This window comes from Halomarina salina, from assembly GCF_023074835.1.
GTDB classification, from domain to species: Archaea; Halobacteriota; Halobacteria; order Halobacteriales; family Haloarculaceae; genus Halomarina; species Halomarina salina.
The window spans coordinates 1,337,563-1,393,791 of the sequence record NZ_JALLGW010000001.1; the positions used below are offsets into that span (position 1 = coordinate 1,337,563).

Here is a 56,229-nt window from a genome sequence, read left to right on the forward strand (position 1 = left end):
CCCGCAGGACACCATCGAGCGACTCGAAGCCGAACGCGGCGAGTCGGTCGCCGTCGACCCCGAGGAGTCTCTCGACTGGTCGGCGGTCCGGGAACACGTCGCCGACCACGGGATGCGCAACTCGAACACGATGGCCGTCGCGCCGACCGCCACCATCTCGACCATCGCCGGGACGACACCCTCGGTCGAACCGCGCTACTCGAACCTCTACGTCAAGTCGAACATGTCCGGCGAGTTCACGATGCTCAACGAGCGGCTCGTCGCGGACCTGAAACGCGAGGGCCTGTGGGGCGACGGCATCGTCGACCGGCTGAAGTACCACGACGGGTCGATACAGGAGCTATCGGAGCTCCCCGCGTCGGTTCGGGAACTGCACCGGGGGGCGTTCGAGATAGACCCGCGCCACCAGATCCGCGTCGCCGCCCAGCGCGGCGTCTGGATCGACCAGAGCCAGTCGCTCAACGTCTTCTTCCCCGGAACAGATGGTTCGGTCCTCGACGACGTCTACCAGCGCGCCTGGGAGTCGGGGCTGAAGACGACATACTACCTGCGGACGCTCGGCGCGAGCCAGATAGAGAAGTCGACGCTCGACCTCTCGGAGTACGACGACACGCAGTTCCGGGGCACCGGGCCGGGGGCGGACGGGGACTCGTCTGCCGCCAGCGACGACGCCGACGCGAGCGACGAGTCGGGGAGCGACCTGCCGAGCGTCGAGGACCCGACCTGCGACGCCTGCCAGTAGCGACGCCCGACCAGCACAGCCACCGACCACCACGCAGCACCTCACACCACCGCACACATGCCGATTCTCGACACCGACGGAACCCACGACCCGAACAAGATACTGCCCATCGACTACGACTGGGCGCGCGAGTACTACCAGGCGGGCGTCGCCAACAACTGGACGCCCGAGGAGATTCCGATGGGCGACGACGTCGACCAGTGGACGGGCGACGCCCTCTCGGACGCGGAGCGCCGACTCGTCGAGTGGAACCTCGGCTTCTTCTCGACGGCCGAGTCGCTGACGGCGAACAACGTCGTCCTCGCCGTCTACGACCACGTCACCGCTCCGGAGTGTCGCCAGTACCTCCTCCGACAGGCCTACGAGGAGGCTATCCACACGGACACGTTCATCTACTGCTGCGACTCGCTCGGATTCGACCCCGACCACCTCTACGGGATGTACGACCGCATCCCCGCCATCGAGGCGAAGGACGACTTCGTCGTGGACCTGACCCGAGCGGTCGACGACCCGTCGTTCACCGTCGAGACGACCGCCGACGTGCGCGAACTGCTCCGTGACCTCGTCGGCTTCTACGTCGTGATGGAGGGCGTGTTCTTCTACGCCGGGTTCGCGATGATGCTCGCGCTGAAACGCCAGGGGAAGATGGTCGGCGTCGGCGAGCAGTTCGAGTACATCATGCGCGACGAGTCGCTGCACGTCAACTTCGGCGTCGACCTCGTCGGGCAGATTCGCGCCGAACACCCCGACGCCTGGACCCCCGAGTTCGGCGAGGAGGTCGTCGACCTCGTCACGGACGCCGTCGACCTCGAACGGGTCTACGCCCGCGAGGCGTGCCCGCCGGACGTGATGGGGATGCACCCCGAGAGCTTCGAGGAGTACGTCGAGTACGTCGCCGACCGCCGCCTCGGACAGCTCGACCTCCCCGAGCAGTACGGGACGGACAACCCGTTCCCGTGGCTCTCGGAGTCGGTCGACCTCAACAAGGAGAAGAACTTCTTCGAGACGAAGGTCACGGAGTACCAGAGCGGAGGGTCCCTGGAGTGGTGAGCGCCGACGGTCGAGGAGACGGCGGCCGGGGAGCGAACCTCGCGGCGGTACCCGAGACAGCGACGCTGCTCGACTCGTACACCGAGATGAGCGAGATACTGATGCCCAACCACACGAACAACCTCGGCCGGGCACTCGGCGGGTCGGTGCTCCACTGGATGGACATCTGCGGGGCCATCGCGGCACGGCGGTTCGCCCGCCGACAGGTCGTCACCGTGTCGATGGACCACGTCGACTTCCTCGCGCCCATCACGCTCGGCGACGTCGTCACCGTCGAGGGGTACGTCTTCGAGACGGGCAGAGCGAGCATGGACGTGCGCGTGACCGTCCGCGCCGAGCGCCCGGCAGCAGGAGAGCGCCGTGCCACCGCAACCTCGTTTTTCACGTTCGTGGCGCTCGACGCCGAGGAGTCACCCGTCGAGGTGCCGCGTCTCGACTGTCCGGACGAGCGCCAGCGAGCGCTCAGGGACCGGGCACTGGACCAGCGGACGGCGCGACGGCGGGACCTCGCCGTGGAGTAGCGTCGGGACCGCGACTCAGTTCGATTCGGTCTCGGTCGTCTTCTCGACTGCCTCGTCGACCTCCTCCTCTATCTCGATGGTCGTCATCTCGACGTCGGACTCGATGCCCGCGGCGATGTCCTCGACGTCGTTCAGGCCGAGCATCTCGGTCGTCTCGGCGTCGAACTCGTTCGAGTCGAGCGAAACGGGCATCCCGAGGTCGCTGCCCGAGAGGTGCTTGCCGTAGCGACCGAGCAGCGACGTGAGTTCCTGGGGCAGGACGTACGTCGTCGACGGCGACTTGCCGATGTCGGTCAGCGTGTCGAACCCCTTGTCGATGATGGCGCGTTCGCCCATCGACTCGGCGCTCTTCGCGCGGAGGACGGTGGAGATGGCGTCACCCTGCGCTTCGAGGACCTGCGCCTGCTTCTCACCCTGCGCGCGGATGATGTTCGAGGTCTTCTCCCCCTGTGCTCGCTCGACGGCGCTGACGCGTTCACCCTGAGCCTCCAGAATCATGGCGCGGCGGTGGCGCTCGGCGCTGGACTGCTGTTCCATCGCGTCCACGACGTCGCCGCTGGGCATCACCTCGCGGACCTCGACGGCCTCCACCTCGACGCCCCAGCGGTCGGTCGGCTCCTGCAACTCCTCGCGGATGAACCGGTTGATGTCCTCGCGGCGGGAGAGCGTCTCGTCGAGTTCCATGTCGCCGATGGCCGCCCGGAGCGTCGTCTGGGCGAGGTACGACGTCGCGCGGCGGTAGTGGTCGACGCCGAGGAACGCGCGTTCGGCGTCGACGACGCGGACGTAGACGACGGCGTCGGCGGTGACGGGCGAGTTGTCGCGCGTGATGGCCTCCTGCCGGGGCACGTCGAGCGTCTCCGTGCGCATGTCGAACTGGTAGGTCCTGGAGATGAGCGGGGGGACGAAGTGGAGGCCGGGGTCGAGGAGGCCCTGGTTCGCGCCGAACACCGTCAGCGCGCGCTTCTCGTACGCCTGCACGATCTCGATGGAGTCGATGAGGAGGGCGAGGGCGGCGAGGACGAGGGCGATGCCGAGCGCCGCGAGTCCCGAGACGGGGAGGACGTCTGCGAGACCGGCCGCGGCGACGACACCCGCCACCACGAGGAGGTAGCGACTCCAGCGCGGGACGGGGCGGTCGCCGCCGTCGCCGAACCCGGTGCCGAGGTCCGTCGACCCGGACGTCGACCCGTACGAACGCGAAGACGAGGACTGCGCGGAGGCGGACCTGGAGGAGGAGGACTGGCGTTCCTGCAGGCTCTCTCCCTCGGCCACCATCTGGCCGAGTTTGTAGAAGAGGCTGTCGCGGGACCCACTCATACCCTGACTTTCGTTGACGTACACCTAAGCGTTTCGCGCCGTCGAGTCGTCGCGTCGCCCGAGTCGTCGCCCCACCGTTACGTCTCGGGGCGTATCGAAGTCGTGGAACGGTGCGCGCTCGACCGTCGAGAGGACGTCGAGGGCGGCGGCGGCCCCGTCGCCCGCCGAGATGACCGCCTGCACCTTGTCCTTGCGCGTCAGCCACCCGACGGCGTAGACATCCTCGACGCTGGTCCGGCCGTTCCGGTCGACGAGGACCGTCCCGTCGTGGTCGAGTTCGCAGCGCAGTTGTGCGGCGAGTTCGCGGGCCTGACCCGTCGCGAGGACGAGGTAGTCGGCGGCGTAGGTGCCCGTCTCGGTGACGACCACGAACTCCTCGCCGTCGTCCTCTACCTCGACGACCCGTTCGTCGTGCCGGTGGACGCCGACCGCGTCGGCCTGCTCGCGGGCGGCGTGCAGAAACGCTTCGCCATCCACCGAGTCGATGCCGAGGTAGTTGAGCAGGTGCGCGAACCGGAGCGCCGTCTCGCCCTGGTCGAAGAGACTCGTTTCGAGGCCGTTCTTCGCGGTGAACAGCGCCGCCGACAGCCCGCCCGGTCCACCTCCCACGACGACCACGTGCGACATGCGTGAGGTTCGGTACCGTCGAGCATAAGCCCGCGCTCGACGTGTCTCGGTCATGGACGTCGTGTTCCACAGTTCGAGTGGCGACAGCGCCGACCACAGCCACGTCCTCGCCAACGTCCGGAACCTGCTCGACGACGACACCGTCGCTCTCGACGAACTCGCCGTGGTCCTCAACGGCGAGGCGGTCCGCGCGGTGGTCGCGGGGAGTTTCGTCGCGGACGACGTCGCGACACTCGCCGACGACGTGCGGTTTATCGCCTGCTCGAACTCGCTGGCGACGCGGGACATCGACCCAGGCACGCTGGTCGAGGGCGTCGAACGCGGGAGTTCGGGCGTCGGGACGGTGGCGAAACTGCAGGGCGCGGGCTACCACTACGTGAAGGTGCCGTAGGGAGACGAGAGAACTGCTACAGCCGCTTCTTGAGCGTCTCCGCCGTCTTCGCGCCGACGCCGGGGACGCTCGTCAGGTCGTCGTGACTCGCCGAGCGGACGTTCTCGACGCTCCCGAACCGTCGGAGGAGTCGCTGTCGCGTCTCCGGTCCGACGCCGGGGACGTCGTCGAGGACCGTCTTCACCTCGTCGCGGACCTGCTGGTGGTACTGGACGGCGAAGCGGTGGGCCTCGTCGCGAACCCGCTGGAGCAGGTGGAGGTGGCTGGCGTCGCTCGGCCAGTCGAACTCGCCGTCGGGCGTTATCACCAGCTCCTCGCGCTTGGCGAGGCCGACGGCAGGGACGTCCCACCCGGCGTCCGCGAGCGCCTCGCGCGCCGCGTCGAGTTGTCCCCGCCCGCCGTCGATGAGCAGGAGGTCGGGCGTCGGACGCTCGTCTCGGCCCTCCACGGCGCGGGTCGCCCGCCACGAGACGAGGTCGTACATGTTCGCGTAGTCGTCGTTGACCTGTTCGAGGCGCTTGCGGCGGTAGTCGGACTTCTCGGGTGACCCGCCGACGAAGGTGACGTCCGACCCGACGACGGCCTTCCCCTGGGCGTGGCTCACGTCGAACCCCTCGATGCGCTCGACGGGGCCGAGGGCCGGGAACGAGCCGCGAAGCGCGTCGCGCAGGTCGCGGGCCTCGTCGCGCATCCCGACCGCGGTCCGGGCGTTCTTCAGCGCGAGGTCGACGAGCGTCGCCTCGCGGCCCGTGCCGGGCACCCGGACGGCGACGCCCTCGCGTTCGAGCCAGTCGGTGACCTCCTCGCCGTCCGGCCGCTCCGGCAGGAGGAGCGCGTCGGGCAACTCCCGCTCGGCGTAGTACTGCGGGACGAACGCCGAGAGCACCGTCGCCACCGCCTCGTCGGCGTCCGGGGCGTCCATGACGTGGCGCTCCCGGTCGACCAGCTGGCCGCGCTCGCTGCGCAGGCGGGCGACGGTCGCCCGGTCACCCTCGACGGCCACCCCGAGCACGTCGACGGTCCGCTCGCCGCCGCCGGGACCGCTGACGGCCGCGCTCGCACCACCGTGGAACGCCTCGACGGCTTCGAGGCGGTCCCTGATGTTCGCCGCTCGCTCGAAGTTCTCCTCCTCGGCGGCCTCCTCCATCGCCCGCCGGAGCGGGTCGGCGAGCACGCCCGTCTCGCCCTCGAAGAAGCGGTTCACGGACTCCACGTCCGCGAGGTAGTCCGCCTCCCCGATTTCGCCCGTACACGGCGCGGTGCAGAGGCCGATGTCGTGGTCGAGACACGGCCGCTCGCGCCCGCTGAACTTGTGGTCCGAACAGCCCCGGACGCCGTACGTCTCCCGGAGCGCCTTCACGACCACGTCGACGCGGCCCTTGTCGGTGTAGGGGCCGTAGACGGTCGCCGAGTCGTTCGGGTCCCGGGTCACCTCGATGCGCGGGAACTCGTGGTCCGTGAGCTGAACGAGCGGGTAGGACTTGTCGTCCTTCAGGCGGACGTTGTAGCGGGGCTGGTGGCGCTTGATGAGGTTCGCTTCGAGGAGGAGCGCCTGCGTCTCCGTGTCCGTCATCGCGAAGTCGACGCTCGCCGCGCTCTCGACCATCCGGCGAATCCGCATCGAGCGCGGGTCGGCGTACGACCGGACGCGGTCGCGTAGCTCGACGGCCTTGCCGACGTAGAGTACGGTTCCGTCGTCCTGCAGAAACTGATAGACGCCCGGTTCCCGTGGGAGGTCACCGGCGCGCCGGCGCACCGCAGTCCCGTCCATCCGTCTCGACTCACGGGCCCGAGGGGTAAGAGGGTGACGAGTCGCTAGCAGGATTGGCGTGGGGTGAATCAGAAGGCTATGGATCCGAGGCATCTGGTGACGACACCTCGAAAGCCCCCGTGTTCTCGTCGCCTACGACTCGCTGCGCGCGCTCAGTCGCTGCGCTCCCTCGCGTGCTTACGTCGTCACCAGAAGCCGTCGGCTTCTGGCTGGCTCGGCCCCTTTCGAGGTAGTCGCAGCAGTGTCTCTCACAGGTACGAATCCCCAGACTGCCAGCGGCCCAATCGCTTTGTCGAATCCACCAGTCGAGCGACGCATGGACGACCCGACCGAGAATCACCGAACGAAGCCACCAGACTGGACGGTCCAGTGGTCGCGGTCGGTCGGCACCGACGCGACCACCGTCGGGTACGACCGCCTGACCAGACCGGACGGCGAGACGACGGGTCGCGGGTGGGTCGACCGTCGCCCCTCCGTCGCCGTCGTCGCGCGGTACGAGGGGCAGGTCGTGTTCGTCGAGGAGTACCGCCCGCGACTGCGCGAGACGGTGTTGACGTGTCCAATGGGCGGTGTCGAGGGCGATGAGTCGCTGGTCGAGGCGGGCCGCCGGGAACTCGGAGAGGAGACGGGGTTCACGGCCGGGAACGTCGAGCTGCTGTCCGAGCACTACCCCGTCGCGTGGCTCCGGTCGACGCGAGGTGTCGTCTTCGCCGACGACCTCGCGCCCGGCGAGCAGCGTACGGACGACGACGAGTTCGTGGACGTCCGCCTCGTCCCCGTAGAGGACGCACTCGACCGGGCACGCGAGGGGTCGCAGACGGCGTGGACGCTCCTCCCGCTGTTGCTCGCCCGCGAGAAGGGCTTGCTGTGAGGAATCGCGTGGTCCGACGGTGTTCGGTGGGTCGCCGTCGCCGGGAGCCCACAGCTACAAACGACCGCTGTGTGTAGCGCCGAGCATGAGCGAGGACGCGACGGGCGGGGGAGCGACCGACGGAGCGGACGACGAGACGGTCCAGCTGTGGCTCGCCGAACGCGACTACGACGACCGGAACCTCGTGACGCTCGTCTACGCGACGCCCGACGGCGAGCGCTACCAGCGCCACGAGCGCTCGGCACACCTCCTCTCCCGCCAGGGCGTCAGCGCCGCGACGGCGGCCGACCCGTCGGACCTCGAACCCGTGGACGATGAGGAGACGCGTGACCGGTACGCGGGAGAGGTCGACCGGATGCGCGAGCGCCACGACCCGGACGACGACGTCTGAGCGGCCCCATCTCAGTGGCCCGTCTGAGCGGCCGACCGCTGCGAAGTCCGGCGGGGACGACCCGTCGCGGTGAGCCGCCGGTCCTGTCGGAACCGTCACAGCTGTGCGCTCGAAGTAGGGATGTCAACAGTCCTCGGAGTAGCAACGGTTATGAAGAGAGACTCACAATCCTGCGCGTATGCCCGCTATAGATGTCAACGGCGTCACAAAGCGATTCGGTGGCGGCGTCACGGCCCTCCGAGATCTGGACCTGACGGTCCACGAAGGGGAGATATACGGCTTCCTCGGCCCGAACGGCGCCGGGAAGTCGACGACCATCAACATCCTGCTCGACTTCATCCGCCCCACCGAGGGGTCGGCGACGGTGCTCGGGATGGACGCGCAGGCCGACTCGAAGGCCGTCCGGCAGCGCGTCGGCGTCCTCCCCGACGCCTACCACGTCTACGACCGACTGACGGGTCGGCAGCACGTCCAGTTCGCCATCGACTCGAAGGAGACGGGCGAGACGCCCGACGAGATGCTCCAGCGCGTCGGTATCAGCGAGGCCGCCGATCGGAAGGCCGGTGGCTACTCGAAGGGGATGACCCAGCGGCTCGTGCTCGCGATGGCGCTGGTCGGCGACCCCGACCTGCTCGTCCTCGACGAACCGTCGACGGGGCTGGACCCGAACGGTGCCCGCGAGATGCGCCGCATCATCCAGCAGGAGAACGACCGCGGGACGACCGTGTTCTTCTCCAGCCACATCCTCGAACAGGTCGAGGCGGTCTGTGACCGCGTCGGCATCCTGCGCGACGGCGAACTCGTCGCCGAGGACACGATGGAGAACCTGCGTGCGAACGTCGGCTCCGGGTCGACGCTCACGGTCACCGTCGATCAGCCCAACGACCGCGCGGTCGAGGCCGCGAGCAACGTCGCGGGCGTCACCGACGTGACGGTGCAGGGCACCGCCATCGTCGTCTCCATCAACGACGCCTCGAAGACGGAGGTGCTCACGGCCATCGAGAACGCTGGCTGTGAGGTCGAGGACTTCACGACCGAGAAGGCGTCGCTCGAAGAGCTGTTCGCCGCGTACACCGAGGGTGGCCGCGACGGGCTCCGCAACGGGGTGGCGACGTCCGGCCAGACGAGCGAGACGGAGGCCCAGCGATGAGCTGGACCGCCGTCGCGCGCAAGGACTTCCAGGACTCCATCCGCGTCAAGTGGTTCTGGGCGCTCGCCGCGCTGTTCGTCGTCTTCGCCGGCGGGGCGGCGTACCTCTTCGCCGAGGTGATACAGACGGGTGGCGAGGCGACGGGTCTCGGGTTCATCGCCCTCCTCAGCAGCGCGACCGGACTCCTCGTCCCCATCATCGGGCTGATGCTCGGCTACAAGACCATCGCCGGCGAACGCGAGTCGGGCAGCCTGAAGCTCCTGTTGAGTCTCCCGCACACCCGCGCGGAGGTCGTCGCCGGGAAACTCGTCGGCCGAAGCATCGTCATCAGCATCGCCATCCTCATCGGCTACGCCGTCGCGGTCGCCATCGGCCTCGCGCTGTTCGCCGAGTTCGTGGTGACCGACTTCCTCATCTTCACCGGGCTGTCCATCCTGCTCGGGTTCGCGTGGATCGGCATCTCGCTGGGTCTGTCGACGGCGACCGCGAGTACGTCGCGCGCGGCAGCCCTCGCGTTCGGCTTCTGGATGGTGTTCGAGTTCCTCTGGGGGCTGCTCGTCTCCCTGCTCGTCTGGGCGTCCAACGGCTTCAGCGGTGGGCTGTTCATGACCTCGATGCCCGACTGGGCGCTGTTCCTCAACATCCTGCCCCCGACGGCCTCGTTCAGCAACGCCAACGGCGTCATCTCCGAGGTGCTGGGGACCAGCGGCCAGAACGCTCCCTGGTTCACCGAGCCGTGGTTCGGACTGGTCGTGCTGCTCGCCTGGATCGTCGTCCCGGTGGCGCTCGGCTTCCTCCGGTTCCGCAGCAGCGACCTCTGAGCGCGGCCAATTCCCACGCCCGCAGATACGTTTTTCACGCGACGGTCCCGACCGCCGATATGATTCGAGTAGCGAACTGTCTCTCGACGGGAGGCGGCGACGGATGAGCGGCTGGCAGTCCGTCGCCCGGAAGGACTTCAACGACGCGCTCCGGTCGCGGCGGCTGTTGACGCTGGTCGTCGCCTTCGTCCTGTTCGTCGTCGGCACCGAGTACCTGCTCGTGGAGGTGCTCGGGGGTGACGTCACGTCCGCCGACGCGCTGGTCGGGTCGCTCGTCGGCCCGACGGTGGTGCTCGTCCCGCTCATCGGCCTCGTGACGGGCTACCGGTCCATCGCTGGCGAGCGGGAGACGGGGAGCCACAAACTGCTGTTGAGCCTGCCGCACTCGCGGCGCGACGTGGTCCTCGGGAAACTGCTCGGTCGGAGTCTCGTCGTCGGCGTCGCTATCGTCGCCGGGTTCGTCGCCGGGGGCCTCCTGGCGTTCGGACTCATCGGCGGGTACGAGGTGACGCCGTTCGTCCTCTACTTCCTCGTCACCCTCCTGTACGCGACGGCGTTCGTCGCGCTCGGCGTCGGTATCTCGGCGGTTACCGGGTCGACGAGCGTCGCCGTCATGGCGAGTTTCGGCGCGTTCGTCCTGTTCCAGTTCCTCTGGCTGTTCGTCGTCGGCCTCGTCCGGACCGAACTGTTCCCGAACGCCTCGGCCGCCGTGTTCGAGGTGACGCTCCGCCTCAGCCCGCTCATCTCCTACGGCGTGAGCCTCGACGCTTTCGTCATGGGCGGCGCGGGCGGCCCCGAGTTCTACCAGGGGGGCTGGTTCGCGCTGTTCGTGCTCGTCTGCTGGGTCGTCGTGCCCCCCGCGCTCGGCTACCTCAGATTCCGCAGCGTCGACCTCTGAACAACTCCGACCACCTACACTTTTGCCAGGCCGGCCACCACGGTCGGGTATGGTCCCCACACGAAACCGCCCCGCCAGCGGAGGTGGACGGCCGTGAGTGGCTGGCAGTCGGTCGCGAAGAAGGACGTACAGGACGCCGTCCGGTCGAGACGGTTACTGGCACTCGTCGCCCTCTTCGTCCTGTTCATCGTCGTCGGTGAGTACCTCATCGCCGAGGTGTTCATCCCGTCCGGTCAGGAGGTGACCGCGGACAACGTCCTCGGAAGTCTCATCGGCGCGACGGTGCTGCTGGTTCCACTCATCGGCCTCGTCAGCGGGTACAAGGCCATCGCGGGCGAGCGCGAGAGTGGCAGTTACAAGCTGCTGCTGACGATGCCCCACTCGCGGCGCGACGTGGTCCTCGGCAAGTTCCTCGGCCGCGGCGCTATCGTCGCGACGGCCATCGTCGCTGGGTTCGTCGCCGGTGCCGTCGGCGTGTTCGTGCTCGCGGGGAGCTTCGACGTCGTTCAGTACGCGGTGTTCTTCGGCATCACCCTCCTGTACGCGCTGGCGTTCGTCGGTCTCGGCCTCGGCATCTCGGCTGCCACCGGGTCGACCAGTATCGCCGTCATGGCCGGGTTCGGCGCGTTCGCCTTCTTCCAGTTCCTCTGGGTGTTCCTCGTCGGGCTGGTGAACGACGAACTGTTCCCGAACTCGAACCCGGAGCTCCTCGAGGCGCTGTTCCGCGTGAGCCCGCTCATCTCGTACAACCGGGCGATTTCGTCGTACGTCTCGCGGGCAGGCGCGGGCGACGCGCCGTTCTACCAGCACGGCTGGTTCGCACTCCTCGTCCTCGCGCTGTGGGCCGTCGTCCCGCTCACGCTCGGCTACCTCCGATTCCGCAGCGTCGACATTTGAGCGGGTCTCACGGCTCCGAACCTTCTTCACCGAGAACGCGGCCAGCGGCACCGTGACCTGACCATCGACACCGGACGGTCAGCGGGTGCGGGGCACACCCCCCGGCGGCGGGAGCCGTGCGACGACCCGTCCGGTGAGCGCGTGCCGTCGCCTGTTCGCCCATCCGCACGTCACCAGCAGCCTCGGCTACGCCTCGCCGTCGACGTCGATACCGTACTCTTCGCGGAGCAGGTCCTCGAACTCCGCCTGGGAGAGCACGGGGACGTCGTTGGCGTCCGCGTCGTCGAGTTTCGACTGGCCCGCGCCCTCGGCGGCGACGAGGTAGTCGGTGTTCCCCGAGACGCTGGAGGTGGCGTTCGCGCCGTAGCGTTCCACGAGGTCCTGCGCCTCGCCGCGCGTCAGCCCGTCGAGCGACCCCGTGAACACGAACGTCAGCCCGTCGAGTGCCGCGCCCGTCTCCACGGCCACCTCCTGGGGAGAGACGCCGTGCTCTCGGAGTGCCGCGATGACCTCGCGGTTGCGCTCGCTCCCGAAGAACTCGCGTATCTCGTGGGCGACCGTCTCGCCGACGTCGTCCACCTCCCGGAGGGCTTCCTCGTCGGCCTCCATCACGGCGTCGAGCGTGCCGAAGGTCCGCGCCAGCGAGCGGGCCGTCGTCGGCCCGACCTCGGGGACGCCGAGCGCCGTCAGGAAGTCGTCGAGCGGTGGCGCTTTCGCGGCCTCCAGTTCGTCACGGAGGTTCCTGGCGCTCGTCTCGCCCCACCCCTCCAGCTCCGCCAGGTCCTCCTCGTCGAGGTCGTAGAGGTCCGGGATGGACTCGACCAGTCCCGTCTCCACGAGCTGGTCGAGTTTCTGCTCGCCCAGTCCCTCGATGTCGAGGCCGCCCCGCGAGACGTAGTGCTCGATGGCCCGCCGCAACTGGGCGGGACAGGCCAGTCCGCCGGTACAGAACGCCAGCGGCCCGTCGTGTTCGACCGCCGAGTCACAGACGGGACAGTGCTCGGGGAACTCGAAGTGCCCGTCGGCGTTGTTCTCGACCACCTCGGCCACGTAGGGGATGACGTCGCCCGCCCGCTCGATGCGGACCTTGTCGCCGACGGCGACGCCGAGGTCGCGTATCTGGTCGGGGTTGTGGAGGCTCGCCCGCGAGACGGTGACGCCCGCCACGTCGACCGGGTCGAGCAGCGCGACCGGCGTCAGCCGCCCCGTTCGCCCGACCTGTACGACGACGTCCCGCAGAATCGTCTCTTCCGTCCGTGCGGGGAGCTTGTACGCGTAGGCCCACCGCGGCGCACGCGAGGTGCTGCCGAGGCGGTCGCACTGCGCCAGGTCGTCCACCTTGATGACCGCACCGTCCACCTCGTAGTCCACGTCGTCGCGGTCCGCGACGAGATCGTCGCGGTAGTCGATGGCCCCCTCGATGTCGTCGACGAGCGCCGTCCGGTGGTTCGTCTTCAGCCCCCACTCGGGGAGCCGGTCCTGCCGCCCATGTTGGGTCTCGAAGTCGTACGTGGAGTCGAGCACGTCGAAGAAGAAGCAGTCGAGCGGCCGTTCGGCGGTCACGGAGGGGTCGAGCTGTCGGACCGTCCCCGCCGTCGCGTTCCGGGGGTTGGCGAACGGGTCGTCGCCGCGTTCGACGCGTTCCCGGTTGTACTGCTGGAACGCCTCGCGGGGCATGAATATCTCGCCCCGCACGGCGAGGAACCCCGGGTAGTCGCCCGTGAGTCGCAGTGGTATCGAGCGTATCGTCCGGACGTTCGCGGAGATGTCGTCGCCCTTCTCGCCGTCGCCGCGCGTCGTCGCCCGGACGAATCGGCCCTCTTCGTAGACGACTTCGACGCTCACCCCGTCGAACTTCGGTTCGCAGAAGTACTCGACCTCGCTGGTCGTCTGGGGGGCGCTCTCGTCGTAGTCCGTGAGCGAGGCCTGCCCGTCGCTCCCGCCACTGTCTGTCCCGTCATCTTCGCCGTCGTCACTTCCGCTGCCCCCTCGCGACAGGCCGAGTCGGTCGTGGACGCGCCGGTCGAACTCCCGGACGTCCTCGACGTCGCCGCTAGAGTCGATGGAGCGCATCGGCGCGACGTGCTCGACGGTGTCGAACTCGTCGAGCGGTTCCCCTCCGACGCGCTGGGTCGGCGAACCGTCGGTGTCGATGTCGAACGCCGATTCGAGGGCCTGCAGGCGAGAGAGCAGAGCGTCGTAGTCTCGGTCCGGGATGACCGGGTCGGCGTCGCGGTAGTACAGTCGGTCGTGGTACCGGAGCGCCTCGCGCAACTGCGCGGCCTGCTCGCGGGCCGTCTCGTCGTCGATGTCCTCCACCGGGTCGAACTCGGTGGCGGGGTCCTCCACGTAGGGGTTGTCGGGAGCCTCCCGAGCGTCCGCACTCATTGGACGTGGCTTGGTGGTAGGCGGTAAAAATCCCGCTTCTTTCCGGCTAGGAGTCGGTGGCCGGGACAGAGCGGGTTGCTTCACGGCAGGAGCCGCAAACACCCCGAAAGCCCCGGCACTCTGGTGGTCGCCGGGCGGCTCCGCCGCCCGGCTGCAAGCGATTCCTTCGGAATCGCCCTGCCTGCAACTCGCTGCGCGCTTCGCTCGCTCCACTCGCTCCAGTGCTTGCTTCGTTTCGGCTCACCAGAGTGCCGCCCCTTTCGAGGTGGTCACAGTGCCGTCCTCGGGGACCACCTGGAAAACACAGACGTACCAGACCAAATGTCAAAGCAATCCTAGGCGAGGTTTGCGAGTGAGCAGACGTTTATCCGCTCGCCGTCCAACCCCCCACCATGTCCGACGACTTCCTGCTGCTCAACCCCGGTCCCGTGCCGCTGTCGGAACCGGTCCGAGCGGCGATGGACGCGCCGATGGTGTCCCACCGCTCGGCGGAGTTCGAAGCGACCTACGAGCGCGCACAGGACGGCCTCGACGAGATATTCACCGCCTCGACGCCCTCGGGGGAGTCGACCGGCGAGGGCACCTCGCTCATCCTCAACGGGACGGCGACGATGGGGATGGAGATGGCCGTCTCGAACCTCGTCGACCCGGACGACGAGGTGGTGTCGCTGGTCAACGGGAAGTTCGGCCGCCGGTTCGCCCGCATCGCCGAGCGCTACGCCGACGTGACGCGTGTCGAGGCCGACTGGGGCGACTCGCTCGACGTGGACGCCGTCGCGGAGGCCATCACCGACGACACCGCGCTGGTGACGCTCGTCCACAACGAGACGTCGACGGGTCTGCTCAACCCCGTCGAGGCGGTGGGCGACCTCGTCGCCGAGCACGACGCGCTGTTCGTCGTCGACGGCGTGACGAGCATCGGCGGTGACGAGTTCCGTATCGACGACTGGAACGTGGACGTCGCCGTCACGGACGGGCAGAAGGCGCTCGCCGCACCGCCGGGTATCAGCGCCGTGTTCGTCACCGACCGCGCCGCCGAGCAGGCGGACGGCGAGCGCGGGCCGTTCTACTCCGACGTGGAGTGGCACCTCCGGAAGGCCGACCAGCACCAGACGCCGTTCACGAGCGCCGTCCCGCTGTTCCGGTCGCTCGCGGTGGCCGTCGAGGAGATCCACGACGAGGGGATGCCCAACCGCATCGAGCGTCACCGCCGCCAGTCGGAGGCGTTCCGCGAGGGGTTCGCGGCGCTGGGGCTGGAGGGGTTCCCGGAGGTGAGCGGTCCGACCGAACTGTCGAACACGCTCACCGCCATCTCGCTGCCCGAGGCGATTCGCGGCGACGAGTCGAGCGCCTTCTTCGACGCCGTGAAGGAACGCAACGTCAGCATCTCGGGCGGGCAGGCCCACCTCGGCGGCGACATCTTCCGCGTGAGCAACATGGGCAACCTCACCGCCGACCAGATAGCACGCGGCGTGCGGACCGTCGGCGAGGCACTCGGTGACGTGGGCGTCGACTGCGACCCGGACGCGGGCGAGGCAGCGGTCCACGACGTGCTCGACGACTGAGCAGTTCAGTCCCTGGCGAAGGGGTCGTCCTCGCGGCACCCGTCCCACTCGCTGTCTCCAGTCGGAACGCGTAGAATCGCCGTGAACCAGTCGCTCGGCAGGTGAAGAGAGCGGTCGGAGTACACGACACGAGTCGACGGCACCGACGGGTTCGACGCTCGACCGCTACGGTCAGTCCACGGCACCTGCCAAAGTCGGTTTCGAAGTCGGACGGGGCCGGTTGCGAGCGGACACGTTCGTGGGCGGACGGTTCACGAACCGTCGCTTCAGTTCGTCGCGTCTGGTCGTCGTCCTCGGGCCGTTGCTCTCAGGCCGTCGCACGTGGCCTGTCGAGGTCGAGTCGTGTGAGTGCTGGGAGCGCCGCCAGCGCCAGCGCGACTTCGAGGCCGCCCACGACGACGAACGCGAGGGTGTAGCTGAACTCGCTCGCCAGCACGCCCCCGACGACGATACCGACGAGGAAGCCGAGCGACCCGACGACGTTGTACCCGCCCATGGCGACGCCCCGTTCGTCGGACCGGGCGAGGTCGGTGACCAGCGCCATCGTCGCGGGCGCCATGAACGCCCCCGTGACGCCCGTGGCGACGAGCGCGAGCGCGGCCAGCGGGACGGTCGGCATGAACACCACGCTCACGACGACGACGCCGTACAGCGTCGACCCGAGCGCGATGGGGATGCGCCGACCGATGCGGTCGGAGACGACGCCCATCGGGTACTGGAGGAGGGCGAACGGCGCGAAGAAACAGGCGAGGACGAGGCCCGTGGTGGCGGCGTCGAGCGCGAACTCCTCGCGGAGGTAGACGGTGCCGACGAGCGCGAAGAACCCCGCCGTGAGGCGGTCGATGAACCCGAAGGCGTAGGGGAGCGCGAACGCCGGGCGGTCGCGGGTCAGCGAGAGCGCCGCGAGCAGCGTCTCCTCGCGGTCGCCCGCCTCGGGAGCGGGCGTGTCGCCGCGGACGAGGAGGACGACGAGGCCGGCGAGGGCGAGCAGCGCGGCGGCGGCGACGACGGGTGCGAGCGGGTCGACGCCGGTGAGGCGGCCGCCGACGGGTGCGCCCATCGCGGTGCCGAGACCGATGGCGATGCCCGCGGCGCCCATGTTGCGGCCGTGACCCCCCTTCAGGTCCATCAGGGTCGTCATCGCCAGCGAGAACGCGCCGATGGTGAACGCGCCCTGGACGAACCGGACCACGAGGACGGTTCCGAACCCGGTCCCCGACGGCAGCGCGGCGAGGACGAGGTAGCCGAGTGCGCCGCCGAGTGCCCCGGCCGTTATCAGGAGTATCCGCCGCCCGAGGCGGTCGGAGAACGCGCCCCACACGCCGGCGAACAGCACGAACCCGGCGAACTCGCTGGCGAGGAACCACGTGCTCGCGTCGAGGTCCGTCTCCGCGCCGAGTGCCCCCACGAGGTCCGTGATGCCCGGATACAGCAACACCTGCGCGAACAGTACCGCGAAGACGGTTCCGGCGAGGACGACGCGAGCGCGACGGGTGGACACGGTGGACGTAGGGCCTGCCCCCATCTAACGGCGTCGGATAGCACCCACCGGCGCCGCGATTGGGGTCGCGTGGCCCCTGGACTCGATGCACTCCTCTCCCTCACCGAGTATCTCACTCGTCTTTCAATACTTCGTGATACTCCGGGCGCAAGACGAGTGTCTCAGCGGCCGTGAGACGGATGTTCTCCCGATACTGTCATTTTTTGATGGGAACAACATACTTGAACTCGTGAATAGTTCTACTCGAATGTAGGATTTAATCCCTGTACTTTTGTGAAAGCGGAAATTGAAGGGTGGTACTCTCTCCGAAGAATGACTATCTCGCCAGGTATTGGGACGTCTACCACAATTTATTTACCTCAGACAGCACCCGCTTGCGTCGAGACATGTCGGAGCGAAACAGTGCGGACGAGGAGTTCGAGAGTCACAACTATGCGACAACCAATGACACACCATCGTCGGGCGACGACGAGAATCAAGGGGGCCGGTTCGGGAGTATCGACCGGCGACAGTACCTGAAGCTGGGGGCTGCGACGGCGGCCGGTGCGGTCGCGTTCTCGGGGCGGTCGACGGCGGAGACGCGAGACGGCGTCTCGTTCGACCGGGTGGTGAACGCGGTCGACGACCTGGGGATGGACCCCAACGGCAACGAAGCGATCGACAGCGAACTCGACAGCGCCTGGGGTTCCGGGACGCTCATCGAGTTCCCGCCGGGCGAGTACCTGGTGACGGAGGAGCACGGCTACTACAACGACGACAACGTCGGCATGGTCGGCACGACCGGCGACCGCTCCGACGTCGAGTTCGTCTTCCCGACGGGCTACGAGCAGCGGTTCCTGAACGTCCGGTTCGGCAGCGACTGGCTGTTCGGCGACTTCACGATCCAGCAGAGCGACGACTGGGAGACTGGCGTCGGCTGTTCGTTCGCCCCCGACGGTGACGCGACGATCAAGAACATCGAGGTCGCCGGGAACAACCCGCGGAACACCTACCGCAGTCTCGCGCTGAACGTCTACAGTTCGGACGGCGAGCTGACCCTCGACGGCTACGTTCGCACCGGCGCGAGCGACGTCGGCGACTACCCGAGCGGGACGCAGGCGCTACTCATCGACCCCTCCAACGAGGGGACCATCTACATCCGGGACGCTCACATCGAGAACGCGGGCGAGAACGGCATCTACGGCAGTCGCAGCTCGGGCGAGGTCCGTATCGAAGACAGCTACTTCGCCAACAACGACATCGCCTCGGTCCGTATCGCGGGCGACGGCTCGTACGTGAAGGACTCGACGTTCGTCGTCGACATCGACGACGCGGACAACCGTGGTGACTTCGACAACCCACGTGCGCTGTGGATCGAGTCGGGCCCCCACGGCTACACCGGGAGCTCCGTCGAGAACTGCGACTTCATCCTGAAGTCGGCGGACCACTGTGACGGCCTCGTCCGCATCCAGCCGACGGCGGGCGACGTCGACATCGAGAACTGTCGGTTCCAGAACGAGACCCGGTTCCCGACCGTGTTCGCGGAGGAACCGGACGACATCTCCGGAAGCGGTCCGGTCACCGTCCGGAACTGCAGCATCACCGGCGGTGCCGCGAACCCGCGACGGGCGGCCATCGAACTGATCGGCCGCGACGGCTCGCTGGTGAGCGACTGTTGCATCTCGATGGACGGCGAGCAGAACGGCGTCACCGTCCGGAACGCGAGCAACTGTACGGTCCGTCGGTCGACCATCGACGTGAACGGCACGGCGCTGTACACGCCCGGTTCGAGCGTCGGCACCGGCTCGCTCTCGTACAGTGGAAGCTGCCCCCTCCCGAGCGACGACGGGGCCGGCGCCGGCGGCGACGTCGGCGGCTCCCGCGGGGACTCCGAGGAGACCAGCGATTCGGAGAGCGGCGACGACGGCTCCGAGAGCAGTGACGACGGCTCGGACGGCGGCGACGACTCGGACGACGCCGAAGCCCAGACCGCCGACACCTCCGGTGGGACGCGGCGACTGGTGCTCACGGGCGACGGGTTCGCACCGTACGAGTTCTCGGTCAGCGGCGACCTGGAGTTCGACTCCCGGTTCGGGACCGAGGACAGCATCGACGGCTCGACGGCGAGCGGCTTCCTCGTCGGCGGCACGGACGGCTACGAGTTCACCGGCGACATCACGTCGTTCGACGTCGAGGGGTCGGCGACGGTGCGCCTGGACGGCGAGACGGTCGACCCGTCCTCGCTGGGCGACGGGTCGAGCGGCGGCGATTCCGACTCCGAGTCGAGCGAGAGCGAGTCCGACGACTCCTCGAGCTCCGACGGTGGCTCGTCCGGGGGCATGCACGCCCTGACGCTGTCGGGCGACGGTCTCGCGCCGTACGAGTTCTCGGTCAGCGGCGACGTCGGCTTCGACCCGACGTTCGGGACCGAGGACCGCATCGACGGTTCGACGGTGACCGGCTTCCTCGTCGGCGGCACCGACAAGTACCAGTTCGACGGCGACATCACGTCGTTCGACGTCGAGGGGTCGGCGACGGTGCGCCTGGACGGCGAGACGGTCGACCCGTCTTCGCTGGGTGACGGGAGTTCGGGCGGGTCGAGCGGCGACGATTCCGACTCCGAGTCGGAGGAGTCCGACTCCGAGTCGAGCGACTCCGACGACTCGTCGGGGGCCGACGGGACGCTCGGCAACGTCCTCATGCTCAACTCCGACGACTTCGCGCCGTACGACATCGAGGTCAGCGGCGACATCGCGTTCGACCCGAACTACGGTACGGAGGACTCGCTCGGCGACGGCAGCGCCAGCGGGTTCCTCGTCGGCGGCACCGACGTCTACCGGTTCTCCGGGGACATCACCGGCTTCGAGTACGAGGGCAGCGTCGACGCGCAGCTCAACGGCGAGTCCGTCGATCCGTCCTCGCTCGGGAACTGAGACGCGGTCGAGACGCGGTCTCTCACTCCTCTCGCTGTTTCTCTCCGTCTTCGGTTCGCTTCCGTCCAGTGTCGACTCTCTGCCGGCTCCTCAGCCGCGTATGACAGTGATTCGCAAGACAGCAAGCGTTGCCGTAACTGTGGGTTATTTGTCTTCGAAGACGTATGCACGATAGACATGAGAAACGACGAGACCGGGCCCGGTGGGGCGGGTGACACCGCCGCTGGCTGGGGGTTCGGGACGCGCTGCGTCCACGCGGGCGAGCGCGGCGGTCCAGCCACCGACGCGGCGGCGACGCCGCTGTACCAGACCACCTCCTACGAGTTCCCGGACGCCGACACCGCGGCCGACCGGTACGCGCTGGCCGACGACGGGAACGTCTACAGTCGCGTCTCCAACCCGACGGTCGCCACGCTCGAACGCCGACTCGCCGACCTGGAGAACGGGACGGGCGCACTCTGCACCGCCTCCGGGATGGCGGCGTTCGACGCGGCGACGCTCGTCCTCGCCAGCGCGGGCGACAACGTCGTCAGCGCCTCGTCCATCTACGGCGGCACGCACGCGTATCTCACACACACCGCCAGCAGACGGGGCATCGATGCGCGGTTCGTCGACACGCTCGACCCGGAGGCGTACGCCGAGGCCATCGACGAGGACACCGCGTACGTCCACCTGGAGACCATCGGGAACCCGTCGCTGATAACGGCGGACATCGAGGCCGTCGCCGACGTGGCTCACGAACGCGGCGTCCCGCTGTTCGTCGACAACACGTTCGCCACGCCGGCGCTCTGTCGACCGCTCGACCACGGCGCGGACCTCGTCTGGGAGTCGACCACGAAGTGGATACACGGCGCGGGCACGACGCTCGGCGGCGTCCTCGTCGACGGGGGGACGTTCCCGTGGGGCGACTACCCCGAGAAGTTCCCCGAGGTCGGCGGCGAGAACCCGGCGTTCCATGGCGTCCGCTTCTCGGAGCGATACGGGGACAGGGCGTTCGTCGAGACGGCCCGCCAGCGCGGGACCCGTTCGCTCGGCGACTCGCAGTCGCCGTTCGACGCCTGGGTCACCCTCCAGGGCCTCCAGACGCTCGCGCTGCGGATGGAGCGCCACTGTTCGAACGCCCAGCACGTCGCCGAGTACCTCGACGACCATCCCGACGTCGCGTGGGTGACCTACCCCGGTCTGGACGCACACGAGACGCACAGCGCCGCCACACGCTATCTCGACGGTGGCTACGGGGGAGTCGTCGCGTTCGGTCTCGAAGGCGGCTACGAGGCCGGCAAGCGCCTCTGTGAGGACGTCGAGCTGAGTCGCTTCCTCGCGAACATCGGCGACGCGAAGACGCTCGTCATCCACCCCGCCTCGACGACCCACGCGCAGTTGACCGAAGCGGAACAGCGAGCGTCGGGCGTGACGCCCGACCTCGTGCGGCTCTCGGTGGGTATCGAGGACCCGGAGGACGTCGTGGCCGACCTGGAGGTGGCGATATGAACGAGCGCGTCGACCTCGGGCAGTTCGAGTTCGACTGCGGCCAGTCCATCGAGCGCCTCGAACTCACCTACGAGACGTACGGCGAACGGAACGCCGACGACTCGAACGTCGTCCTCGTCTGCCACGCGCTGACCGGGAGTCACAACGTCGCGCAGAACCCGAACCGGGCGCTGACCGACGGCGGTACCTCGCCCGCCGACCAGGCGACGGCGTGGTGGGACGACGTCGTCGGCCCCGGCAAGACCATCGACACGCGCGAGTTCTTCGTCGTCTGCGCGACGGTGCCGGGGTCGTGTTACGGCTCTTCGGGTCCCGCGAGCGTGAACCCCGAGACGGGCGAGTGTTACGGCACCGACTTCCCGCCGGTCACCGTCGGCGACTGGACGCGGTCGCAGGCCCGCCTGCTCGACCACCTCGGTATCGACCGCCTCGCGTGCGTCCTCGGCGGGTCGGTCGGCGGCATGAACGCGCTCGACTGGGCGCGACGCTACCCGGACCGCGTCGACCGCGTCGCCGCGATCGCCACCGGCGCACGTCTCGACGCCCAGTTGCTCGCGCTGGACGGCATCGCCCGTCGCGCCATCACCACCGACCCCGACTGGCAGGACGGCGACTACTACGGCACCGGCCGCGAACCCTCCGAGGGGCTGGCGCTCGCCCGGCAGCTCGCGCACGTCACCTACCTCTCGAAGGACTCGATGGACGACCGGTTCGGCCGCCGGAGCGCGACCCGCGACGAGGGGCAGGGCGCGTCGTTCGCCAGCGACCCCGGCGCGTCGTTCTTCCCGTACCGGGACGTGGAGTCGTACCTCGACTACAACGCCGACCGGTTCACCGACCGCTTCGACGCCAACGCCTACCTCTACCTCACCCGCGCGATGGACGAGTTCGACCTCGCGGCGGGCTACCGCGACCTGGCGGACGCGTTGTCCGCGTTCGACGGTGAAGCGCTCGTCCTCTCGTACACCGGCGACTGGCACTTCACGGCCGCGCAGGGCGAGCGCATCGCCGAGGCGTTCCGTTCGTCGGGCACGAGCGTCGCCCACACCGTCGTCGACTCGGAGTACGGCCACGACGCGTTCCTCGCGCACCCGGAGACGCTCGACGCGCCGCTCCGGGACTTCCTGAGCGACGGCGTCCGGGGCGGTGCGGTCCGCGACGACGGCGCGGAACACGCGGGCGACGACGAGCGCCCCCGGTTCGCGCCGGTCCACGCGAGTCTGTTCGGGCAGGGGTAGTTCGGCCGACCCGAAGCTCCGGAACCTGTTCTCACCGGATTACCGCAAGAAGACGACCGCACCGACGCCGACCACGACGGCGGCGGCGTACGCGGGGTGACCGGCGAGCACCTCGCCGACGAGGGCGAGCGGCACCGTCTGGAGGGTCGTCCCCGGTTCGGTCACGGTCCGGACGCGTACTGCGAGCACCCACATCGCGGCGACGGCCATCACCGCTCCCGAGAGGACCAGCGGGCGGTCGTTCAGCCAGCCGAGGACGCCCCCGACGAGTCGACCGGGGAGGGCGACGGGGTTCATGGTCGAGCCCACGATACGTAACAGTATAAGAACGCGTCAGACGGACGGCAGACGGCGTGCGGGGCGGAGATTCTCCCGTGGGGCTGCGACGAGCGAGTCAGGCCCGTGTCGGCACCGGGAGCGAGTAGGTGACGCCGGTGGCGTTCTCGGAGTACTCCCAGAGGCGGCGTGCGGCGTCCTGGTCGTGCGAGCGCTCGCTCGACTCGACGCGCTCGGGGCCGCCGCGCATCTCCATGAACCCGTCCGGGCCGTAGTACGCGCCGCCGACCACGTCCGGGGCCGTCGCGGCGTACAGCGTCGGGAGCACGCCCTGCTCCGCCGACTGGGCGAACAGGCGGTTGGCGAGGTTCATCAGCAGGCCGCGGAGTCGCGAGCCCTGCATCTCCGGGGCGCGGCCCTGGAGGTTCGTCGCGGCGTAGCCGGGGTGGGCCGCGACGCTCAGCGCGTCCGCGTCGCTGGCCTCGAAGCGGCGCTGGAGCTCGTAGGCGAACAGCAGGTTCGCCAGTTTGCTCTGGGCGTACGCGCCCCACTCGTCGTACTCGACCTCGCCGTGCAGGTCCCCGAAGCGCATCTTCCCGCGGGTGTGGACGCCGCTGCTGACCGTCACGACGCGAGGGTCGTCGGCCGCCAGCACCGAGTCGAGCAGGAGACCGGTGAGCGCGAAGTGGCCGAGGTGGTTGACGCCGAACTGCATCTCGAACCCGTCTTCCGTCTCGCGACGGGGGATCGCCATGATGCCCGCGTTGTTGACGAGGACGTCGAGGTCGTCGTGTCGGCGCTCGAACCGCTCGGCGAACGAGCGAATCGAGGCGAGGTCCGCCAGGTCGAGTTCGAGCAGTTCGAGCGAGGCGTCGGGCGTCTCCTCGCGGACGCGGCTCGCGGCGTCGCGGCCGCGGTCGGTACTGCGGCAGGCGAGGACCACGTGGGCGTCCGCCGCCGCCAGCGCGCGACTCGCCTCGAAGCCGAGACCGCTGTTCGCACCCGTGACGACGACGGTCCGCCCCGACTGGTCGGGGATGCGGTCGGCGTCCCAGTTCATCGCTCACCCGTCAGTGTTCGGCGTGGCTGGAGGTCCATACGTACCGTTCGGATGGCTCGACAAATAGCGTGTCGGCCTGCGGTCCGGCCTTCCCGGCCCCGCCGACTCACAGCAGGCCCCGCTCGGCGAACAGGTCGTGCAGGTCGGCCATCGACGTGACGACCGTGTCGCAGGCCGGTTCGACCGCCGGTTTCGGGTCGTAGCCGACGGCGAGGTCGGCGACCTCCAGCATCGGGAGGTCGTTCGCGCCGTCGCCGACGGCGACCGTCTCCGACATCGACACGCCGAGGGTGTCGGCCAGGTCGCGGAGGGCGTCGTCCTTCGTCCCCTCGACGAGCGGTCCCTCCACCTCGCCGGTGAGCTTCCCGTCCGCTATCGGGAGGCGGTTGGCGACGATGCTGTCGACGGCCGCACCGTCACGGGCGAGGGCGGCCTCGACGCCCCGTTCGAACCCGCCGGTGAGGATGGCGACGTGGTGACCGGCGTCGTGGAGGGCGGCGACCACGTCCGCCGCACCGGGTCGCAACGCCACGTCGCCGAACGCGCTCTCGGCGCTCTCGGCGCTGAGTCCCTCCAGCAGGGCCGTTCGCTGGCGGAGGCTCTCCGCGTAGTCGAGTTCGTCGTTCATCGCCCGCTCGGTGATGCGGGCCATGTCATCTGCGGCACCGACGCGCCGTCCCAGCAGGACGGTCATCTCGGAGTCTGATAGCGTACCGTCGAAGTCGAACGCGACGAGCATACGCGCCGGTTCGGCGGCGGGGGCCATACCTACGGCGGTCCGTGCAGTTCCTGTCGACGGGACCGGCTGCCAGCGACCGCAATCGGGACCGCCTACCGGACCGGTCTGGACAGGCCGACGAGCGGCGCGCTCACCCGTCGTCCGTCGAATCCGTCTCGTCTATCGAGTCCACCAGGTCCATCGAATCCGTCGCGTCGGACGCGTCGGCGGACGTCGACGCGGACGCTTGTGGGTCGTCGTACAGCGACACGCTGCCACTGCCGGTGATCCTGACCACCACGTCGTGGTACGAGAACGCCACCGACTCGACGTTCATCGCCCGACTCTCGTCGTCCAGCAGGTGGTCGAGCGCGTCCCAGTCGACGCGCTCGCCGAGGGGTGACTCGTGGGTCAGGTCGACGTCACGCGTGCGTTCGATGAGGTCGACGACCGTCGTGAGCAGTTCACCCTCACCGGGGACGAACTCGCTCGTCGAGAGCGGGTCGCCGTCGAGAGGGCGTTCGGACGGGTTCGACGCAGGGCCATCCATTCATTTCAGAATGAAGATTCTCGACACAAAGCAGTTGGCCCAAACTGATTGGGTATCGAAACAGTCCTGTCGGCCGAGCGGGGTCATCGACCCTCACATCTGTGGCTCTATCGGACGACGGCTCGGTACGCCACGAGGTGGCGGCCGCGAGGTGACAGGTACCGCCCCGCCCACGCAAGGTTGGCTGGCATCGCAAACGGTTATTCGCGGGCACCGTGAGGGTGGTGCATGAAGGTACTCGTCACGGACCCCATCGCGGACGCGGGTCTGGACCGACTCCGCGAGGCGGGGTTCGACGTGGTGACGGCGTACGACGCGGAAGGCGACCGACTACACGAGGCGGTCAGCGACGCCGTGGCGCTCATCGTGCGCTCGGGCACCGAGGTGGACGCCGAACTGCTCGACGCCGCGCCGGACCTCGTCATCGTCGGACGGGCGGGCATCGGCGTCGACAACATCGACATCGACGCCGCCACCGACCGCGGCGTCATCGTCGCCAACGCCCCCGAGGGGAACGTCCGGGCCGCCGCCGAGCACACCGTGGCGATGGCATTCGCCGCCGCCCGCTCCATCCCGCAGGCGCACGTCCGACTCAAGGACGGCGAGTGGGCCAAGAGCGAGTTCCTCGGGACGGAACTCAACGGCAAGACCCTCGGTATCGTCGGCCTCGGCCGGGTCGGCCAGGAGGTGGCGAAGAAACTCGGCAACATCGGGATGGACCTGGTCGCGTACGACCCGTACATCAGCGAGACGCGCGCCGACCAGCTCGGGGCGGAGCTCTCGGACCTGGAGACGGTCCTCGACCGCGCGGACTTCTGTACCGTCCACACGCCGCTGACGCCCGAGACGGCGAACATGCTCGGCGAGGAGCAGCTCCAGCGACTGGAGGGCGGCTACCTCGTCAACTGCGCTCGCGGCGGCATCGTCGACGAGGAGGCGCTCGCGGCGGCCGTCGCCGACGGGACGCTCAAGGGCGCAGCTCTGGACGTGTTCGCAGACGAACCGCTCGACCCCGACTCCCCGCTGCTCGACGTGGACGAGGTGGTCGTCACGCCCCACCTCGGCGCGTCGACGGAGGCCGCCCAGGAGAACGTCGCGACCAGCACCGCCGACCAGGTCGTCGCCGCACTCAACGAGGAACCGGTCATCAACGCGCTCAACGCGCCCTCTGTCGACCGGGCCGCGTTCCCGCGCATCCGACCGTACATCGACCTCGCCGAGACCGCCGGGCGCATCGCCGTCGGCCTCTACGACGGCCGTATCAACGAGGTCGAGGTGGAGTACGCCGGCGACATCGCCGAAGAGGAGGTCGACCTCGTCACCGCGAGCGCACTTCGAGGCGTGTTCCGCCCGCTAGAGAGCCGCGTCAACACCGTCAACGCGAACCAGATCGCCGAGGAGCGCGGCATCGATGTCACGGAGTCGAAGACCTCCCAGTCGGACGTGTTCCAGTCGCGGGTGAGCGTCATCGTCACCGACGGCGACAGCGAGGTCCGCGTCTGCGGGACGCTGTTCGCGGGCGACGACCCGCGCATCGTCCAGATCGACGGCTACCGCGTGGACGCCATCCCCCACGGCCACATGCTCGTCGCCCGCAACCACGACAAGCCCGGCGTCATCGGCCTCATCGGCACCGTCCTCGGCGACCACGACATCAACATCGCCGGGATGTTCAACGGCCGCGAGACCATCGGCGGCGAGGCGCTCACCGTCTACTCGCTCGACAGCGAGGTCCCCGAGGACGTCGTCGACGACATCGAGTCCGACGAGCGCATCATCCGCGCGCAGTATCTCGACCTGAACAACGAGGAGTAACCCGCCTCCTCTCCACGACCGGGACTCGTTCCACTGCGAACGTTCACGTAGAAAGCGGCGACCACCGCCGTCCGTGTTCTGACGAACCGCTGCGAGCGGTCTCACGGGGCAGCACGACCTCACCCCGGAAGGGAGTTCGACACCGCCGCTCGCAGTCCGCCGCAGGTGTCGGCTGTTCGACTCACTCCTCGTCGTCCCAGACGAGTTCGATACTCAACGACGCATCACAGGCGACGTCCCGATCGACGCTCTCGCTGTCTCCCTCGTCGCTCCCGTAGCTGCGGCAGCGACCGGTCTCCAGTATCTCTGCGACGTAGGCGGGCGAGCCACAGCGCGGACAGTCGAGGTAGTGGCCGTCGTCGTCCTCGTGGAGCGAGTCGGGTTCGAGTTCCATCCGGGCGGGTGCGGCGTCTCCGTCGATGTCGGTGCTCATGCTACTGGGGACAGCAGAACCGGGGATAGCCGTGTGGCCTGCAGGGTCACGCCGGGTCACCGACTGGACCGACGAGCTACGGCAGGCGACGACGGAGTCGCCCGACGATGCTCGACGACCGTCCTTCGAGGTGCGCCAGCACCGCGTCGGTGTCGTTGGCGACCGGTTCGGGGTCGCTCCCGGCGGCCGCGGCCGCGTCGGGGTCCTTCAGCAGGTGCCCCGTCGTGAGACAGACCACGTCCTCGCCCGCGTCGACCACCTCGTCCTCGCGGAGTCGGCGGAGGCCCGCCACGCTCGCGGCGCTGGCCGGTTCGACGCCGATACCCTCGGCCGCGAGCGCCCGCTGGGCGTCGGTTATCTCGTCGTCGGAGACGGCGACGGCCGTACCGTCGGTCTCGCGGATACCCGGCAGGGCCTTCGGCGCATTGACCGGGTTGCCGATGCGGATGGCCGTGGCGATGGTCTCCACCTCGTCCCAGCGCCGCACCTCGTCGTTACCCTCCTCGACGGCCTCGACCATCGGCGCGGCTCCCTCGGCCTGGACGCCGGTGAGTTTCGGCACGTCGCCGGGGGCGAGCGCGTCGGCTTCGACGAGTTCGCGGAACACCTTGTACAGCGCGGCGGTGTTGCCCGCGTTACCCACCGGCAGGACGATGCGGTCGGGGAACCTGCCCTCCTCGGCGTAGAACCGTTCGAGAATCTCGTAGCCGATGGTCTTCTGACCCTCCAGTCGGAAGGGGTTCAGCGAGTTCAGCAGGTACGCCTCGTCGCGGTTCGCGAGGTCCTGCACGATGTCGAGACAGGAGTCGAAGTTCCCGTCGACCTCCAGGATGCGCGCGCCGTGGAGGGCCGCTTGTGCGACCTTCCCGGCGGCGACCTTCCCGGTGGGGAGCAGGACGAGCGTCTCCAGCCCCGCCCGCCCACCGTACGCCGCCAGTGCGGCGCTCGTGTTGCCCGTCGACGCGCAGGCGAGGCGGTCGACGCCGAGTTCCTGGGCGACGCGGACGCCCACGGTCATCCCGCGGTCCTTGAAACTCCCCGTCGGGTTCATCCCCTCGTGTTTGATGCGGAGGTTGCGGACGCCGAGGTCCTCCTCCAGTCGCGGGGCCTCGTACAGCGGCGTGTCGCCCTCGGGGAGCGAGACGCCCTCCTCGAACGGGAGCGCTGCGCTGTATCGCCAGACGCCGAGGCTGTCGCCGTCGGCGACGGTCGGGCGGGCGGTGTCGCCGTCACCGTCGCCGAAGTCGGCGAACGTCGGGTACTCCTCGTAGCGCGCCTCCAGCAGGCCGCCGCACTCGGAACAGGTGTAGATTACCTCCTCGAACGGCGCGAACGTCTCGCCGCACTCGATGCAGGCCAGCCAGACGCCGTCGTCGGCCGTCTCGGGCGTCTCCGTCGAGAGGTCCAGGTCTGCCATTGGCGCACCTGCGAGGGTGCGGACCAAAAAGCGGCCGGTCCGCGCGGGTTCTGCCGCGCCCGGCGAACTACTCGCCGTACTCGTCGATGCGGTCGTGAACGTACGCCGACCACTCGTCGAGCGTCTCGTGCATCATCCCCTTCGCCTCGTCGAGCGGCGTCGCGGTGTACTGGTAGACGTGGCCGCCCCCGTCGAGGAGGCGGCGTCGGCGTTCGGCGAGGCCCTTCTCGCGCAGCGTCGACAGCGATCGGTTGACGTTCGAGCGGTCGCGGTCGACCACCTCGGCGAGTTCGGCGACGGTCGTACCGGGGTTGTCGAGCAACGTGAGGTACGTCTCGGACTCGTGGTGCTGGACGCCGAAGACGCAGGCGAGGACGTCGGCGAACGACGGCGCTTCGTCGACCATCAGTTCGCGGAACTGGTTCGGACTCGGGTCCGGGTCCATGAGGGGGAGTACGGTCGAACTGTGGATAAATCCACGTTACGCGTCGGCCGCGTAGCCGTTCTTCACGATGCAGGTCCGCATCTCCTCGGCGGTGGGGTGCTTGTGGAGGCGCGTCGGCGTGTCGCAGTAGTACGTCTCGCCGTCGAAACGCAGCGTCACCTCGTGCGGCTCGTCGAGGAAGGTCGTCGTGACGACGATGCGTTCGCCCGCTTCGAGTCGTTCGAGCAGTTCGTCGGTGCTGTACTCGCCCGCGTCCACCGTAGTCGGCCCACCCATCGTCCGTACTGAGGAAGCGACGACCAAGAGTGTTCGTTCGGGGGCATGGTTCACCGTCCACACGGCGACACGATATCAGTGACATGCCCGAATTCGGACCAGAGGAAGGCTGAATACCTCGAACAGCGTATTGTGTGTCGCTATGGCTTCAACAGCACGCACCCCAGAGACCACGATAGTAGAGTCCACGACCACGCAGAGCCGGTGGCTCGGCTCCATCGGTGACGGCATCCTCGCCGGCGTCGCCATGGGCGTCGTGATGGCGTTCGCGATGCCCGAGATGCTCGACGAGGCAATCCCCGCCCTGTACGGACAGGAAGGGGCGCTCGTCGGCGTCACGGCGCACCTCGCACACGCGGCCGTCTTCGGCCTCCTGTTCGCCGCTATCGTCCGATTCGGGAACCTCTCGCGGTACACCGACGACGTCACGACCAGCACGGCGCTCGGCCTCGCATACGGCCTCGTCCTGTGGATACTCGCCGCGAGCGTCGTCATGCCCGCCTGGCTCGACGCGATGAACGTCGCTGGCGCACCCGCCATCCCGACGTTCGACACGATGTCGCTCCTCGGCCACGCCGTCTTCGGCGTCGTCCTCGGCGCGCTCTACCCGTACCTCAAGCGGTACTAGAACGACTTTTTCGGACCGCAACGCGACGGAGAGCGCCGCGTGCGGTTCAGGAGTGGTGTACGGGCAGGCTATCCACTACCTGTTACTACGCCGTCACTGGTCGAGCAGCCACGTCAACAGCGCCTTCTGGGCGTGCAGGCGGTTCTCGGCCTGGTCCCAGACGAGGGAGCGCTCGGACTCGATGACGGCGTCGGTTATCTCCTCGCCGCGGTGGGCGGGCAGGCAGTGCATCACCGCCGCGTCCGTCCCGGCGAGCAGGTCCTCGTCCAGTTGGAAGCCGCCCTCGGTGAACGTCTCCAGCTTCGCCTCCCGCTGGTCCTCCTGGCCCATGCTCACCCAGACGTCCGTGTAGCAGACGTCCGCGTCCGCGACGGCCGCCGCTGGGTCGTCGGTGACGGTCGGTCGCGCGCCGAGGTCGGCCGCGCGGTCCAGCACCGCATCGTCGATGCCGTACTCCGCGGGTGTCGCCACCGAGACGTCCAGTCCGGCCAGCGCGGCCCCGACGACGAACGACTGGGCGACGTTGTTGCCGTCGCCGACCCACGCGACGCTGGCGTCGTCGCCGAACCGTTCGCGGATGGTCAGCAGGTCGGCGAGCGTCTGACACGGGTGGGCCGCGTCCGTGAGGCCGTTGACGATGGGGACGGTGGCGTACTCGGCGAGTTCGACCACCTCCGCGTGGTCGAACGTCCGCGCCATCACGACGTCCACGTAGCACGACAGCGTCCGCGAGATGTCCTTCCCGGGTTCGCGTCCGCCGAGGCCGATGTCGTCGGGACCGAGGAAGACGGCGTGACCGCCCAGTTGCGTCATCCCCGTCTCGAAGGAGACGCGGGTGCGCGTCGAGGGCTTCTCGAACACCATCGCGAGCGTCTGGCCCGCGAGGTAGCGATGCGGCGTCCCCGACGCCTGCGCCGCCTTCAGCGCCGTCGCCCGGTCGAGTATCTCCGTCAGTTCGTCGGGCGAGAGGTCGTCGATGTCGAGCAGGTGGCGCGGCCCGTCGCTCGTCGCCTCGTCCGCGCTCTCGTCGGTCGAGACGCCCATCACGCGTCACCTCCGAGCGTCTGGGCGACCGATTCGAGCACCGCGACCGAGCGGTCGAACTCGGCCAGCGGGAGGCGCTCGTCGGGCGCGTGGTCGAGGTCGGAGTCGCCCGGCCCGTACGTCGCCATCGGGCAGTCCCACGCCTCGGCGTAGAGGTTCACGTCGGCCGTCCCCGTCTTGCGCAGCAGACGCGGGTCGCCGCCCGCCTCGCGGATGGCGACGCGGAACGCGCGGGCCACCTCGGTCCGGGGGCTGGTCATGACGGGCGGGATGGCGTCGTGCCAGTGGACGCTGCCGCCGTTCAGTTCCCGCTCGACGCGTTCGCGCACGTCGTCGGTGGTCATCGCGGGCGGGACGCGGAACTGCACGTCCATCGTCGCCTCGACGGCGAGGCCGTCGTCGCTCGTGCCGCCCTCCACGCTGGTCGGCTTCGGCGTCACCTGCTCGAAGACGGGCGACCACTCGTCGCCCTCGCCGGGTTCGAACGCCGCCTCGACGCGCGACCACCACTGGAGCGCGTCCTGGATGGCGTTGTTCTGCGGGCGTGAGGTGTGGCCCGACTCGCTGGTGGCGACGTAGCGCCCCGCCAGCAGACCGCGGTAGCCGAGCGTGATGCCGTCCCAGCCCGAGGGTTCGCCGTTGACGAGCGTCTCGGGGGCCTCGCGGTCGGTGACGAGGTGACGCGCCCCGCGCGAGTCCGTCTCCTCGCCGACGACGCCGACGAACGAGACGCCGGTGTTCACCGCCGCGACGGCCATCGCCGCGAGCGGTCCGGTCGCGTCGACGCTCCCGCGACCCCACAGTTCGGGGCCGCCGTCGCCGTCGTCCCCTCCGGCGGTTTCACCGCCTTGGTCTCGGGACGACGAAGTCGTCCCGCTCTCCTCGACCCGGACCGGAATCTCGCCGGGCACCGTGTCGACGTGGGAGGTGAGGAGCACCGCGTCGTCCGCGGGTGCGCGAACGTTGCCGACCTCGTCCAGCCACGCCTCGCGGCCGTGGTCCTCGAAGAACGCCACGAGCAGGTCGCACGCCTCGCGCTCCTCGCCCGACACCGACGGCGTCGAGACGAGCGCCTCCAGCAGGTCGCGTGCCTCCTGCTCGGAGACGCCCGCGTCCGTCGCGCACTCGGAGGAGGCGTTCACCCCATCACCTCCGCGAGCGCGTCGACGACCTGTTCGCAGTGCGCCTCCTCCACGACGAGCGGCGGGAGCAGGCGCAGGACGGAGCGGCCCGCCGGGAGCGCGAGCACCTGGTGGCTCATCGCCAGCTTCGGGAGCAGACGGTTCGCGCCGCGTTTCACCTCGACGCCGACCATCAGGCCCGTCCCGCGCACGTCGCGCACGTCGTCGCCGATGGCTCCCTGTAGCTCGGTCAGCAGGTGGTCGCCCATCGAGGCGGCGTGGCCGGGCAGGTTCTCGTCGACCAGCACGTCGAGCGTCGCGTTCGCCGCCGCGGCGACGACGGGCCCGCCCGAGAACGTCGAGCCGTGGGGGCCAGCGTCCTCGGCGACCCAGTCCTTGCAGAGCGTCGCGCCGAGCGGCAGACCGCTGGCGATGCCCTTCGCCGTCGTCAGGATGTCGGGCGTCACACCGTGGTGCTCGCAGGCCCAGAACTCGCCGGTGCGACCGAGCCCGGTCTGTATCTCGTCCATCACCATGGCCGCGCCGTGGTCGTCGCAGGCCTCGCGAACGGACTGGAGATACCCCTCCGGCGCGGGGTTGACGCCTCCCTCGCCCTGCATCGGTTCGAGGATGACGGCGGCCGTCTCGTCGTCGACGGCGTCGGCCATCGCGTCGCCGTCGCCGTACTCGACGAACTCGACGCCGCCAGCGACCGGTTCGAACGGGTCGCGGTACTTGTTCTTCCACGTCGTCGCCAGCGCGCCCATCGTCCGGCCGTGGAACGCACGCGTGGTGGCGACTATCTTCGAGCGGCCGGTCGCGCTCCGGGCGAACTTCAGCGCGGCCTCGTTCGCCTCCGTCCCCGAGTTGCAGAGCCAGACGTTCTCGCAGTCGCCCGGCCCGAGCGAGGCGAGGCGCTCGTACAGGCCGTCGCGCACGTCGACGGGGTACGACCCCTGGACGTACAGCAACTCCGCGGCCTGCTTCTGGATGGCCTCGACGACGTCCGGGTGGCAGTGGCCGACCGGCGTGACGGCGTACGACGCGCCGAAGTCGAGGAACTCGGTATCCGAGTCGTCGTAGAGGTGGACGCCCTCGCCGCGGTCGATGCGCAGCGGTTTCTCCGAGAAGACGAAGCCGCTCACTGTCCGACCTCCGTCGCCTCAGTGGCGTCGTCCGTCGCCAGCGCGCCGGGGAGTATCGTCGTCCCGGCACCGTCGAGCGCACCGCTGACGGGTGCGTCGGCGTTCGCGTCGCCGACGACCACGCTCGACGCGCCTCCCTCCAGCGCCTCCGTCGCCGCCATCACCTTCCGGGTCATGAACCCCTCGGCGGCGTCGGTGAGCACGTCGTAGTCCGCCGCGGAGTCCACCACGTCGATGACCGAGTCGGGGTCGTCGAGGTCCGCGAGGACGCCCGGCACGTCCGTCAGCAGGACGAGGTCGGCGTCCAGCGCCCCCGCGACAGCCGCCGCGGCGCGGTCGGCGTCGGAGTTGACCGCCAGCCACTGGTCCTCATCCTTCGCCAGCATCGGAACGGTCACGACGGGCGTGTAGCCGCCCGCGAGCAAGGTGTCGAGGAGGTCGGCGTCGACCTGCTTCACGGTCCCCGAGTGGTCGCCGCGGCGGATCTTCTGCTTCCCGTCCTCGACGACGCGCACGGCGGACTTCCGGGGACCTTTCAGCAGGCCGCCGTCCACACCGGAGAGACCGACGGCGTTCACGCCCGCGTTCTGCAGGCCGACGACGAGGTCGGTGTTCAGCTTGCCGGGCAGCACCATCGAGAACACCTCCATCGTGCGCTCGTCGGTGAACCGCCCGACGACGCCAGACGGCGTCTCGACGTACTCCGGGTCCTCACCGAGCGATTCGAGGGTGTCGTCCACCGCCGTCGACCCGCCGTGGACGACGACGACCTGTTCGCCGTCCGCTACGAGGTCGGCGATGTCCTCCAGCGCGCCCTCGGGGTTCACCGCCCGAGCGCCGCCGATTTTGACGACCACCGTCATGCGGCGGCCACCTCGGTACGGGTGGGACTGGAAGGGGCCGCGCTCTGCACGAAGCACGACGACGTAAGCACTGGAGCGAACGAGCGTAGCGAGTGAGCGAAGCGCGCAGCGAGTCGCGCGAGTGCAGAGCGCGGGGGCTTCCGAGCCGTCGCTGTCGTTTCCCACTCAATCGCCCGTCCACTCAAAATCGTATCTGCGTTGAAAGTCATCGAGATCACCTAGGGCGCACCTACGGGGTGCAGCCCTTGGAACTCCAGCCCCGCCGTCTCCTCGACGCCGAGCGCGATGTTCGCCGCGTGGACCGCCTGGCCCGCCGAGCCCTTCATCACGTTGTCGATGGCCGAGAACACGACGATGCGGCCGTTCCGGGGGTCGAGTTCGAAGCCGACCTCTGCGAAGTTCGTCCCCGCCACCGCCTTCGGTTCGGGGTAGCGGTAGACGCCGCCACCGCCCGAGACGAGGCGGACGAACGGTTCGTCCTCGTAGCGCTCGCGGAACGCGCCCCAGAGGTCGCCCGTCGTGACGCGCTCGTCGGGGAAGACGTGACAGGTCGCGCTCGCACCGCGCACCATGTCCACGGCGTGGACGGTGAACGCGACGCGGCCGACGAACTGCTCTATCTCGGCCTCGTGGCGGTGGCTCGTCGGCGCGTAGGGACGCACGACCCCCGAGCGCTCGGCGTGCGACGAGGCGGCTCCGCCGCCCGCGCCGCCCTCCGAGGAGCCGACCTTCACGTCCACGACGGGTCGCTGCGACCCGAGCATGTCGCCGTCGGCGAGGGGGAGCAGGCCGAGCATCGTCGCGGTGGCGTTGCAGCCCCCCGACGCGACGAGGTCCGCACCCGCCAGCTCCTCGCGGTTGAGTTCGGGCAGCGCGTACGTCGCGTCCGCGAGCAGCTCCGGCCGTTCGTGGCCGTCGTACCACTCGTCGTACTGGTCTTCCGTGTTCAGCCGGAAGTCCGCCGAGAGGTCGACGACGGTGTCCGCGGCGTCGCGGAACTCGTCGATACGGTCCATCGAGACGCCGTGGGGCGTCGCGGCGAACAGCACGTCCACCGATTCGAGGTCCGCGGGGTCGGTGAAGCGCAGGTCCTCACCCCGCAGGTTCGGGTGGACGTGGCCGACGGTCTTGCGGGTCGCCGACCGACTCGTCGCCTGCTCGACCGTGAACTCGGGGTGGCCGGCGAGCAGACGGAGCAGTTCTCCACCGGCGAACCCGCTGGCACCCACGACGCTGGCGGTGAGCGTCACGCCGCTCCCTCCGTCGCACTCCCCCACCGCATCACGTCGTCGCCTCCAGTTCGGCCAGTTCGCCGTCGTCCTCGTCACCGTCGTCCCCCTCGGCCGCGACGCGGGACTCCAGCCAGTCGACGACCGCGGCGGGGACGTCCACGTCGACGGCGTCGTTCAGCGCCTTGAACTCGACGGTGTGGTTGACCTCGTGGACGGTGTAGCCGCCGTCGTCGCCCGTCTCCATCAGGTCGACACCCAGCAGTCCACCGCCGACGGCCTCGCTGGCACGTTCGACGAGTTCGCGCGCCTCGTCGTCTAGCTCGAACGCCTCGGCGTCGCCGCCCTTCGCGGCGTTGGTGAGCCAGTGGTCCGACGAGCGGGTCATCCCCGCGACGGGTTCGCCGTCGACGGCCACGACGCGGATGTCGCGGCCGGGTTTCTCGACGAACTCCTGGACGTAGAACACCTTGTGCTCGTAGTGACCGAGCGTCGCCTTGTGTTCGAGGATGGCCTCGGCGGCGCTCCGGGAGTCGAGTTTGGCCATCAGCCGGCCCCACGAACCCACGACGGGCTTGAGGACGCAGGGGTAGCCGAACTCCTCGATAGCTTCGAGGGCGGCGTCGGTGGTGAACGCCACCGTCGTCTCGGGCGTCGGGACGCCCGCCGCCGACAGCGCGATGCTGGTCTCGGCCTTGTCCGCGCAGAGCGCCGCGGTGTCGGCGCTGTTCACGACGGGGACGCCGTAGTGGTCGAGGAAGCGCGTCGCGTACTTGCTGCGACTCGTCGCCAGGCAGCGGTCGACCACGACGTCGCAGTCGGTCAGCTCCTCGGGCGCGTTCGACAGCGAGAACTGCTGGTCGCGCACGTCGATCTTCGTCACCTCGTGGCCGCGCTCGCGCAGTTCCGACAGCAGCAGTTTCTCGTCGCGCCGGATGCGCGAGTAGAGGATGCCGACGTTCACGCCGACTCCTCCGTCGAGGCGTTCTGGTCACCGAGTCGGGTCCTGCTGGCGTCGCTCACGTGGGTCGCGAGCGAGCCGGTGGGAGTGCCGTTCGTCACCGTCACTCCCCCCAGTCTTCCTCCAGTTCGGGTGCCACGTCGAGTTCGACGGGGTCCGTCGAGAGGACCTCCAGTTCGGCACCGCAGGTGTCGCAGTCGAGTATCTCTCCGGTCTCAACGTCGTCGGGCAGGGCCACGTCGGCCCCGCACTCTGGGCAAGTCGTCATCGTAGCTACGACTCCGACGACGATCTACTTAATTCCATCGAACTTGTCAGCGCAATTAATAGACGGAACGGCCGCTAACAGCCTCGGGAGAGCGTTCGGCGGCGGTCGCGTCGGCAACGTATCATGGGTGTGGTAGGTCAGGTCCGGCCGGAGCCGGCGGCTTCGGGAGCGGTCGCGGAACGGCGTGGGCGGTCGTCGCCGCGTCGCTGGACCCGGCGACGAGCGTCCCGCGAGTCGTCACGACCTCAGACATACGCCGTCACCTCCTCGCGGAGTTCGTCGTTCGCCGCGTTGAGCGACGCAGTGAGGTCGTCGAGGGTCGCCTCGTCGGTCGCGATTCCGTCGCTCACCTCGTCGAGGTGTGCGCGGACCGTCTCGGGGGCGGGGCCGCCGAGCGAGTCGCGCGCCGCGACGTTCGAAACGGGGTCGAGCGCCGTCTGGACCGCCTCCTCCGAGACGTACGTCGAGAGCGGTTCGTCCAGCACCTCGTCGGCGGCCGTCGCCACGGTGTCGTAGTCGGGCGTACCGCCGTCTTCGGCGGCCTCCGCAGCGAGCGCCAGCACCTCGTGGGCCGTCCTGAACGGCAGGCCCGACGCCGCGAGCAGGTCCGCGACGCCCGTGGCGGTCGAGAACCCCTCACCCGCGGCCGCCTCCAGTTCCGCCTCGGGCCAGTCGGCGGTCGCCACCGCGCCGGCCGCTACCTCCGTGGCCTCGGTGACCACGTCGACGCTCGCCCAGACGTGGGGCGTCGCGCGCTGGAGGTCACGGTTGTACGCGCGCGGGAGGCCCTTGAGCGTGGTCAGCAGGCCGTCGAGGCCCGCGCTGGCGTCGCCCGCCGTCGCCCGGACCAGTTCGAGCGTGTCGGGGTTGACCTTCTGGGGCATGATGGAGGACGTCGAGGAGTACTCGTCCGCGAGGTCCACGAGCCCCCTGTTGGCGAAGACGACGAGGTCCTCGGCCAGTCCGGAGAGGTGCGTCGCCAGCGTAGCCAGCGCCGACGCCGTCTCGACGAGGAAGTCGCGGGTCGCGCTGGCGTCCATCGCGTTGTCCAGCACGCCGTCGAACCCGAGCAGTTCGGCGACGCGGCCGCGGTCCACGTCGAACGTCGTCCCGGCGAACGCGGCCGCGCCGAGGGGCGACTGGTTCGTCCGGGCGAACGCCTCGAACAGGCGCTCCGTGTCGCGTTCGAGCGCCTGCTGGTACGAGCAGACCCAGTGGGCGACGGTCGTCGGCTGGGCGGGTTGCAGGTGCGTGAAGCCGGGCATCACCGTCTCGACGTGCTCCTCGGCGACGGTCGCGAGCGACTCGCGGCAGACGAGCGTCGCCTCGATGGCCTCGACGAGGTCCTCGCGCAGGCGGTAGCGGATGCACGCCGCCACCTCGTCGTTGCGCGAGCGGGCGGTGTGCATCTTCCCGCCGACGGCTCCCACCTGGTCGATGACGGCCGTCTCGATGGCGGCGTGGATGTCCTCGCCCTCGGGGAGGCCGTCGTGTTCGCCGACCTCCACGACGTCGAGCGCCTGCAGGATGGTCGCCGCCTCGTCGTCGGTCACGACGCCCTGCTCGGCGAGCATGACGACGTGCGCGCGGTCGACGGCCAGGTCGGCCTCGAAGATGCGCTCGTCGGCCGACAGCGACGAGAGGAACGACCGGGCGGGGCCGCCGCTGAAGCGCTCGCGGCGGACCACGTCCGAGTCCCCTCCCGTCCCCGTCATCTCACTGGTCCCCGTCGTCGGTGCCGCCGTCGGTGACCGCGTCCACCGACTTCGCTTCCTGTTGCTTCGCCTTCGCACTGTTCGCGAGGCGCGTCTGGAACCCGTGGTACTTCGCGACGCCCGTCGCGTCCTCCTGGGCGATGCCGTCGACGGTCTCAGTGTCGAACGACGCCGCGGACTCGGAGTACGTCGCGTACTCGCTGTCGCGGCCGACCGGACGGCACTGGCCGCCCTCGAACTTCAGCGTGACCGTGCCCGTCACGCGCTCCTGCGTGCTGGCGATGAACCCCTCCAGCGCGTCGACGAGCGGAGCCATCACGAGGCCCTCGTAGGCCTTCTGGGACCACTGGGCGTCGACCTGCTGTTTGAACTGGCGCTCCTCGTGCGTCAGGACGAGTCCCTCCAGCGCCTCGTGTGCGGTGAGCAGCGCCGTCGCGGCCGGGTGCTCGTAGTTCTCGCGGACCTTCAGCCCGAGCATGCGGTCTTCCATCATGTCGGTGCGGCCGACGCCGTGCGCCCCGGCGACCGAGTTGAGGTGCTCGACGAGCGTGACGGGGTCCATCTCCGACCCGTCCACGGCGACCGGGTAGCCCTCCTCGAACGTTATCTCGACGAGTTCCGTCTCCGCGTCGCCGGGCGTGTCGGTCCACTCGTAGATGTCCTCGGGCGGGACGTAGTTCGGGTCCTCCAGCGCGTCGCCCTCGACGGAGCGACTCCAGAGGTTCGTGTCGATGGACCAGTCGCCGCCGTTACCGCCCTCGACGGGCAGGTCGTGTTCGGCGGCGTACTCGGACTCCCAGTCGCGGGTCAGGCCGAGTTCGCGGACGGGCGCGACGACGTCCAGGTCGGAGGCGCGCCAGACGGCCTCGAAGCGCAACTGGTCGTTGCCCTTCCCGGTACAGCCGTGGGCGACGGCGTCACAGCCCTGTTCGAGCGCCACGTCGAGGATGGACTGGGCGATGACGGGGCGGGCGAGCGCCGTCCCGAGCGGGTAGCCCTGGTAGTCGGCGTTCGCGCGGACGGCGTCGAGACAGAGGTCGGCGAACTCGCTCTTCGCGTCGACGACGTAGGTGTCGACGCCGAGCGCGTCGGCCGTCTCCTCTGCCTCCTCGAACTCCTCGGCTGGCTGGCCGACGTCGACGGTGACGCCGATGACCTCGTCGTAGCCGTACTCCTCTTTCAACAGCGGTACGCAGACGGTCGTATCGAGCCCGCCCGAGAAGGCGAGCGCGACGGTGGTGTCGGACATTGGTGGTGTGGGGTGACGTGGGATGTCGTGGGGTGCGCCGAAACCTCGGCGCTAGGCGGTTGGAGACTGGGCGACGGTCGGATTGAAAATGGAGTTAGTGGGCCAGGAGGCCCGGTCGCACTCGTCGCGGAATGGCACCGCTCGCGGCCTGCGTGCCGAGGGAACGGTGAGTCGTCATTACCAGCACGAAACGACGCGACGGACATAAACCTGTCTCGTCAGGCAAGCGCTGCCCCGGCGTGTGAGCACCCCACACGACGGTTCGCGGCGTTTTTGAACGTGCGTCCAGTGTCTCTCGACGTGTACAGTCTGAACGCACCGATTCCGACCGCAGCCGAGACAGTCGTGCAGGAACTGCAGACCGACCTCCCCGCCGACTGCCGCCCCCGCGACCGCCTCACGCTCGTCGTCAAGCGGGTGGGCGAGGGCGAGACCGACCACCGGGAACTCGCCGCCCGCTGTCGCGACGCGCTCTCGGGGGAACCGCGGTGTGCGGCCCGCGTCGCGGGAGTCGACGTCTTCGACGCGGACGACGGGGGGCCGGTACTCCACCTCCGAGTCGACAGCCCCGGTCTCCGGGCGCTCCACCGTCGGCTCTGTCGCGCGTTCGACCCGGTCCCGGTCATCGAGGGCGAGGACTACGTCCCGCACGTGACGCTCGGGCGCGGCGGCGACCCCGACGCAGTACAGCGCTTCCGTGAGCGCTACGACGGGCAGGTGGACCCGGTCGAGTGGACCGTCTCGGACCTCCTGCTGTGGTCGAACCGGTGGCGCGAACCGGTCGCGACGCTCCCGCTGGGTACGTGAGAACTCGCCGAACGTACGTGCCGAACGTAGGGTCTGTCGGTCGCGGCGGCGACCCACTCATGGTCGCGGCGGCGACCCGTCCCACGCCTCCATGTCGGAGTAGAAGTTGAGCATCGCGAACTTCAGCTTCTCGGGTTCGATATCTATCTGCTCGACGCGCTCCTCGGCCGGGAACGCCTCCTTGACGCTGTACTTCTTCATCTCGCGGCGGGCGCGCTTCGTGTAGCGCTCGTCGAGCAGGATGCGGACGCCGAAATCCTCCGGCGAACGCACGACCCGGCCGAGCGCCTGTCGGGTCTTGCGCACAGTCGGCACCTCGACGGCGTACTGCCAGCCGACGTCCTTACCGGCGAAGGCGTTCTCGTAGGCGTCCTGCACCGCGTCCATCCGGTCGTCGAGGTGCGGGTACGGGACGCCGACGACCACCACGGTCCGGGCGTCGTCGTCGTCGAAACTGACGCCCTCGGCGAGGGTGCCCCACAGCGAGGTGAACAACACGCCGTCGTCGTCCGCGGTGAACCGCTGGCGCAACTCCTCGGCGCGTTCGCCCGGCCGGTCGAGGTACCGGTTCGCACTCACGTCCGGGTGCGACCCCAGCAGGTCGTGGTAGCGCTCGGCCTCCCGGTAGCTGGGGAAGAACGCGAGAGTGTTCCCCGGCGTGAACCGCACGGCGTCGGCGAGCGCCGAGGCGACCTGCGTCTGCGTCTCGCGCTCCTCGCGCTTCGAGGCGAACAGCGCCGGGATGTCGACGGCGTACGTCCGGCGGCGCTTCTCGGGGAACACCGCACCGTAGGCCATCTCGACGGGACCGTCGGTGTCGCTCTCCTCCGTCCCGTCCGCCTCCGCCTTCGGGGTCGGGTCCCCGTCGTCGCTCCCGCCGTCCCCGTCGTCCGTCTCACCCACCGACGCGCCCGACAGGCCGAGGACGTCGCCGAGGACGTCGAACGGCCTGAGCGTCGCGCTCATCAGGACGCTCGCGTGGAGTTCGTCGAACAGCGGCTCGGTGACGCGCCGCGGGATGCAGGTGTACAGTTCGGCGCGGCCGTAGATGGCGTCCTCGGCGTCCGTGGCCGTGCCGCCGTCGGTGGTCACGCTGTCCTCGCCCGCGTCACCACCGACCGCCGCCCGCTGGCCGTCGCCAGAACGCTCTGCGTTCTGGCTGCCTGCCGAGGATTCCTCGGCATCGCCGTCGCCCTCGCCTCCGGCGTCGAACCGACCCGGCCTGCGAACGGAGACGACGGGGTACTGGCCCTCCTCGTCCGAGTCTCGGAGCCAGTCGTCGACGAACGTCGCCGCCTGCAGCACGCGACACTCCTTGCGGGTCCGCGTCTCGCCCTCCTTGTACGCCTCGTGGTACTGGCGGTCGAGGTCCTTCCCGAGTTCCAGCGCCACGTCGAGGTCCTCGTGGATGCCCTGGCCCGTGTAGGCGTCGAGGAACGCGAGCGTCAGGTCGTCGCGCCCGCGGTCGTTCGTGATGGAGAGGTCGTACCAGTCCTCGTCGACCTCGTCGCGTTCGCCGTAGGCCAGCGCGTCCTCGTAGGTGCGCCGGAGCGCCTCGCGGAACGCGCTCACGACGTTCTCGGCGGGCGGCACGCGCGGGTCGGCCGTCTCCTCCAGCTCCCCGAGCGCGCTGTCGAGCGTCGGTTCGGCCAGCGCGCGCGTCGCGTGGTCGCGGGCGGCGTCCTCGACGTTGTGCGCCTCGTCGAACACGCACACCACGTCCTCGGGGTCGCGGCCCAGCCACCGGAAGAACTGCTCGCGGATCATCGGGTCGAGCAGGTGGTGGTAGTTACAGACGACGAGGTCCACCCCCTCCATCCCCTCCTTCAGCAACTCGTAGCCACAGAACCCCTCCTCGTGGGCGTGGTCGTATATCTCGTCGGGCGTCCGCACGTCGTCGAACAGCCACTCGTAGAACCCGTCGGTGTCGCCGACGAGGTTCTGCCGGTAGTACTCGCAGATGGACTGGTCGCGTAGCTCCTCCAGTTCCGCCTCCAGCGCGTTCATCTCGTCCATCACGGCCTGTCTGCTCGCGGCCGCCTCGTCGGCCGCCGCGCCGCCAGTGCCCCCCGACTCGGCACCGTCGCGGGCCTCGTCGAGCAGGTCCTCGCTCGTCGCGCCGAGTTCCGCCCGCTCCTGTTCGACCTCGACGACCTCCTTCGTCGTGTCCCGGAGCGCCTGGCACTCCTCGTAGCCCACGTCGATGTGGCACATCGAGGACTTCCCGCGGAAGACGACCGTTCTGATGGGTTCCTGTCGCGTGATGGCGCGGGCCTCCTCGATGAACTGGCGGGTCTGCTGGTGGACGTTCGTCGTGATGACGATCGTCTTGTCGGTCCGGCGAGCGTGTTCCAGCGCCGGCGCGAGCGCCGCCAGCGTCTTGCCCGTGCCGCAGGCCCCCTCGAACAGCACGTCACGGCCGTCGTCCAGCGCGCCGGCGATGGTGTCCATCGCCTCCCGCTGGTGGTCGTACGGGCTCCCGTACGGGAAGAAGCGAAGGTGGTCCGACGACGACTGACTCACTACGAGAGGGTTGCGCGCCCGCGGCTAAAATCCCTCGCTCCGTACGGTCGGGTACTCCGACCGGAGTCGAAGGACGCTCCGTACGGTCGGCTACCACGTGGGGTCTCGAAGAAAGCCGCGAGCGGTCGGGGGCGAGTCGAGCGATTCCCGGTCGGAAGCCGCTCAGAGTTCGTTCAGCTTCCGGAGGAGCTGGCCCTTGTACTCCTCGTCGCTGCGCATCCCCTTCATCTCGATGACGTTGCGTTCGAGCTTGTCGAGGGCGACGCGGAACGCCGACTCAGCGCCGTACCCCTCGCCGCTCCCGGCGACCTGGCCGTGGGTCGTCCGGAGGCGGATCTGACACTGGATGAGCGGCGTGCCGCGGAGTTTCTCGCGGTGCTGGTGGAAGCGCACGTGGGCGTGCTGGACGCTCATCTCCTGGTACTTCTCGGCGACCTGCTCGATGCTCTGGCGGATGTTGTCCCGCGTGAGCGTGTCGAGCACGTCGATGTTGGTTATCTGGACGTCCATGTGCTCCTCCTCGGTGTAGGTGAGCGCGCGGAGCACGTCGGTCTTCGTGAGGATGCCCGCGACCAGCGAGTCGTCGTACTCGGGCGTGACGACGAGGCCGGCGACGTCGTGCTCGAACATGAGTTCGACGGCCTCCTTCACGCTGTCTTCGAGGTCCGTCGTGATGACGGGGCTGGACATCTCGTCGTAGACGGGCAGGTCGAGGATGCGCTCGATGTCGCCCGCGCGGTCGCCCTGCGTCGCCTTGTCCATGTTCCGGACCGCCACGTCCACGATGTCGTGGGTGGTGACCATCCCGGTCAGCTGGCCGTCCTCGTTGACGACCGGCAGTCGGGAGACGCTGTTCTCGCGCAGGAGGTTGATGACCCGACCGATGTGCGTGTCCTCGTCGATGCTGACGACGTTGTCGGTGTATATCTGATCGACCGTCAGCACGTCGAGGTTGTCGATGACGGCGTGCAGGATGGCGTCGGCGTCGACGATGCCCCACAGGTCGCCCGCCTCGAACACGGGAGCGACCTTCGTGTCGCCCTCGACGAGCATCCGGGCGACCTCGCGGACGTCGGCCGTCCGCTCGATCTTGGGGGCGGACTTCACCATCGCGGCGGCCTTGGTGTCGTCCTCGATGTGTGACTGGAGCAACTGCTGCTGGGTGATGATGCCCGAGTAGTCGCCGTCGTCGGTGACGATGACGCCCTTCGGGTTCTCGTGCTCGAAGATGGAACGGACCTTCGAGAGTCGCTGGTTGGCGTCCACCTCGACGAACTCCTCGGCCGCGATGTCTGCGATGTCCATTGTGCTCTCCTTGGGTGTTCTCCACCCGCGTTTATGAAGCTAGGCCGCAAACGTGGCAAGCACACAGGACTATCGGTGTCGCGACCCTCCGTTCGACATGGACATCACCGTGTTCGGCCGGTACACCTACCTCGTCACCGAGGTCGCGTGGGCCGTCGTCGCGCTGGCGCTCGTCGCGCACGCCGACGCGTGGCGCGCGGCCGCCAGGACGACGCTCGTCCTCTACCCCTTCGCGTACGCCTGGGACTGGTACACCCTCGAAGTGGGCGTGTTCGAGATTCCGCTCCGGACCGGTGTCGAACTGCTCGGTATCCCCATCGAGGAACACGTCTTCATGCTACTCGTCCCGACGATGGTCGTCGGGGTCCACGAGACGCTGCGGAAACGCGACCGCGACCGGGAGGTGGCCGCGACGGACCGAGACAGGGTCGAGGCGGCGACCGGTGTCGAGACGGAGACGGACGGCGTCGAGGCGGAGACGACGCGGTCCTCGGCGGAGAAGCGTCAGTCGTAGCGCGTCGTGGCGACCGGTTCGTCCGCGTCGACCGGTTCCGAGGCGTCCCGGGCGAGACCGAGGACGCTGTCGACGAGACCGGCGTGGGCGAACCCGAGCGGGTAGTTCCCCCGGTGTTCGCCGTTCATCGGGTCGATCTCCTCCGCGAACAGGTCGAGCGAGGAGGCGCGGCCGAGGATGTCCTCCAGCACCTCGACGGCGGCCTCGCGGCGCCCGGCCTTCAGCATCGCGTCGACCAGCCAGAACGTGCAGAGGACGAACGCGTGGTCCTCCCCCGACAGGCCGTCCGGCCCCTCGTACCGCTGGACGAGGCCGTCGTCGACCAGCAGTCGGTCGAACACCGCGTCGATGGTGCCCTGCACGCGCGGGTCGTCCGCCGGGAGGAACCCGACGAGGGGAATGCGCAGGCAGGCGGCGTCGAGCGCCTGGTCGGCCTCGAACGACCGGACGAACGCGTTCTGGTCCTCGCGGAACCCCTCCTCGCAGACCGTCTCGTGGATGTCGGTCCGGGCGTCGAACCAGTGGTCGGGAACCGGTTCGCCGCGCCCTTCGGCGATGGTGATGCCGCGGTCGACGGCCGCCCAGCACATCACCTTCGAGTGGACGAACTGCTCCGGGTTGCTCCTGACCTCCCAGATGCCGTAGTCGGGCTGGTGCCAGACGGCGCAGACGTGCTCGACGACGCGCTTGAGGCCCGTCCACTCCTCTTCGGTGAGCGTCACGCCCGCCTCGACGAGTTCGCTCGCGCTCAACAGCAGTTCGCCGTAGATGTCGATCTGCTTCTGCTCGCGGGCGGCGTTGCCGATGCGGACCGGCTGCGAGTCGCGGTAGCCCGAGAGGTGGTCGAGTTCCAGTTCGACCGTCCGGTCGACGTCCTCGACGGTCTCGGCGTCGGGTCGCGACTCGACGGCCGTCTCCTCGTCGAGGGCGTCGAGGTCGTACAGCGGGTGGAACAGCACCTCCTCGTTCGCCGGCCCGTGTTCGCGGAGGTAGCTCAGCCACCAGTTGAGGTTCGCCCGTGCCGCCGCCGTCGCTCCCAGGCGGGCCAGCGAGCGCGCCACTATCGACGAGTCGCGCACCCAGTGGAACCGGTAGTCCCAGTTCCTGACGCCGCCGACGTCCTCGGGGAGCGATGTGGTCGGGGCGGCCGCGATGGCTCCCGTCTCGGCGTTCGAGAGCAGGCGCATCGTCAGCGCCGACCGGACCAGAAGGTCTCGGTTCGCGCCCTCGATGCCCGCGAGCGTCCCGACCCACTCGCGCCAGTGGGCGATCGTCGCGTCGAGCGTCCGGCGGCAGTCCTCGCGCGTCGGTCGCGGGCCGTCGCCCTCGGTGAGGACGAACCAGCGCGACTCGCCCTCGGTCAGCGTGACGGTCCCCGTCGCGTCGCCGTCGCTGACGTCCAGGTCGGCGTCGGTCCACAGCGTGAGCGTCTGGTCGCCGCCTGTCACGCGGTAGCCGACGATGCCGCCTTCCGACAGGTGGCCGTTCGTCGTCCGCGACTCCGAGACGCTCTCGATGGTCGTCTCGCCGCGGGCGTAGTCGAACCGCGGGTGGAACTCGATGCTCAGCGTCTCCTCGGACTCGGTGCAGGTGACGCGGCGGACGAGCGACCGTTTGGTGAGGGTGTCCGACCGGACGACTGCGCGCGGGGGCATGAAGTCGGTGAGGCGCAACGTCCCGTCGTTCCCTCGGAACGTCGTCTCGAGGACGGGCGTATCGGGGATGTAGTCGTGATTCGACTCGAAGTCTCCGATGGGACGCAGGCAGAAACACCCGCCCACGTCGATATCGAGCAGCCGGGCGAACACGCTCGACGAGGAGAGGCGGGGGAACGGTAACCAGTCGACGCTACCGTCAGGACCCACGAGCGCGCACGTCTCGCGGTTCCCGACGACGCCATACGACTCTATCGAGCGGTACTCCATTACGCGACCCTAGGCGATGGTCGTTGAAAGTAGTGTTCGTCCAAACCGACGGTAGCTGTCCCCTAACTGATGTGAATCCGGTCGAATCGTCCGGGCCACCGACCGGCGACCGGTCGGTCCCCCGTGTCGGGTCACTGTTCGCCCGGTATCGTCGTCCTTCGCCGGGTGCGTCGCTCGGTGGAGTCAGGAGCGGTCCGCTCTACGGTAGGATGAAAAGTGTGCCAGCCCTTGCGGATACTGGCGGCCACGGAACCGGCAGAGACTGGGAAACCGCTGGTATGGTTCCGTGGAACCGAGGTGCGCCACCCGCCTGAGCACGCGATGAACGGGTTCTTCTCTCCCCGTCTTCGATTTCGATGACGCGCCTCGTTCACTCGAATACGCCATGTGTACTTATACCTTGGCGTTCGAACATCGAACGTCTCTCTGAACTGGCTACTCAGTCACATAGTGGCCTCGAACGCGGTATTTTGTGCTCGTATGTATCATTCTACACCTGCTTGATGGTGCCTACGTTCTAGTACAGCGCGAACCCGTCGGGAAAAATATATTTGTGGGAGAGAAACTATATGTCGTGACATTCAATTGGTGGGACAGATGGGGAGATACGAACCGGACGTGCTGCCGAAGAGCGTCGCGTACGACCTCGTCGCCGTGAAACGTCGGCGGATCGTGGTCTCGGTCCTGCTCGACCTCGCCGACGAGGTGCCTCTCGTCGACCTCGCTACGCAGGTAGCGGCCCGAGAAGACGGCGTCGCCGAGTCCGCGGTCACCGAAGAGACGCATCGGGCCGTCGCCGTCTCGCTCAGACACCACCACCTCCCGACGCTCGACGACGCCTCCGTCGTCGAGTTCGACTCCGAACGGAACACCGTCGTGTCGAACGACTCGCTCGACGACCTCGAACCGCTCGTCTGAGGTGTCCGCGTCGCTCCGGGGGCGGTCTGGCGGCCGCGGACGAGGACTACTCGGGGTGGAGTCGTGCGACGACCACCGTTCGGTCGCTGTAGACGGTCACGGCACAACCACAGAACTCGAAGGAGACACAGCCACTCCCGTTCACCGGCGTCCCTGCCGCCACGAACAGCCCATCGAGGGCGTCCGGGTCCATCACGTCGTACAGCGCTTCGGGGAGGTGCAACGGGTCACGGCCGGTCGCTTCACCGACCGCACGGACGGTGGCGAGGCTCCAGGGCTCCCCCTCTCTCATCTCGTACCGAAACTCCGTCGGTCGACCGACGTCCCCGGGTGGGGAGTCACTGTTCATCTGTTCGAACCTTCTGCTTCTATCGTTTTCGTACTATCACATCAATATAATCTATTCTGCGACTCTGTTTAAACTCTAGAAAAAGAATGACGCTCGAATCGGAGTATCATCCCTTGCGACGATTCGAGCGATTCGACGGAATCGATTCACCGGGTAGCGGCCCACCCACCCCAGTCCAGTGGGTCCCTCCCGCCCCGTTCTACCGGGCTCTTCCCCGCCTGACACGATGGCTCTCGGATGGAGTCGACGAGGTTCGGCCCGGACTACCGACGAGTTACCCCCGACGTATGCCGATTCACCGTCGGGTAACTATGCGAGGCGACGATGACGGCTCCGACACCCATGAGTACCGAGACGGAGCGCATCGAACGCGTCGGGTACGTCCTGTGGGGCGTCGTGCTGGCGACCGTCGTGTTCGGCGGCCTGGCGGTCGCGAGCGGCGCGCTCGACGCCAGTAGCGGCGGCCACGCGTCACCGCCGACGACCGGCGACGACGACACCAGCGACGGGACGGACCGTGCCGAAGCCGAGGCGGAGTCGCGCTGGGGTGTCCCGGTGGAGTTCGAGGTCGACGACGACGTGCCGTCGTTCGACTTCGCAGTCGACCTGCCCGGCGTCGACGTCTCGGGTGAGAACGTGGGCGACCCAGACGACCCCCAGTCGGTCGCGGTCGACACCGACGCCATCGACGACGGGGTGGCTCGGAACGCGGACTCGGGGCTCTGTGCTATCGGGCTGAACGAACCGAACCCGTCGGGCGTCGCAGTGAGCGTGGACGGAAACGGCTCGGCCAGCGCGTCCATCGACCCGGCACCGGACGAGACCACCGACGGGCCGCGCGAGCGCCCGCAGTCGGTGGTCGACCGCTGTACCGACGACGAGTGAGTGGGCAATCGTACGTCGGGTCTGAACCGGAACGAGGGGCGAGCCTCGAACCCCGCTGCGCGTTCGACGTCCGAACACGACGATTCGACTCGTCGCGTCGGCGAGGCCGTCGAAGAGTCCTCCACCTCTGCGGGGGACGGCGTGGCGTCGGTTATCGCGCGGGTCTACGACCACACTGACTGCGTGCCCCGAACGTACCTGCCGACTGCAGAAAAGGTGATGCTCGAGTAACGCTATCTGTGGTGTCGGTGATTGAATGTCTGCAACGAAAGCATCAGCCGACGGATTAGAAGACGATCTCCCCCTGAAAGAGTTCATTCGTGCGGTGCAGGCGGAGCTAATCGAGTCGGAGAGCGAGCGCGAGGAATCTAACATCCCACCCCTGTTCAAGGTCGATTCGCTGGAGATCGAGGCGTCCGTGGTCGCCTCGAAGCGAGTCGAAGGGAAGGGTGGCATCGACATCCAGGTCGTGTCACTCGGCGGTGGGGGTCACGTCGAGGAGCAGTCTGTCCAGAAGATCAAACTCACGCTCTCCACCGTAGAGGCGGAGGATATCGAGCGGTACGAGCAGCGACTGGAGGAGATGCAGCAGGAAGCGCAGACGACTGGAGGAGGCGGAATGCTGGTCAACGACGCGATCGTCAACGGGTTGCTCCCGGCACCCACGCCCGAGCCCTGACGAGCAACACTCCGCTCCGCGCCGAGCGCTGGGGGAGGTTACTATCGCCGGCCCTCGGGTGACTCTCGTCCAGACACGGTGTGGTTCGTCCAGACACGGTGTGGTCGTCGGTGACGCCTACGTACCTCATCGCTTCGCTCGCGGTCGTTGTGACGTGAAGAGTGGGTTGGGACAGATTCGAACCTCGGTCGGACGTGCTCGCTTCGCTGCGCGCGACCTCTCTGGTTCAAATCTCCCGTGCCCGATTTCGGTTCCACGGACTCCTCGCTCCGCTCGTCGTTTCGTGGAATCAGAAGTGGGTTGGGGCAGATTTGAACTGCCGACCTCCTCCATGTCAAGGAGGTGTCATAACCAGCCTAGACCACCAACCCTCGCATTATCGAGTATCCCACGGGGATACTTGAACCTTTCCGAACGGTACGGCGGTGCGTCCCCGTGCCGTGGGACGGTTTCGCGGCTCGTTCGGTCGCTCGTCCGTCCCCGACTCGACGACAACAGGGTTAAGTCGATGAACACTCTTGTACATCACAGACCAACAACGCTCATCGACTCACCATGATGGACTACATCGAACGCGTCACGGACGGCGCGGACCTGACACAGGCGGAAGCGCGCGAGGCGTCGACGGCGGTGTTCGACGGGGCGACGGAGGCACAGATCGGGGCGCTGCTGGCGGCGCTTCGCGCCAAGGGCGAGACGGAAGCCGAGATCGCGGGGTTCGCCGAGGGGATGCGCGACGCCGCGCGGACCATCGACCCCGACCGGACGCCGCTGGTCGACACCTGCGGGACCGGCGGCGACGACTACGACACCATCAACGTCTCGACGACCAGCGCCGTCGTCGCGGCGGGCGCGGGCGTCGCCGTCGCCAAACACGGCAACTACTCCGTCTCCTCGAACTCCGGGAGCGCGGACGTCCTCGACGAGGTGGGCGTCGACATCGACGCCGAACCACCGGCCGTCGAGCGGGCCATCGAGGAACGCGGCATCGGGTTCATGCTCGCGCCCGTGTTCCACCCCGCGATGAAGGCGGTCATCGGCCCGCGGCGCGAACTCGGGATGCGGACGCTGTTCAACGTCCTCGGGCCGCTGACGAACCCTGCCGGGGCGGACGCGCAGGTCGTCGGCGTCTACGACCCCGACCTCGTCCCCGTCCTCGCCCGCGCGCTGGCGAACCTCTCGGTCGAGCGCGCACTCGTCGTTCACGGCGACGGTATGGACGAGATCTGCCTCCACGGCGAGACGGTCGCCGCCGAGGTCCGCGGGGACGACATCGAGGAGTTCACGCTCACAGCCGCCGACCTCGGCCTCGACAGCGCCCCCGTCTCGGCCGTCGCGGGCGGCACGCCCGAGGAGAACGCCGCCGACCTCCGCGGCATCGTCACCGGCGATGTGACGGGGCCGAAGCGGGACATCATCCTCGCGAACGCGGGGGCCGCTATCTACGTGGCGGGTGAGGCCGACTCGCTGGCCGACGGCGTGGCGCGTGCCCGCGAGTCCATCACGTCTGGCGCGGCCGCCGAGAAACTCGACGCCCTGCGTGGCACGACGGTCTCCCCGTGAACGCGATGACGCGCACCAAACTCTGTGGTATCACGTCGGCGAGCGACCGCGCGGCGGCCGTCGCCGCGGGTGCGGACGCCCTCGGCTTCGTCGTCGACGTGCCCGTCGACACGCCGCGGGAACTCGCGCCCGGCACGGCCGCGGACCTCGTCGCGGACGTACCGCCGTTCGTCACCACCGTCCTCGTGACGATGCCCGAGGCACCTGGAGCCGCCGCCGACCTCGTCGAGACGGTCGGGACCGACGTGGTCCAGGTCCACGGCCTCGACCCGGCCGCCGTCTCGGACCTCGCGGCGACCACCGACGCCCGCGTCGTCGCCGCGACGGACCTCGACGGGGACCACGCGGGGTACGCTGCGGCGGCCGACGCCGTCCTCGTCGACTCGGTGGACGACGACGGTGCAGGCGGCACCGGCGAGACGCACGACTGGACTCGCACGCGCGACCTCGTCAGAACGCTCGACGACGAGTACGGCACGCCCGTCGTCCTGGCTGGCGGGCTGACGCCCGAGAACGTCGCCGAGGCCGTCGAGACGGTCGGACCGTTCGCCGTCGACGTCGCCAGCGGCATCGAGGCCGCGCCGGGCGAGAAGGACGCCGAGGCGATGGCGGCGTTCGTCCGCGCCGCACGAGGTGACGAGACGTGACCGACCCCTCGGCGGACGCCGAGGGTGGGGCCGACGCAGCCGATGCCACCGCCGCACTCGACTGCTCGCGCGAGCGGTTCCGGGAGCTCGCCGGCGACGGCGAGGCCGTCGTCCACGCGACGGCGACGCTCGACGTGGCTGTCGAACCGCTCACCGCCTACGCCGCGCTCCGGGCGGCCCGCGATGGCGACTACGGCTTCCTGCTGGAGAGCGCCGAGAAGGTCGCCTCGTCGGACCCGAACGGCGCGTTCACGCCCTCCGAGGGCCTCGCGCCCGAGTCGGAGGAGGCGACCCGCCACGCCCGCTACTCGTACGTCTGCGTCGACCCGGCGGCGGTGGCGACGGTGGGACCTGCCAGCGGCGTCGAGGTGTTCGACGACCGGTACGCCGACCTCGGACTCGACGCCGGCGTCGCGGACGCCACCGACGGCGACGCCGACTCGCTCGACGAACTCCGGGCCGTGCTCCCGGACGTACCGACGCGCGGATTCCCCGAGAGCGACCGCCAGCGACTCACGGGCGGCCTCGTCGGCTTCCTCACCTACGAGGCGGTGTACGACCTCCACCTGTCGGAGGTGGGCGTCGACCGCCCCGACACGGACACGCCGGACGCGCAGTTCGTCCTCGCCGACCGCGTGCTGGCGTTCGACCACGCGACGGACTCGCTGCAGGTCGTGTTCACGCCGCTCGTGCGCGAGGACGAGGATGTCGACGCCCTCTACGACGCCCTCGTCGCCGAGACCGAGCGCGTCCGGACGGTGCTGACCGACGCGACGCCGCCCGACCTCGGCGGCTTCGTCCGCCACGACGAGCGTGCCGGCTCCCGCGAGACGTACGAGGAGGCCGTCCGCACCGCGAAGGAGCACGTCCTCGACGGCGACGTCTACCAGGCGGTCGTCTCCCGCGAGCGCGAACTGACGGGCGAGATCGACCCGCTCGGCCTCTACGCGTCGCTGCGGGAGGTCAACCCCTCGCCGTACATGTTCGCCCTCGACTTCGGCGACCGACGACTCGTCGGCGCGAGCCCCGAGACGCTCGTCTCGGTGCGGGGCGACCGCGTCGTCGCCAACCCCATCGCCGGGACCTGCCCGCGCGGCGCCTCGCCCGTCGAGGACCGCCGTCTCGCCGGCGAACTCCTCGCCGACGAGAAGGAGCGCGCCGAACACACCATGCTCGTGGACCTCGCGCGAAACGACGTGCGGGTCGTCTCCGAGCAGGGCAGCGTCCGCGTCGAGGAGTTCATGAACGTGCTGAAGTACAGCCACGTCCAGCACATCGAGTCGACGGTGACCGGACGTCTCGCCGACGACGCTGACGCGTTCGACGCGACCCGCGCCTCGTTCCCCGCCGGAACGCTCTCGGGCGCGCCGAAGGTCCGCGCGATGGAACTCATCGACGACCTCGAACCCTCGCCTCGCGGCCTGTACGGCGGCGGCGTCGGTTACTACTCCTGGACCGGCGACGCCGACGTGGCCATCGTCATCCGGTCGGCGACGGTCGAACGCGCAGGTGACGCTCGCGACGGCCACGATACGGTCACCGTCCGCGCGGGTGCGGGTATCGTCGCCGACTCCGACCCCACCAGCGAGTACGAGGAGACCGAGTCGAAGATGCGCGGCGTGCTCGCGGCGCTGGAGGCCATCGAGGACGCTCCCCTCGACGACCCCGAGGTGCCGCGATGAGCGTCCCGCGGACCCGGACGACCGACCGCTCGCGCGTGCTGTTCGTGGACAACTTCGACTCGTTCACCTACAACCTCGTCGAGTACGTCGGTGACTACGCGGACACCGAGGTCGTGCGCAACACCGCGTCGCTCGACGACGTGCGCGCGTACGACCCGGACGCCGTCGTCGTCTCGCCGGGGCCGGGCCACCCCGAGAACGACCGCGACGTGGGTGTGACGATGGACGTCCTCCGCGAGGTCAGTCCCGAGGTACCGACGCTCGGCGTCTGTCTCGGCCTCGAAGCGGCCGTCTACGCCTACGGCGGGACGGTCGGCCGCGCGCCCGACCCGGTCCACGGGAAGGCCCACGCCGTCGACCACGACGGCGAGGGCGTGTTCGCGGGACTCCCGTCGCCCCTGCGCGGTGGCCGGTACCACTCGCTCGTGGCGACCGAGGTGCCCGACTGCTTCGACGTTACCGCACGCACCGACGACGGCCTCGTGATGGGCGTCCGCCACCGCGAGTTCCCCATCGAGTGCGTCCAGTTCCACCCCGAGAGCGTGCTCACCGAGCGGGGACACGACGTGATAGCGAACTTCCTGCGACTGGCGACGGCGTAACCGGAACCCACCGCTCCAGGCCTCTTTCGACCGCTCCCGTCCTCGCCTCGCCGCTTCTCTGCAGCGTCCGTCAGCGAGTGGACTCGGGTCCTCCCGACGACCACACGACGACCCGGTGTGCCAGACAGGGCTATCTCCACCGAGCGACTACTCGTCGTGGTATATGGTCACTACCACCACTGTCGCCGAGGCGAACGTCGAGACCCAGCGACGGCTCGTCGCCGAGGTCTGGAACGACCGGAACCCGGACGCAGCCCACGAGTTCTTCGCCGAGGGATGCGTCGCCTACGACCCGACCGCTCCCGAGGCGATACGCGGTCCCGAGGGGTACGCGGCGTACGTCCGGGACACGCTCCGCGCGTTCCCGAACTTCCACGTCGACCTGCACGCCGTCGTCGCCGACGGGAACCGGGTGATGACCCACTACACGGTCTCGGGGAAGAACGACGGTCCGTTCGGCCCGCTGCCGCCGACCGGGCGGTTCGTGGAGATGGAGGGGATGTCCACCGTGCGCTACGTCGACGGGCGAATCATCGAACTCCGGGAGTTCGTCGACACGGCGGCGCTCCGCCGACAGCTCGGGCTGTCGTTCCCGGCGGTCCTGCTCACGCTCCCGCGACTCGCGCTCCGGGAGGTTCGGCGTCGACGGTAGCGTGCGGTGGTGTGACGCCCTCGCCTAGGGGAACAGCGCCGCGACCTCCGGCACGCCGGCCATCCAGAGGACGACGAGTGCGACGAGTGCGACGAGGGCTACCTTGAACGCGACGCGGAGGGCGAGTCTAGCGACGAGCAGGACGACGACCAGCGCCACCACCGCGACGAGGAGGTCCGGCGCGGCGACCGGTCCGAACAGCGAGGTGACCATGTGGCCGCTTGACCGACGTCGGAGATAAATCCGTCGGCGCTCGGGAATGACTCCCCGTCGAACACCCTACGCTTTCGACTCGAACCCTCGTCCACTGGTGCGGTTTTCTCGTCGCGGTGGCACTTTCACCGTGGTCCAACAACGGTTATACTCGGGCCATTCCTGTCTCCACTTGTGCGCCGTCGGTCGCTCGCAATCCGGCCGACGGCCCGGACACACCACACTGAATCGACCAGCGAACTCTCCGAACAACGCCGAACCGACCAGCAAAATCTCCGGACCCGATGGGTTGAACTTGCTGGACGGTAAGCACTCGTCGTTACCGATGACTGGACTCACTATCACGCCGACCACCGTATCGACCGCCGCGGGGGGCCTATGAGCAAGGCCGACCTCTCCGCGGACGAACTCGTCTTGCCCGTCAAACGCACGGACGGGGTGACGCTCGCCGACCGGATGACGAGCAACGCCTACGACAACATCCTGCCCGCGCGCTACCTCCAGCGCGACGCCGACGGCGAACTCGTCGAGACGCAGGAGGACCTGTTCGTCCGCGTCGCGAAGAACGTCGCGCTCGCCGAGGCCGTCTTCGAGGCCGAGAAGCGCGACGAGACGGTCACCGTCACGCCCGCGCAGTTGAAGCCCGACCACCCGCGACGCGACGAACTCGCCGCCGATGTCTTCGGAGCGGGTACCACCGCCGACACGGACACCGAGACCGACCTCTCCGTCTACAACGTCTCGAAGTTCGCCTACGACACCGTCGTCCCCGAACTCGACGACGAGATTCGGACGCACGTCGAGGACGTCCGCGCGGACTTCCAGGAGGCGATGGAACGGCTCTCGTTCGTCCCCAACTCGCCGACGCTGATGAACGCGGGCGGTGAACTCCAGCAGCTCTCCGCCTGCTTCGTCGACTCGCCCGAGGACGATCTGACCGACATCCACCAGACCGCCAAGGAGGCTGCCGAGGTCTTCCAGTCGGGCGGCGGGATGGGCTACGCGTTCTGGCGACTCCGGCCGTTCGGCGACGCCGTCGGTTCGACCGGCGGTATCGCGTCGGGTCCCATCACGTTCATGCGGACGTTCGACCAGATGTGCGAGACCATCGCGCAGGGGGGCACCCGGCGCGGCGCACAGATGGGCGTCATGCGCGTCAGCCACCCCGACGTCATCGAGTTCATCCACGCGAAGAACAAGGACGTGA

Annotated in this window: 54 protein-coding genes, 1 tRNA gene and 1 pseudogene (2 of these 56 cut by a window edge); 27 read left to right on the forward strand and 29 right to left on the reverse strand. The window is 68.9% G+C overall.

Going from position 1 to position 56,229, the window contains the following annotated elements:
* The 3 genes from MX571_RS06815 to MX571_RS06825 form a co-directional block, all read left to right on the forward strand.
* A protein-coding gene (locus MX571_RS06815; RefSeq protein ID WP_247414863.1) for a ribonucleoside-diphosphate reductase subunit alpha crosses the window boundary here: on the forward strand, positions 1–742 show its end. Its footprint begins 1,760 nt before the window's first position; only the last 742 of its 2,502 coding nucleotides appear in the window; the start codon falls outside the window, past its left edge; the stop codon is at positions 740–742.
* Positions 743–799: 57 nt separating this feature from the next.
* Positions 800–1,792: a ribonucleotide-diphosphate reductase subunit beta gene (locus MX571_RS06820; protein ID WP_247414865.1), complete on the forward strand. Its 993-nt coding sequence runs from the start codon at positions 800–802 to the stop codon at positions 1,790–1,792.
* Positions 1,793–1,878: 86 nt separating this feature from the next.
* Positions 1,879–2,313 (forward strand): acyl-CoA thioesterase, encoded by a 435-nt coding sequence (locus tag MX571_RS06825; RefSeq protein ID WP_247418441.1) that lies wholly within the window; start codon positions 1,879–1,881, stop codon positions 2,311–2,313.
* A 15-nt stretch (positions 2,314–2,328) separates the two neighbouring features.
* Here the strand turns inward: MX571_RS06825 and MX571_RS06830 are convergent, their stop codons facing one another.
* Together MX571_RS06830 and MX571_RS06835 are read right to left on the reverse strand one after the other, a co-directional pair.
* Entirely contained in the window at positions 2,329–3,591 is a 1,263-nt protein-coding gene (locus tag MX571_RS06830; RefSeq protein WP_417341743.1) for an SPFH domain-containing protein, read from the reverse strand.
* Positions 3,592–3,657: 66 nt separating this feature from the next.
* Entirely contained in the window at positions 3,658–4,260 is a 603-nt protein-coding gene (locus MX571_RS06835; protein WP_247414869.1) for an FAD-dependent oxidoreductase, read from the reverse strand.
* 52 nt (positions 4,261–4,312) lie between these two features.
* On the opposite strand from MX571_RS06835, the gene MX571_RS06840 reads away from it, so the two are divergent.
* Positions 4,313–4,651, forward strand: coding sequence for a DsrE family protein (locus tag MX571_RS06840; RefSeq protein ID WP_247414871.1), 339 nt, complete (start codon positions 4,313–4,315; stop codon positions 4,649–4,651).
* Between the two features lie 16 nt (positions 4,652–4,667).
* Here the strand turns inward: MX571_RS06840 and MX571_RS06845 are convergent, their stop codons facing one another.
* Positions 4,668–6,422, reverse strand: a complete 1,755-nt coding sequence (locus MX571_RS06845; protein WP_247414873.1) for an excinuclease ABC subunit C — start codon at positions 6,420–6,422, stop codon at positions 4,668–4,670.
* Between the two features lie 316 nt (positions 6,423–6,738).
* On the opposite strand from MX571_RS06845, the gene MX571_RS06850 reads away from it, so the two are divergent.
* The 6 genes from MX571_RS06850 (at position 6,739) to MX571_RS06875 (ending at position 11,450) form a co-directional block, all read left to right on the forward strand.
* Positions 6,739–7,293 carry an NUDIX hydrolase gene (locus MX571_RS06850; RefSeq protein WP_247414875.1) on the forward strand — a complete coding sequence of 185 codons (555 nt, stop codon included), beginning with the start codon at positions 6,739–6,741 and terminating at the stop codon, positions 7,291–7,293.
* Between the two features lie 85 nt (positions 7,294–7,378).
* Positions 7,379–7,684 (forward strand): DUF7967 family protein, encoded by a 306-nt coding sequence (locus MX571_RS06855; RefSeq protein WP_247414878.1) that lies wholly within the window; start codon positions 7,379–7,381, stop codon positions 7,682–7,684.
* Positions 7,685–7,862: 178 nt separating this feature from the next.
* Entirely contained in the window at positions 7,863–8,834 is a 972-nt protein-coding gene (locus MX571_RS06860; protein ID WP_247414880.1) for an ABC transporter ATP-binding protein, read from the forward strand.
* A complete protein-coding gene (locus tag MX571_RS06865; RefSeq protein WP_247414883.1) occupies positions 8,831–9,655 on the forward strand; it encodes a DUF2705 family protein in 825 nt (274 codons plus the stop codon). The genes MX571_RS06860 and MX571_RS06865 overlap by 4 nt, the downstream gene beginning before the upstream one ends.
* Before the next feature lie 103 nt (positions 9,656–9,758).
* Positions 9,759–10,553: an ABC transporter permease subunit gene (locus MX571_RS06870; RefSeq protein WP_247414885.1), complete on the forward strand. Its 795-nt coding sequence runs from the start codon at positions 9,759–9,761 to the stop codon at positions 10,551–10,553.
* Between the two features lie 93 nt (positions 10,554–10,646).
* Complete coding sequence (locus MX571_RS06875) at positions 10,647–11,450, forward strand: ABC transporter permease subunit (protein WP_247414887.1); 804 nt, start codon at positions 10,647–10,649, stop codon at positions 11,448–11,450.
* A gap of 186 nt (positions 11,451–11,636) precedes the next feature.
* On the opposite strand, the gene ligA is transcribed toward MX571_RS06875, so the two are convergent.
* Positions 11,637–13,838 carry an NAD-dependent DNA ligase LigA gene (gene ligA, locus MX571_RS06880; RefSeq protein ID WP_247414889.1) on the reverse strand — a complete coding sequence of 734 codons (2,202 nt, stop codon included), beginning with the start codon at positions 13,836–13,838 and terminating at the stop codon, positions 11,637–11,639.
* Between the two features lie 392 nt (positions 13,839–14,230).
* On the opposite strand from ligA, the gene MX571_RS06885 reads away from it, so the two are divergent.
* On the forward strand, positions 14,231–15,403 hold the full coding sequence (locus MX571_RS06885) for a pyridoxal-phosphate-dependent aminotransferase family protein (protein WP_247414891.1): 1,173 nt from the start codon (positions 14,231–14,233) through the stop codon (positions 15,401–15,403).
* A gap of 307 nt (positions 15,404–15,710) precedes the next feature.
* Here the strand turns inward: MX571_RS06885 and MX571_RS06890 are convergent, their stop codons facing one another.
* On the reverse strand, positions 15,711–16,904 hold the full coding sequence (locus MX571_RS06890) for an MFS transporter (protein WP_247414893.1): 1,194 nt from the start codon (positions 16,902–16,904) through the stop codon (positions 15,711–15,713).
* Positions 16,905–17,290: 386 nt separating this feature from the next.
* Between MX571_RS06890 and MX571_RS06895 the strand changes: the two genes are divergently transcribed.
* The 3 genes from MX571_RS06895 (at position 17,291) to metX (ending at position 22,545) form a co-directional block, all read left to right on the forward strand.
* The gene (locus MX571_RS06895) at positions 17,291–19,816 is read left to right on the forward strand and encodes a right-handed parallel beta-helix repeat-containing protein (RefSeq protein WP_247414895.1); all 2,526 of its coding nucleotides are present in this window, start codon (positions 17,291–17,293) and stop codon (positions 19,814–19,816) included.
* Between the two features lie 177 nt (positions 19,817–19,993).
* On the forward strand, positions 19,994–21,307 hold the full coding sequence (locus MX571_RS06900; protein ID WP_247414897.1) for an O-acetylhomoserine aminocarboxypropyltransferase/cysteine synthase family protein: 1,314 nt from the start codon (positions 19,994–19,996) through the stop codon (positions 21,305–21,307).
* Positions 21,304–22,545, forward strand: coding sequence for a homoserine O-acetyltransferase MetX (gene metX, locus MX571_RS06905; RefSeq protein WP_247414898.1), 1,242 nt, complete (start codon positions 21,304–21,306; stop codon positions 22,543–22,545). Before MX571_RS06900 ends, metX begins: the two co-directional genes overlap by 4 nt.
* A gap of 39 nt (positions 22,546–22,584) precedes the next feature.
* Here metX and MX571_RS06910 read toward each other — a convergent pair whose 3' ends face one another.
* From MX571_RS06910 to MX571_RS06925, 4 genes are all read right to left on the reverse strand, one after another.
* Positions 22,585–22,842, reverse strand: a complete 258-nt coding sequence (locus MX571_RS06910) for a hypothetical protein (protein WP_247414900.1) — start codon at positions 22,840–22,842, stop codon at positions 22,585–22,587.
* 97 nt (positions 22,843–22,939) lie between these two features.
* Entirely contained in the window at positions 22,940–23,881 is a 942-nt protein-coding gene (locus MX571_RS06915) for an oxidoreductase (protein ID WP_247414903.1), read from the reverse strand.
* Between the two features lie 106 nt (positions 23,882–23,987).
* Complete coding sequence (gene serB / locus MX571_RS06920; protein WP_368408993.1) at positions 23,988–24,647, reverse strand: phosphoserine phosphatase SerB; 660 nt, start codon at positions 24,645–24,647, stop codon at positions 23,988–23,990.
* 103 nt (positions 24,648–24,750) lie between these two features.
* Positions 24,751–25,149, reverse strand: coding sequence for a HalOD1 output domain-containing protein (locus MX571_RS06925; RefSeq protein ID WP_247414905.1), 399 nt, complete (start codon positions 25,147–25,149; stop codon positions 24,751–24,753).
* Between the two features lie 228 nt (positions 25,150–25,377).
* On the opposite strand from MX571_RS06925, the gene serA reads away from it, so the two are divergent.
* Positions 25,378–26,964 carry a phosphoglycerate dehydrogenase gene (gene serA, locus MX571_RS06930; RefSeq protein WP_247414907.1) on the forward strand — a complete coding sequence of 529 codons (1,587 nt, stop codon included), beginning with the start codon at positions 25,378–25,380 and terminating at the stop codon, positions 26,962–26,964.
* A 181-nt stretch (positions 26,965–27,145) separates the two neighbouring features.
* Here serA and MX571_RS06935 read toward each other — a convergent pair whose 3' ends face one another.
* From MX571_RS06935 to MX571_RS06950, 4 genes are all read right to left on the reverse strand, one after another.
* Positions 27,146–27,397 (reverse strand): hypothetical protein, encoded by a 252-nt coding sequence (locus MX571_RS06935; RefSeq protein WP_247414909.1) that lies wholly within the window; start codon positions 27,395–27,397, stop codon positions 27,146–27,148.
* A gap of 76 nt (positions 27,398–27,473) precedes the next feature.
* Complete coding sequence (gene thrC, locus MX571_RS06940; protein ID WP_247414911.1) at positions 27,474–28,814, reverse strand: threonine synthase; 1,341 nt, start codon at positions 28,812–28,814, stop codon at positions 27,474–27,476.
* A gap of 67 nt (positions 28,815–28,881) precedes the next feature.
* Positions 28,882–29,259, reverse strand: coding sequence for a helix-turn-helix domain-containing protein (locus tag MX571_RS06945; RefSeq protein WP_247414913.1), 378 nt, complete (start codon positions 29,257–29,259; stop codon positions 28,882–28,884).
* Between the two features lie 36 nt (positions 29,260–29,295).
* Positions 29,296–29,535 carry a DUF8001 family protein gene (locus tag MX571_RS06950; protein WP_247414915.1) on the reverse strand — a complete coding sequence of 80 codons (240 nt, stop codon included), beginning with the start codon at positions 29,533–29,535 and terminating at the stop codon, positions 29,296–29,298.
* Positions 29,536–29,677: 142 nt separating this feature from the next.
* Between MX571_RS06950 and MX571_RS06955 the strand changes: the two genes are divergently transcribed.
* Positions 29,678–30,163, forward strand: coding sequence for a histidine kinase (locus MX571_RS06955; protein WP_247414917.1), 486 nt, complete (start codon positions 29,678–29,680; stop codon positions 30,161–30,163).
* A 93-nt stretch (positions 30,164–30,256) separates the two neighbouring features.
* On the opposite strand, the gene argF is transcribed toward MX571_RS06955, so the two are convergent.
* From argF to MX571_RS07000, 10 genes are all read right to left on the reverse strand, one after another.
* On the reverse strand, positions 30,257–31,207 hold the full coding sequence (gene argF / locus MX571_RS06960; protein ID WP_247414918.1) for an ornithine carbamoyltransferase: 951 nt from the start codon (positions 31,205–31,207) through the stop codon (positions 30,257–30,259).
* Positions 31,207–32,349 carry a [LysW]-lysine hydrolase gene (locus tag MX571_RS06965; RefSeq protein ID WP_247414920.1) on the reverse strand — a complete coding sequence of 381 codons (1,143 nt, stop codon included), beginning with the start codon at positions 32,347–32,349 and terminating at the stop codon, positions 31,207–31,209. The genes argF and MX571_RS06965 overlap by 1 nt, the downstream gene beginning before the upstream one ends.
* On the reverse strand, positions 32,346–33,473 hold the full coding sequence (locus MX571_RS06970) for an aspartate aminotransferase family protein (protein WP_247414922.1): 1,128 nt from the start codon (positions 33,471–33,473) through the stop codon (positions 32,346–32,348). Before MX571_RS06970 ends, MX571_RS06965 begins: the two co-directional genes overlap by 4 nt.
* Positions 33,470–34,336, reverse strand: coding sequence for an acetylglutamate/acetylaminoadipate kinase (locus tag MX571_RS06975; RefSeq protein WP_247414925.1), 867 nt, complete (start codon positions 34,334–34,336; stop codon positions 33,470–33,472). Before MX571_RS06975 ends, MX571_RS06970 begins: the two co-directional genes overlap by 4 nt.
* A 218-nt stretch (positions 34,337–34,554) precedes the next feature.
* Positions 34,555–35,586 carry an N-acetyl-gamma-glutamyl-phosphate reductase gene (argC, locus tag MX571_RS06980; RefSeq protein ID WP_247418449.1) on the reverse strand — a complete coding sequence of 344 codons (1,032 nt, stop codon included), beginning with the start codon at positions 35,584–35,586 and terminating at the stop codon, positions 34,555–34,557.
* Between the two features lie 31 nt (positions 35,587–35,617).
* Complete coding sequence (gene lysX / locus MX571_RS06985) at positions 35,618–36,529, reverse strand: lysine biosynthesis protein LysX (protein WP_247414927.1); 912 nt, start codon at positions 36,527–36,529, stop codon at positions 35,618–35,620.
* 100 nt (positions 36,530–36,629) lie between these two features.
* Positions 36,630–36,794, reverse strand: a complete 165-nt coding sequence (lysW, locus tag MX571_RS06990; RefSeq protein ID WP_247414929.1) for a lysine biosynthesis protein LysW — start codon at positions 36,792–36,794, stop codon at positions 36,630–36,632.
* A 121-nt stretch (positions 36,795–36,915) separates the two neighbouring features.
* Positions 36,916–37,047 carry a hypothetical protein gene (locus MX571_RS22355; protein WP_282594470.1) on the reverse strand — a complete coding sequence of 44 codons (132 nt, stop codon included), beginning with the start codon at positions 37,045–37,047 and terminating at the stop codon, positions 36,916–36,918.
* The gene (argH, locus tag MX571_RS06995; RefSeq protein ID WP_247414930.1) at positions 37,040–38,509 is read right to left on the reverse strand and encodes an argininosuccinate lyase; all 1,470 of its coding nucleotides are present in this window, start codon (positions 38,507–38,509) and stop codon (positions 37,040–37,042) included. Before argH ends, MX571_RS22355 begins: the two co-directional genes overlap by 8 nt.
* Position 38,510: 1 nt before the next feature.
* Positions 38,511–39,758, reverse strand: a complete 1,248-nt coding sequence (locus MX571_RS07000) for an argininosuccinate synthase (protein WP_247414933.1) — start codon at positions 39,756–39,758, stop codon at positions 38,511–38,513.
* 300 nt (positions 39,759–40,058) lie between these two features.
* Between MX571_RS07000 and MX571_RS07005 the strand changes: the two genes are divergently transcribed.
* Complete coding sequence (locus MX571_RS07005; protein WP_247414934.1) at positions 40,059–40,565, forward strand: 2'-5' RNA ligase family protein; 507 nt, start codon at positions 40,059–40,061, stop codon at positions 40,563–40,565.
* 57 nt (positions 40,566–40,622) lie between these two features.
* On the opposite strand, the gene MX571_RS07010 is transcribed toward MX571_RS07005, so the two are convergent.
* Both MX571_RS07010 and MX571_RS07015 read right to left on the reverse strand, forming a co-directional pair.
* Entirely contained in the window at positions 40,623–43,088 is a 2,466-nt protein-coding gene (locus tag MX571_RS07010; protein ID WP_368408994.1) for an ATP-dependent DNA helicase, read from the reverse strand.
* A 162-nt stretch (positions 43,089–43,250) separates the two neighbouring features.
* Entirely contained in the window at positions 43,251–44,393 is a 1,143-nt protein-coding gene (locus tag MX571_RS07015; protein WP_247414936.1) for a CBS domain-containing protein, read from the reverse strand.
* A gap of 97 nt (positions 44,394–44,490) precedes the next feature.
* Between MX571_RS07015 and MX571_RS07020 the strand changes: the two are divergent.
* Positions 44,491–44,772: pseudogene (locus MX571_RS07020) on the forward strand (lycopene cyclase domain-containing protein); the annotation flags it as partial.
* Positions 44,773–44,897: 125 nt separating this feature from the next.
* Here MX571_RS07020 and MX571_RS07025 read toward each other — a convergent pair.
* Positions 44,898–46,832: a glycoside hydrolase family 15 protein gene (locus MX571_RS07025; protein WP_247414938.1), complete on the reverse strand. Its 1,935-nt coding sequence runs from the start codon at positions 46,830–46,832 to the stop codon at positions 44,898–44,900.
* Between the two features lie 597 nt (positions 46,833–47,429).
* On the opposite strand from MX571_RS07025, the gene MX571_RS07030 reads away from it, so the two are divergent.
* Entirely contained in the window at positions 47,430–47,750 is a 321-nt protein-coding gene (locus MX571_RS07030) for a DUF7344 domain-containing protein (RefSeq protein ID WP_247414940.1), read from the forward strand.
* Between the two features lie 46 nt (positions 47,751–47,796).
* On the opposite strand, the gene MX571_RS07035 is transcribed toward MX571_RS07030, so the two are convergent.
* A complete protein-coding gene (locus tag MX571_RS07035) occupies positions 47,797–48,042 on the reverse strand; it encodes a HalOD1 output domain-containing protein (RefSeq protein ID WP_247414942.1) in 246 nt (81 codons plus the stop codon).
* A gap of 399 nt (positions 48,043–48,441) precedes the next feature.
* Here MX571_RS07035 and MX571_RS07040 point away from each other — a divergent pair, with 399 nt between their 5' ends.
* Both MX571_RS07040 and MX571_RS07045 read left to right on the forward strand, forming a co-directional pair.
* Positions 48,442–48,984, forward strand: a complete 543-nt coding sequence (locus MX571_RS07040; protein ID WP_247414944.1) for a hypothetical protein — start codon at positions 48,442–48,444, stop codon at positions 48,982–48,984.
* A 256-nt stretch (positions 48,985–49,240) separates the two neighbouring features.
* Positions 49,241–49,663 carry a trypco2 family protein gene (locus tag MX571_RS07045; RefSeq protein WP_247414946.1) on the forward strand — a complete coding sequence of 141 codons (423 nt, stop codon included), beginning with the start codon at positions 49,241–49,243 and terminating at the stop codon, positions 49,661–49,663.
* A 296-nt stretch (positions 49,664–49,959) separates the two neighbouring features.
* On the opposite strand, the gene MX571_RS07050 is transcribed toward MX571_RS07045, so the two are convergent.
* A tRNA-Val gene (locus tag MX571_RS07050) sits at positions 49,960–50,034 on the reverse strand.
* A 184-nt stretch (positions 50,035–50,218) separates the two neighbouring features.
* Here MX571_RS07050 and trpD point away from each other — a divergent pair.
* The 5 genes from trpD (at position 50,219) to MX571_RS07075 (ending at position 54,809) form a co-directional block, all read left to right on the forward strand.
* Positions 50,219–51,226 (forward strand): anthranilate phosphoribosyltransferase, encoded by a 1,008-nt coding sequence (gene trpD / locus MX571_RS07055; protein WP_247414948.1) that lies wholly within the window; start codon positions 50,219–50,221, stop codon positions 51,224–51,226.
* A 5-nt stretch (positions 51,227–51,231) separates the two neighbouring features.
* Positions 51,232–51,873: a phosphoribosylanthranilate isomerase gene (locus MX571_RS07060; protein ID WP_247414950.1), complete on the forward strand. Its 642-nt coding sequence runs from the start codon at positions 51,232–51,234 to the stop codon at positions 51,871–51,873.
* Positions 51,870–53,555: an anthranilate synthase component I gene (trpE, locus tag MX571_RS07065; RefSeq protein ID WP_247414951.1), complete on the forward strand. Its 1,686-nt coding sequence runs from the start codon at positions 51,870–51,872 to the stop codon at positions 53,553–53,555. Before MX571_RS07060 ends, trpE begins: the two co-directional genes overlap by 4 nt.
* Positions 53,552–54,157, forward strand: a complete 606-nt coding sequence (gene trpG, locus MX571_RS07070; protein WP_247414953.1) for an anthranilate synthase component II — start codon at positions 53,552–53,554, stop codon at positions 54,155–54,157. Before trpE ends, trpG begins: the two co-directional genes overlap by 4 nt.
* A gap of 163 nt (positions 54,158–54,320) precedes the next feature.
* The gene (locus MX571_RS07075) at positions 54,321–54,809 is read left to right on the forward strand and encodes an ester cyclase (protein WP_247414956.1); all 489 of its coding nucleotides are present in this window, start codon (positions 54,321–54,323) and stop codon (positions 54,807–54,809) included.
* Between the two features lie 24 nt (positions 54,810–54,833).
* On the opposite strand, the gene MX571_RS07080 is transcribed toward MX571_RS07075, so the two are convergent.
* Complete coding sequence (locus tag MX571_RS07080; RefSeq protein ID WP_247414958.1) at positions 54,834–55,022, reverse strand: DUF8029 family protein; 189 nt, start codon at positions 55,020–55,022, stop codon at positions 54,834–54,836.
* 378 nt (positions 55,023–55,400) lie between these two features.
* Between MX571_RS07080 and MX571_RS07085 the strand changes: the two genes are divergently transcribed.
* Positions 55,401–56,229, forward strand: the beginning of a protein-coding gene (locus MX571_RS07085) for an adenosylcobalamin-dependent ribonucleoside-diphosphate reductase (RefSeq protein WP_247414960.1). It continues 2,285 nt past the right edge of the window; only the first 829 of its 3,114 coding nucleotides appear in the window; it begins with the start codon at positions 55,401–55,403; its stop codon lies beyond the right edge, outside the window.

Bases quoted from the DNA above. Each gene is read 5' to 3' on its own strand.
- argH (WP_247414930.1), bottom strand. From the start codon at position 38,509: ATGACGGGGACGGGAGGGGACTCGGACGTGGTCCGCCGCGAGCGCTTC.
- MX571_RS06925 (WP_247414905.1), bottom strand. From the start codon at position 25,149: ATGGATGGCCCTGCGTCGAACCCGTCCGAACGCCCTCTCGACGGCGAC.
- MX571_RS07030 (WP_247414940.1), top strand. From the start codon at position 47,430: ATGGGGAGATACGAACCGGACGTGCTGCCGAAGAGCGTCGCGTACGAC.
- argF (WP_247414918.1), bottom strand. From the start codon at position 31,207: ATGGGCGTCTCGACCGACGAGAGCGCGGACGAGGCGACGAGCGACGGG.
- trpD (WP_247414948.1), top strand. From the start codon at position 50,219: ATGATGGACTACATCGAACGCGTCACGGACGGCGCGGACCTGACACAG.
- MX571_RS06900 (WP_247414897.1), top strand. From the start codon at position 19,994: ATGAGAAACGACGAGACCGGGCCCGGTGGGGCGGGTGACACCGCCGCT.
- MX571_RS06950 (WP_247414915.1), bottom strand. From the start codon at position 29,535: ATGGGTGGGCCGACTACGGTGGACGCGGGCGAGTACAGCACCGACGAA.
- MX571_RS06855 (WP_247414878.1), top strand. From the start codon at position 7,379: ATGAGCGAGGACGCGACGGGCGGGGGAGCGACCGACGGAGCGGACGAC.
- MX571_RS07040 (WP_247414944.1), top strand. From the start codon at position 48,442: ATGAGTACCGAGACGGAGCGCATCGAACGCGTCGGGTACGTCCTGTGG.
- MX571_RS07075 (WP_247414956.1), top strand. From the start codon at position 54,321: ATGGTCACTACCACCACTGTCGCCGAGGCGAACGTCGAGACCCAGCGA.
- MX571_RS06945 (WP_247414913.1), bottom strand. From the start codon at position 29,259: ATGGACCCGGACCCGAGTCCGAACCAGTTCCGCGAACTGATGGTCGAC.
- MX571_RS06935 (WP_247414909.1), bottom strand. From the start codon at position 27,397: ATGAGCACCGACATCGACGGAGACGCCGCACCCGCCCGGATGGAACTC.
- ligA (WP_247414889.1), bottom strand. From the start codon at position 13,838: ATGAGTGCGGACGCTCGGGAGGCTCCCGACAACCCCTACGTGGAGGAC.
- MX571_RS22355 (WP_282594470.1), bottom strand. From the start codon at position 37,047: ATGTCTGAGGTCGTGACGACTCGCGGGACGCTCGTCGCCGGGTCCAGC.
- MX571_RS06825 (WP_247418441.1), top strand. From the start codon at position 1,879: ATGAGCGAGATACTGATGCCCAACCACACGAACAACCTCGGCCGGGCA.
- MX571_RS07035 (WP_247414942.1), bottom strand. From the start codon at position 48,042: ATGAGAGAGGGGGAGCCCTGGAGCCTCGCCACCGTCCGTGCGGTCGGT.
- trpG (WP_247414953.1), top strand. From the start codon at position 53,552: ATGAGCGTCCCGCGGACCCGGACGACCGACCGCTCGCGCGTGCTGTTC.
- thrC (WP_247414911.1), bottom strand. From the start codon at position 28,814: ATGGCAGACCTGGACCTCTCGACGGAGACGCCCGAGACGGCCGACGAC.
- MX571_RS07080 (WP_247414958.1), bottom strand. From the start codon at position 55,022: ATGGTCACCTCGCTGTTCGGACCGGTCGCCGCGCCGGACCTCCTCGTC.
- MX571_RS06915 (WP_247414903.1), bottom strand. From the start codon at position 23,881: ATGAACTGGGACGCCGACCGCATCCCCGACCAGTCGGGGCGGACCGTC.
- MX571_RS06955 (WP_247414917.1), top strand. From the start codon at position 29,678: ATGGCTTCAACAGCACGCACCCCAGAGACCACGATAGTAGAGTCCACG.
- lysW (WP_247414929.1), bottom strand. From the start codon at position 36,794: ATGACGACTTGCCCAGAGTGCGGGGCCGACGTGGCCCTGCCCGACGAC.
- MX571_RS06910 (WP_247414900.1), bottom strand. From the start codon at position 22,842: ATGAACCCCGTCGCCCTCCCCGGTCGACTCGTCGGGGGCGTCCTCGGC.
- MX571_RS07000 (WP_247414933.1), bottom strand. From the start codon at position 39,758: ATGTCCGACACCACCGTCGCGCTCGCCTTCTCGGGCGGGCTCGATACG.
- MX571_RS06885 (WP_247414891.1), top strand. From the start codon at position 14,231: ATGTCCGACGACTTCCTGCTGCTCAACCCCGGTCCCGTGCCGCTGTCG.
- MX571_RS07025 (WP_247414938.1), bottom strand. From the start codon at position 46,832: ATGGAGTACCGCTCGATAGAGTCGTATGGCGTCGTCGGGAACCGCGAG.
- MX571_RS06840 (WP_247414871.1), top strand. From the start codon at position 4,313: ATGGACGTCGTGTTCCACAGTTCGAGTGGCGACAGCGCCGACCACAGC.
- MX571_RS06895 (WP_247414895.1), top strand. From the start codon at position 17,291: ATGTCGGAGCGAAACAGTGCGGACGAGGAGTTCGAGAGTCACAACTAT.
- MX571_RS06845 (WP_247414873.1), bottom strand. From the start codon at position 6,422: ATGGACGGGACTGCGGTGCGCCGGCGCGCCGGTGACCTCCCACGGGAA.
- serB (WP_368408993.1), bottom strand. From the start codon at position 24,647: ATGGCCCCCGCCGCCGAACCGGCGCGTATGCTCGTCGCGTTCGACTTC.
- MX571_RS07015 (WP_247414936.1), bottom strand. From the start codon at position 44,393: ATGGACATCGCAGACATCGCGGCCGAGGAGTTCGTCGAGGTGGACGCC.
- MX571_RS06835 (WP_247414869.1), bottom strand. From the start codon at position 4,260: ATGTCGCACGTGGTCGTCGTGGGAGGTGGACCGGGCGGGCTGTCGGCG.
- MX571_RS07060 (WP_247414950.1), top strand. From the start codon at position 51,232: ATGACGCGCACCAAACTCTGTGGTATCACGTCGGCGAGCGACCGCGCG.
- MX571_RS06820 (WP_247414865.1), top strand. From the start codon at position 800: ATGCCGATTCTCGACACCGACGGAACCCACGACCCGAACAAGATACTG.
- MX571_RS07045 (WP_247414946.1), top strand. From the start codon at position 49,241: ATGTCTGCAACGAAAGCATCAGCCGACGGATTAGAAGACGATCTCCCC.
- metX (WP_247414898.1), top strand. From the start codon at position 21,304: ATGAACGAGCGCGTCGACCTCGGGCAGTTCGAGTTCGACTGCGGCCAG.
- MX571_RS06870 (WP_247414885.1), top strand. From the start codon at position 9,759: ATGAGCGGCTGGCAGTCCGTCGCCCGGAAGGACTTCAACGACGCGCTC.
- MX571_RS06975 (WP_247414925.1), bottom strand. From the start codon at position 34,336: ATGACGGTGGTCGTCAAAATCGGCGGCGCTCGGGCGGTGAACCCCGAG.
- serA (WP_247414907.1), top strand. From the start codon at position 25,378: ATGAAGGTACTCGTCACGGACCCCATCGCGGACGCGGGTCTGGACCGA.
- MX571_RS06830 (WP_417341743.1), bottom strand. From the start codon at position 3,591: ATGGTGGCCGAGGGAGAGAGCCTGCAGGAACGCCAGTCCTCCTCCTCC.
- MX571_RS06865 (WP_247414883.1), top strand. From the start codon at position 8,831: ATGAGCTGGACCGCCGTCGCGCGCAAGGACTTCCAGGACTCCATCCGC.
- MX571_RS06860 (WP_247414880.1), top strand. From the start codon at position 7,863: ATGCCCGCTATAGATGTCAACGGCGTCACAAAGCGATTCGGTGGCGGC.
- MX571_RS06850 (WP_247414875.1), top strand. From the start codon at position 6,739: ATGGACGACCCGACCGAGAATCACCGAACGAAGCCACCAGACTGGACG.